Source organism: Streptomyces sp. NPDC046215 (assembly GCF_040646215.1).
Lineage (GTDB): Bacteria > Actinomycetota > Actinomycetes > Streptomycetales > Streptomycetaceae > Streptomyces > Streptomyces stramineus.
Map to the genome: position 1 here is coordinate 57177 of NZ_JBEYZW010000014.1, position 54543 is coordinate 111719.

The following is a 54543-nucleotide window of genomic DNA, read 5'->3' on the forward strand; positions in this document are numbered from 1 at the left end:
GAGAGGTCTTTTCGTTTCCCGGCACACCTCCCGGAAACGGATCGCGCGCCCTTCTCAGGGGACGGTGGAACTGGTAATTCCGGTAGACCGAGATCCCGACAGGAGTCAGAGCGGCATGACGGACGCAACCGACGGCACCGACGACAGCTTCCACGTCTTCGACACGACGCTGCGCGACGGCGCGCAGCGCGAGGGCATCAACCTCACCGTCGCGGACAAGCTGACCATCGCCCGCCACCTGGACGACTTCGGCGTCGGCTTCATCGAAGGCGGCTGGCCCGGCGCCAACCCCCGGGACACCGAGTTCTTCCAGCGGGCCCGTGAGGAGATCGACTTCCGGCACGCGCAGCTCGTCGCCTTCGGCGCCACCCGCAAGCCGGGCGTGCGGGCCGAGGACGACCCGCAGGTCGCCGCGCTGCTCGCCTCCGGCGCGCCCGTGGTGACGCTCGTCGCCAAATCGCACGACCGGCACGTCGAACTCGCCCTGCGCACCACGCTGGAGGAGAACCTGGCGATGGTCCGGGACACCGTCTCCCACCTGCGGGCGCGCGGGCGCCGGGTCTTCGTCGACTGCGAGCACTTCTTCGACGGGTACGCGGCGAATCCGGACTACGCCCTCCAGGTCGTCCGCGCCGCGCACGAGGCCGGGGCCGACGTCGTCGTCCTCTGCGACACCAACGGCGGCATGCTGCCCGGCCCGCTCGGCACCGTCGTCGCGGGCGTGCTGGCCGCGACCGGCGCGCGCCTGGGCATCCACGCCCAGGACGACACCGGCTGCGCCGTCGCCAACACCCTGGCGGCCGTGGACGCCGGCGCCACCCACGTGCAGTGCACGGCGAACGGCTACGGCGAGCGGGTCGGCAACTCCAACCTCTTCCCCGTCGTCGCCGCCCTGGAGCTCAAGTACGGCCGCAAGGTGCTGCCCGAGGGCGCCCTCGCCGAGATGACCCGGATCTCGCACGCCATCGCGGAGGTCGTCAACCTCACGCCCTCCACCCACCAGCCGTACGTCGGTGTCTCCGCCTTCGCGCACAAGGCCGGGCTGCACGCCTCCGCGATCAAGGTGGACCCGGACCTCTACCAGCACATCGACCCCGAGCGGGTCGGCAACACCATGCGGATGCTCGTCTCCGACATGGCCGGCCGGGCGTCGATCGAGCTCAAGGGCAAGGAGCTGGGCGTCGATCTCGGTGACGACCGCGAGCTGGTCGGCCGGGTCGTCGAGCGGGTCAAGGAGCGGGAGCTGGCGGGCTACACCTACGAGGCCGCCGACGCCTCCTTCGAGCTGCTGTTGCGTCAGGAGGTCGAGGGGCGGGCCCGCCGCTACTACCGCGTCGAGTCCTGGCGCGCGATCGTGGAGGACCGCCCCGACGGGACGCACGCCAACGAGGCGACCGTGAAGCTGTGGGCCAAGGGCGAGCGCATCGTCGCCACCGCGGAGGGCAACGGCCCGGTCAACGCCCTGGACCGGGCGCTGCGGACCGCGCTCGGCCGCATCTACCCCCAGCTGGCCGGGCTGGAGCTCGTCGACTACAAGGTTCGCATCCTGGAGGGCCGGCAGGGCACCGGCTCGACCACCCGGGTCCTGGTCTCGACGAGCGACGGACAGGAGGAGTGGTCCACCGTCGGGGTCGGCGAGAACGTGATCGCCGCGTCCTGGCAGGCCCTGGACGACGCCTTCGCGTACGGGCTGCGGCGCGCGGGGGTCGAGCCGCAGGAGTGAGTCAGCCGTAGGCCGCGCCCAGCCCGGCGCCCAGCAGGTCGTACGCGTGGTCGGCGGCGGCGTGCGCGCCGGGCACGGCCTGTTCGGCGGTGCGGCCGTCGGCGATCCGGCGCCAGTTGGCATGGGCGAGCCGCTGGTGGACGGTGATGATCTGGGCTGCCGCGAGCCGGGCCGTGAGCGCCTCATGCCCACCCACCTCCTGAAGGGCGCCGGCCAGCTCCTCCTCGTCCCGCCCGGTGTAGTGCACCAGGCGGGCCAGCAGGCTGGGTGTCGAATAGACCAGGTCGTGGAAGGCCAGCACCGGCGCCAGATCGCTGACGCCCGTGACGGGGTCGTGGGCGTCGATGCGCTCGTGCAGATGGGACCGCAGCGTGACCAGCGGCGGCTGCTCCCCGGCCCGGGCGCGCACCACCCGCGCGGCCTCGCCCTGGTGGTCGGCGATGCGGTGCAGCACCAGATCCTCCTTGGCGGGGAAGTAGCGGAACAGCGTCGGCTTGGACACCTCCGCGACCGCCGCCACCTCCGCGACCGGCACCTGATCGAAGCCGCGCTGGAGAAAGAGCTCGATGGCGGTGTCCGACAGCAGCTGCCGCGTGCGTTGTTTCTTGCGTTCCCGCAGTCCGGTCGTCTCTTCGTTCACGCGCCCACCCTACCAGAAAACTCGTTACTGAGAATCTTTTGTTACCTGGTTGCTTTTTCTCTCGGCTCGGTCTTTCATGGAGGTACCGAACGACGGAGGGAAACCGCATGACCGCCACCACCGTGCTGATCGCGGGCGCGGGCCCCACGGGGCTCACGCTCGGCTGCACCCTCGCCCGCGCCGGGGTGCCCGTACGGATCATCGACAAGTCGCCCGTCTTCCACCGGGCCTCGCGCGGCAAGGGCCTCAACCAGCGCAGCCGTGAGGTGCTCGCCGACCTCGGCATGGGGGAGGAGTGCACCGCTTCCGGCACCCCCCACCTGACCTTCCGTAAATACCGGGACGGCGTCCCCCTCGCCGATGACACCCCCACCGCGGGCGCGGCCCCCACCCCTGACGTGCCCTACGCCACGGGGCTGTGGATCCCGCAGTGGCGGACCGAGGAGATCCTGCGCGCGAAGCTCGCCACCTACGGCGTCGAGGTCGAGCGGGGCTGTGAGCTCACGGAATTCACCCAGGACGGCTCGGGGGTGACGGCCACGCTGGCCGACGGGCGGCGGATCCACGCCGCGTACCTGGCGGGCTGCGACGGAGCCCGGGGCATGGTCCGCAAGGCGCTGGGCGTGAGCTTCGAGGGGGAGACCGAGCCGGAGCTGGCCCTGGTCGGCGACGTCCTGGTCGAGGGCGGGCCGGACGGGGCCGGGCTGGACCGGGGCGTCTGGCACCAGTGGATCGACGAGGACGGCGCGGTCCTCCTCTGCCCGCTGCCGGGCACCTCGCACTGGCAGTTCCAGAGCTCGCCCGAGCGCGACGCCGAGGGGAATTTCCTGCCGCCCTCGCTGGAGGTGTTCCAGCGTCAGATCGACCGGCACGCCCGGATACCCGGGCTGCGGCTGGCCGACCCCGCCTGGCTCTCCACCTACCGGGTCAGCGTCCGGATGGCCGACCGCTTCCGGGTCGGCCGGGTCTTCCTCGCCGGGGACGCGGCCCACGTCCACTCCATAGCGGGCGGCCTCGGCATGAACACCGGCATCCAGGACGGCTACAACCTCGGCTGGAAGCTCGCGCTCGTCGCCCGCGGCGCGGCGGGGGCCTCGCTCCTGGACACCTACGAGGAAGAGCGGCTGCCGGTCGCCGCCTGGACGCTGAAGACGTCGAGCGAGCGGCTGCGGGCCGTGCGCGAAGGGGTGACGCGGGCCGGGGTCGGCACCGAGGCGGTCATCTCACGGGAGACCACGACGCTCGGCATCGGCTACCGGTGGAGCTCACTGGCGTGGGGCGGGCCCATGGCGGGGGACCGGGCGCCCGACGCGCCGTGCCGGGACGCCGGAAGCGGTGCGCCGGTGCGGCTCTTCGAGGTCTTCGCCGGACCGGCGTTCACCCTGCTGGGCTTCGGGCCGGGCAGCGCGGCGCCCCTCGCCCAGGTGGCGGACGCCTGCGGCGCGTGGGTGCGCACCTGCCTGATCGACGGCGGGGGAGAGCAGGGTCTGCGCGACACGGAGGGGCACGCGCGGCAGGCGTACGGGATCAAGGGTGAGGGACTGGTGCTCATACGGCCCGACAACCACGTGGTCTGGAGCGCGGCGGTGGACCGATGCGCTGACGTCGTCGACGCTCTGCGGAGCCTCGGCCGCTGAGCCCGCACGGAGTCGGACCCGGGCGGACGGGACGGCGGAGATGGCGAAGGCCGGCTGCGCCTTGGCGCCGACCATCACGCCACCGGTCTCCGGAGCGGCGTCCCGGGCCGGGCTCCGGTCGGAGCGCGGGATGTCGGGGCCGCCCTTGGAACCGATGCGCTCGTCGCCGTCGACGCCGGTGGCCGAGCCGTTGAACTCCGGATCGATGGAGAGGGCGGATGACGTCCCTGATGGTGAGGTCGCCGGTGAGGCGGTAGCGGGCGCCGCCCAGCGGCTCGGCGGCCGTCGGCCGGAAGGCCGGCAAGGGAGGTGCCGTGGTCCTTGATGCCGGTGTTGACGTGGGTGACCATGGCGTGGCGGGCGGTGAAGCCGGTGCTGCTGTGGGCCGGGGCGATGGTGTGGACGCCGCTCAGAACGGCCAGGGTGAATTTCGAGCCGTCCTCGCGCGGCGGCCATTGCGGGGCACACCGGCCCGTGCCACCGTGTGCCTCCGGTACCGCCCCGCCCCCTGTGACCCGGCAAGCTCCGGAGAGGACGCCGTGCCGCACACCCCCGCCTGGACCCGCCGCGGATTCCTCACCGCCTCCACCGCCGCCTCCACCGCGGGCGCCCTCGCCCTCGCCGGCACCCCGGCCGCGGCGGTGCCGCGCGGCGGGCCGGAGCCGGCGGACCGCTTCGGCGTGCTGCGCCGGCGCTGGCGCGACCTGATGCTCGGCACCGGCTTCGACCCCGCCGCCGACCCCTACGCCGCGGACCTCCGCCGCACCGGCGAACTCGCCCGCACCTACCGGGCGGCCATGAGACCCGGCCCCACCGCCCTGTGGCCCGACGCCCCCTTCGACCCGCCCGCCGGCATCACCCGCAGCTACGCCCGCCTGCACACCATGGCCCAGGCGTACCGCCAGCCCGGCACCGGCCTCACCGGCGACACCGGGCTCGCCACCGACACCCTCGCCGGCCTCGACCACCTCCACCAGCGGATCTACCACCCCGGCACCACCCGCTACGGCAACTGGTGGGAATGGCAGATCGGCAGCCCCCGGCTGCTCCTCGACACCCTCACCCTGCTGTACGACGAGGCCGGCCCCACCCGGCTCGGGCAGCACCTCGCCGCCGTCGATCACTTCGTCCCCGACGCCATGCTCGGCGACTACACCGGCACCAGCACCGGCGCCAACCGCGTCGACCTCTGCCGCGTCGTCGCCCTGCGCGGCGTCCTCGGCGCGTCACCCGCCAAGACCGCCCTGGCCCGTGACGCCCTCTCACCCGTCTTCCCCCACGTCACCCGGGGCGACGGACTGCACGCCGACGGCTCCTTCCTCCAGCACACCTGGGTCGCCTACTCCGGCACCTACGGCCAGGTGCTGCTGGACGGGATCGGCCGGCTCCTCACCCTGCTGCGCGGGTCGGACTGGGAGATCACCGACCCCGCCCGGCAGATCGTCTACGACAGCGTCGAGCGCGCCTACGCCCCCCTGATCCACAACGGCCTGGTGATGGACAGCGTCTCCGGCCGCGCCGTCAGCCGCGGCGCGCAGCGCGCCGACGCCCGCCGGCTGCTCCAGGGCGACCACCGGCGGGGCCACGCGCTCATCGCCGCCATCGCCCTGCTCGGCGACAGCGCGAGCGCCGCCGAGCGGGCCCGCTGGCACGGGCTCATCAAAGGGTGGATGCTCCGCGACACCACCGACTCCGTCCGCGCCGACCCCCAGTTCGGCGTCGCCGACCTCGCCCGGCTCGCCGCCGTCGCCGACGGGCCCGCCCCGCCCGCGCCCGAGCCCGTGGGCCACCGGCTGTTCGCCGCCATGGACCGGGCGGTCCACCGGCGCCCCGGCTGGACCGCCAACATCGCCATGGCCTCCGACCGCATCGCCCACTACGAGAACGGCAACGGCGAGAACCCGCGCGGCTGGCACACCGGCGCCGGAATGCTCTACTGGTGGGGCGCCCGCACCGGCGGCGATCAGTACACGGACGCCTTCTGGCCCACCGTCGACCCCTGCCGGCTGCCCGGCACCACCGTCTCCGCCAAGCGCCCCGCCGACAACGAAGGCGGCGGCTGGGGCGAGCCGAAGCCCGACGCCCGGTGGGTCGGCGGCGTCACCGACGGTGAGTTCGCCGCCGTCGGACAGCACCTCAAAGGGCTCGCCTCCACCCTGGAAGCTCGCAAGTCCTGGTTCTGCGCCGCCGATACGGTCATCTGCCTGGGCGCCGGCATCTCCGCACGCGACGGCACCCCCGTCGAAACGATCGTCGACAACCGCAACCTCGGCGAGCACGGCACCCCCCGGCTCACCGTCGACGGTGAGCCCCAGCCGGGCGGCACCGGCTGGTCGCGGTCTTTCGCCCGCGCGCACTGGGCCCACCTCGAAGGCCACGCCGGCTACGTCTTCCCGGGCGGCGCGCCCCTGCACGCCCACTGCGAGGCCCGCACCGGATCGTGGCGCGACATCAACACCGGCGGCACCCCCGACCCCGTCACCCGCCGCTACCTGACCCTCCGGCACCCCCACGGCACCGACCCCGCCGACGCCTCCTACGCCTACCTCCTGATGCCCGGCGCCACCCCCCGCACCCTCGCCGCCCGCGCCGCCGACCCGCACTGGCTGCGCGTCCTCGCCAACTCCCGCGACCGCCAAGCCGTCCGCATCCCCTCCCTGGGCCTGACCGCCGCCACCTTCTGGGCACCGGGCCGGGCGGGCCCGCTCACCGTCACGACCCCGGCCGCCGTCCTCGTCCGCGTCCACGGGCGCACCGCGACCGTGCTCCTCGCCGAGCCGCCGCGCACCGGCGTGCCCCTCGACCTCACCTGGGACCGGCCGGTCCGCCGGGTGACCGCCCACGACCCGTCGGTGCGGGTGCTGTCGGCAGGTGACAAACTGCGGCTGCGCGTCACCCCCGGAACGGTCTGCGCGCCCCACCGCTGCACGGTCACCCTCGGTGACCGAGAGTGACATGTCGCGCCCCCGGGGGCCGTCAAGTTGCCCAGCCTACGGCTGGCAGCCCACTCCTTTGTGGAGACCTGACAGCGACTACCCCCGCAAGGGGGTGAGCCGCCGCCGAGCGGCTGTGCACTTCTGTGCCGCCTGCCCACCAAAACGTGTACGACGTTGTATGGAACCGACATGATGTTCAGGCACCCTCGCCACGTACCGTCTATGCATGAGCAATCTCGAAGGTGCGCCCGTAGAGGCGAGTGACGTCCGTGGGCGCGTCGCCGAGCTGCACGCCATCCGCGAGCAGGTTCGGCGTGGTCCGAGCGAGCGGGCGACCCAGGCCCAGAAGGCCAAGGGGAAGCTGACGGCCCGGGAGCGGATCGACCTGCTCCTGGACGAGGGATCGTTCTCCGAGGTGGAGCCGCTGCGGCGCCACCGCGCCTCGGGGTTCGGACTGGAGAGCAAGAAGCCGTACACCGACGGTGTGATCACCGGCTGGGGCACCGTCCACGGCCGTACCGTCTTCGTCTACGCGCACGACTTCCGGATCTTCGGCGGCGCGCTCGGCGAGGCGCACGCCACGAAGATCCACAAGATCATGGACATGGCCATCTCGGCCGGGGCGCCCCTGGTGTCCCTCAACGACGGCGCCGGCGCCCGTATCCAGGAGGGCGTCTCCGCGCTCGCCGGCTACGGCGGCATCTTCCAGCGCAACACCAAGGCCTCGGGCGTCATCCCGCAGATCTCGGTGATGCTCGGTCCCTGTGCCGGCGGCGCTGCCTACAGCCCGGCGCTCACCGACTTCGTCTTCATGGTCCGTGAGACCTCGCAGATGTTCATCACCGGCCCCGATGTCGTCCGCGCCGTCACCGGTGAGGAGATCACCCAGAACGGCCTCGGCGGCGCGGACGTGCACGCCGAGACCTCCGGCGTCGCGCACTTCGCGTACGACGACGAGGAGACCTGCCTCGAAGAGGTCCGCTACCTCCTCTCGCTGCTGCCGCAGAACAACCGCGAGAACCCGCCCCGCGTGGCGAGCGAGGACCCGGCCGACCGCACCGGCGAGCCCCTCCTGGACCTGGTCCCGGCCGACGGCAACCGCCCGTACGACATGCGCAAGGTCATCGAGGAGCTCGTCGACGACGGCGACTACCTGGAGGTCCACGAGCGCTGGGCCACCAACATCATCTGCGCCCTGTCCCGGCTGGACGGCCAGGTCGTCGGCATCGTCGCCAACCAGCCGCAGTCCCTCGCCGGGGTGCTGGACATCGAGGCGAGTGAAAAGGCCGCCCGTTTCATCCAGATGTGCGACGCCTTCAACATCCCGATCATCACCCTTCTGGACGTACCGGGCTTCCTCCCGGGCGTCGACCAGGAGCACGGTGGGATCATCCGGCACGGTGCGAAGCTGCTGTACGCGTACTGCAACGCCACGGTGCCCCGGATCTCGGTGATCCTGCGCAAGGCCTACGGCGGCGCGTACATCGTCATGGACTCCCAGTCCATCGGCGCCGACCTCACCTACGCCTGGCCCACCAACGAGATCGCCGTCATGGGCGCCGAGGGCGCGGCCAACGTGATCTTCCGCAAGCAGATCGCCGAGGCCGACGACCCGGAGGCGATGCGGGCGCGGATGGTCAAGGAGTACAAGGCCGAGCTGATGCACCCGTACTACGCCGCCGAGCGCGGTCTGGTGGACGACGTGATCGACCCGGTCGAGACCCGGTCGGTGCTGATCAAGTCGCTGGCGATGCTCGCCACCAAGCACGCCGATCTGCCCTCCCGCAAGCACGGCAACCCGCCCCAGTAAGGGAGACACCTTTCATGGACAGCACAGCCAGCACAGCCAGCACGCTCGTACGCGTCGAGAAGGGCACGGCGGACGCCGAGGAGGTGGCCGCCGTCACCGCGGTCCTCCTCGCCCGCGCCGCGGCCGCCGGCGGCCACCCCGCGCCCTCCCGCCCCCGCCGCACCTCCGCCGGCTGGCGCCGTCTGGAGCGCACCCCGGGCTTCCGGGCGCCGCACAGCTGGCAGGGCTGAGCGCCCGCACCGCTTCGCTCCGCCGAACGGCCCGAGCTACGCGAAAGGTCCCCGCACTCCTGGTGAGTGTGGGGACCTTTTTGCGTCGGCTCGGCCGACGCCTCACCGAAGGCGCGCCATGAGGGCGTGCTCGACCAGGGTGATGAGGGCGCTCTTGGCCTCGTTGCGGTGCCGGGCGTCCGTGGTGATGATCGGCGCGTCGGGGCCGATCTGCAGCGCCTCGCGGACTTCCTCCGGGTTGTACGGCTGGTGTCCGTCGAAGCCGTTGAGGGCGATGACGAACGGCAGGCCGCTGTTCTCGAAGTAGTCGACCGCGGGGAAGCAGTCGGCGAGCCGGCGGGTGTCCACGAGCACGACGGCGCCGATCGCGCCGCGCACCAGGTCGTCCCACATGAACCAGAAACGGTCCTGCCCCGGGGTACCGAAGAGGTACAGGATCAGGTCCTGGTCCAGGGTGATACGGCCGAAGTCCATGGCCACGGTCGTCGTGGTCTTGTCCGGCGCGTGCGTGAGGTCGTCGATCCCCGCCGAAGCGGACGTCATCACGGCCTCGGTGCGCAGGGGGTTGATCTCCGATACCGCGCCGACGAACGTGGTCTTGCCCACGCCGAAACCGCCCGCCACCACGATCTTCGCGGAGGTGGTGGAGCGGGCTGCCTCGCCGCTAGAGGTTCCGAAGTCCACTGAGCACCCTTTCGAGCAGTGTCACGTCAGGCTGGCCGCCGGCGGACTCGTCGCCGCCGGGCTGATGGATGGCGACGAGCCCGGCCTCCGCCAAGTCGGCGACGAGGATTCGGGCGACGCCGAGGGGGATGGAGAGAAGTGCCGAGATCTCGGCCACGGACTTGATCTCACGGCACAGGTGGCAGATGCGCTGGTGTTCCGGCAACTGCCCTTGGAGCTGGGAAGGCTGTGCCGTGGTGTGCACCAGCGCCTCGATGGCGAGCTGGTACCGCGGCCGGGTACGGCCGCCGGTCATCGCGTACGGACGGACCAGCGGATTGTGCTTGCCCCCGGAGGAGCCCTGCGCGGCACGCCGGTGCTGCTGCTGGGGCTGCGCCGGGACCTGCGGCGGACGCGGTGGCTCCGCCGGTGACCTGTGGGATGGCGCGGAGGGGAAGTTGAAGCGGTTCAACGGGGGCTGAGCCTGCTGGTCATTTCCGTACGGGTAACCGCCTGGGGGCGTTGCCACGTCTCCTCCTCAACTTGCCTGTCTGCTGCTGGTCGCGCCACCGCACCCTATGGCGCGATGGCGCGAAACGCACTGCCTCTTTGCTAGTTGAGAAGGCTCCCCTGCAGTTCCGCGCGGAGATCGGGCGTGAGCACGCTCCCCGCACGGTCCACCAGGAGAGCCATCTCGTAGCCCACGAGGCCGATGTCGCACTCGGGGTGCGCCAGCACGGCCAGCGAGGATCCGTCCGAGACGGACATGATGAAGAGGAAACCACGCTCCATCTCCACCACGGTCTGATTGACCGCGCCGCCCTCGAAGATGCGGGACGCGCCGGCCGTCAGGGACGTCAGCCCGGAGGCCACCGCCGCCAGCTGGTCGGCACGGTCCCGCGGGAACCCTTCGGACATCGCCAGAAGGAGTCCGTCGGCGGAGACCACGACGGTGTGGGACACCCCGGGGGTGTTCTCCACGAAACTGGTGATCAACCAGTTCAGGTTCTGCGCCGCCTGGCTCATCGGGCTCACACTAACGCTCCTGATCATAGGTACCACCCGGGCCGAAGCCCTGGTCGTTCTGCTCATGCTGCTCGTGCGCGGTGCCCGTGCTGTTGTCGGTTCCCGCGCTGCGCCCCTGCTGGACACCGCGGCGCAGATTACTCAGCCTGCCGCGTACGTCCTCCGGGGCACGGGATATCTGGGGGCCGTCCTGCGGAGTCTGCGCGGCCTTGCCCTCGATCAGATTGGCCTTGGGCACCCGGCGCGGCAGACCCGAGGGGGTGATCCCGCCGGCCTTCGGCTCGCGGAGCTGCTCGGCACGGTGCCAGCGCTCGTCGTTCGCCGACTGCCAGTCGGGCTTCTCGCCCTCCTGCGGCTGCTGTGAGACGTCCTGCTGGGGCTGCTCCGGTTCGCCGGCCCCCGTGGCCTCCTCGACTGACTCGGACTCCTGCCACTGCTTCGCGCGGCGCGGCAGACCGGCCCCGGTCAGCGAGTGGGAGCCGCTCGAGGCGGGGCCCGGACGGTCGAACTCTACGCGCTCCTGCTGCGCCGTGTCAGCGGACGGCCGGGATTCCGATTCCGCTCCGTAACCCTGCTGGGTGACGTCGGGGTGCGGACCTGACTCCGTCCACCCGTGCTGCCCGTCCTGGCCACCGAAGGCGTCGTAGCCCTGCTGCTCCGCGTACGGGGCGTCCGCATAGCCCTGCTCCGGATAGCCCGCCTCCGGATAGCCGTGCTGCTGCGGCTGCTGACCGTACTGCTGCTGCCCGGCCTGCGGGGCGGCGTGCTGGCCCGTGTGCTGACCGGTGTCCTGGTCGGCGTACGGCGCGGGGTACTGCCCCGTGTGCTGACCGGCGTGCTGACCCGTGTCCTGGTCGGCGTACGGCGCCGGGTACTGGCCCGTGTGCTGACCGGTGTCCTGATCGGCGTAGGGCCCCGCGTGCTGGCCCGTGTCCTGGTCGGGACGCTGCTGCTCGTAAGCCTGCGGCTGCTCGTAGGACGGCTGCTCGCCCTGCGGGACCTGGTCCCGGAAGAGCGGGCGGTTGTCGGTGGCCTGCGCTTCCAGCGCCGCACGGCGCTCCTCGCGCAGCCGCGAACGGCCCACGGGGTCCAGCGCCGGGGCACCGGGCAGCCCCTGACCGCCGTCGTAGCGGGAGTCGTCGAAGCCCAGCTCGGCGGCCGTGCGCTGGCGGATCACGGGGGCGGCCGACTGCTCGGGCACCATCCGGGAGACGGTGAAGTCGTCCGGCGACAGCTCGTCCTCGCCACCACCACCGTGGGTGATCGCGTCGGGGAGCATCACCAGCGACGTGGTGCCGGCCTGCTCGCCCGAGGGGCGGAGCTGGACGCGGATGCCGTGGCGCAGGGCCAGGCGGCCGACCACGAACAGACCCATGCGCTGCGAGATCGACACGTCCACGGTCGGCGGGTTGGCCAGCCGGTGGTTGATGTCCGCGAAGTCCTCGGCGGTCAGGCCGATGCCCTTGTCGTGGATCTCGACCATCACCCGGCCGTCGGGCAGCCGCGTCGCGGTGACCCGGACCTTGGTGTGCGGGGAGGAGAACGTGGTGGCGTTCTCCAGCAGCTCGGCGAGGAGGTGCACGAGGTCGGTCACGGCCAGGCCGTGAATCTCGGCCTCCGGGACGCCGGACAGCTCGATGCGCTCGTACGCCTCCACCTCGGAGGAGGCGGCGCGCAGCACGTCCACCAGCGGGACCGGCTGGTCCCAGCGGCGGCCGGGCTCCTCGCCGGCGAGGACCAGGAGGTTCTCGCCGTTGCGGCGCATACGGGTGGCCAGGTGGTCCAGGCGGAAGAGGTTCTCCAGCTGGTCCGGGTCGGCCTCGTTCTCCTCCAGCTCCGTGATGAGGGTCAGCTGGCCCTCGATCAGGCTCTGGCTGCGGCGCGAGAGGTTGGTGAAGATCGCGTTGACGTTGCCCCGCAGCAGCGCCTGCTCGGCGGCGAGGCGGACCGCCTCGCGGTGCACCTGGTCGAAGGCGCGGGCGACCTCGCCGATCTCGTCCCGGGTGGTGATCGGGATGGGCTGGATCCGGGTGTCGACGCGACCGGGGTCGGTGCGCGACAGCTGGTCGACCAGCGCCGGGAGCCGCTGCTCGGCGACGTCGAAGGCCGCGCGGCGCAGGTGGCGCATGTTGCGGCTCATCGAGCGGGCCATCATGCCGGCCACGAAGAACGCGGCGAGAAGCGCCACGATCATGATGGAAGCCTGGATGATCGCCGTCTGCTGGGCGTCGGAGGAGACCGTCTCGGCCTCGTTCACGGCCTTGTCCGCGAGTTCCTTCTCGATCTCGCGGTAGGCGTCGAACTTCTTCGTGCTGACGTCGAGCCAGGCCTCCGGCGTAATGTCCGCGGCCTTGAGCTGCTCGGGCGTCTTGCCGGCGACGATCGCGTTGAAGATCTTCTCCTGGTCCGACGCCTTGGCCTTGGTGGCCATGATGTCGTTCAGGCGGCTGATGTCCTCTTCGGTGCCGGCCGCGTCGTACTCGCCCCGGGCGATGTACTCCAGGAAGCTGTACGAGGAGAACCACGTCACCATCTTCTGGTGCTCCGCGGTGCTCTTCGGCGGCTTCACCAGCAGGTGGGTACCGATGGAACGCTGCAGCGACTCGGCGGCCTTGGCCAGCTGGATCGCGTAGACCATGCGGCCGTAGGAGTTGTTGCCGGTGCCCAGGCCCAGCTCGTTGGCGAACGCCATGAGCGGGCGCTGGATGGCGCCGTACATGTCCTCGGTCTGGGTGCCGGAGAGTGTGTACGCCTCGTTGCGCAGCTTGGGGAGCGTCTGCTCCGCAGCGCGGAAGAGCTTGGTGCGGCGGCGCAGGCTCTGGGTGTCCGGGGCCTGCTTGACCGCCTTGTCGAACTCCGCGCGGGCGGCGTCCGTCTCCTGGCGGGCCTTCTTGATCACCGGGTCGTCGCGGTTGTCCTTGAGCATCGGCATGGCGCTCAGGTCACGCTCGTCGAGGACGGCGTGGGCGTAGGTGGCCGCGGCACGCACCAGACGCGCGGTGTTCGCCGCGTCCTTGGCCTCGGTCCAGGTGTCGACCGAGCTCTTGATGTGGAGGCCACCGAAGACGAGGGCCACCAGCACCGGGATCAAGAGGATCGCGTTCAGCCGGACCGGCACACGCCAGTTGCGGGGTGAGAGACGGCCGCCGCGGCCCGGGGGCGGCGGGGCGGGGGTTTCGGGCACATCGGAAGGCGGCACCGCTGTGCGCGACGGCGGGGTGAAGTTTCCCCGTTCGTCCCGCGCCTGCTGTGCGGCGCCTGTCTTTCTGCGCGTCACTCGACCAACAACCTCTCGGCGTCGTCACCTGCGTGGTGTGCCGTTTTTTCGGCTGAGCCGTTACTGCTCAGTTCATGGAATTCCAGCACGTCCGAGGTGCGCATTCCAAACAGTGGACACGGCGGCCGGGGGCAGCGATTTGCCCGACATAAAACGGGCATTAAGACCGTGCCGCGGCAAATGCCGGGCGCATCGTGCGCACAGCGAAGCCGACCGAACGCAAGGGGTGTTCGCGTCCGGTCAATTCTCTGTCGAAACGTTATGAACTCCGGGCTGTGCCGTGTCCAATGCCACAACCCGTGCGGGACGTCCGGCCGGCCGCGTAACGCTATTTGAGCCGAGCCATCAGAGCGTGCTCGACCAAGGTGATCAGAGAGCTCTTCGCCTCGTTGCGGTGCCGGGCATCGGTGACGATGATCGGCGCGTCGGGGCCGATCTGCAGCGCCTCACGGACCTCGTCGGGCGTGTACGGCTGGTGTCCGTCGAAGCCGTTGAGGGCGATGACGAACGGCAGGCCGCTGTTCTCGAAGTAGTCGACCGCGGGGAAGCAGTCGGCGAGCCGGCGGGTGTCCACGAGCACGACGGCGCCGATCGCGCCGCGCACCAGGTCGTCCCACATGAACCAGAAACGGTCCTGGCCCGGCGTGCCGAACAGGTACAGGATCAGATCGTCGTCGAGCGTGATGCGACCGAAATCCATCGCCACGGTCGTCGTGGTTTTGTCCCGCACATGGCTCAGATCGTCGATCCCCGCGGAGGCGGAGGTCATGACCGCTTCGGTGCGCAGCGGGCTGATCTCCGATACCGCGCCCACGAATGTGGTCTTGCCGACGCCGAAGCCGCCCGCCACCACGATCTTCGCGGAAGTGGTGGAACGGGCGACGCCCCCGCTAGAGCTTCCGAAGTCCACTGAGCACCCTTTCGAGCAGTGTCACATCCGGCGTCCCGCCGGACTCGCCGCTGCCGCCCGGCTGGTGGATCGCCACCATTCCGGCCTCCGCCAGATCCGCCACGAGGATGCGCGCCACGCCCAGGGGCATGTTCAGCAGCGCCGAGACCTCCGCGACCGACTTGACCTCCCGGCACAGGTGACAGATTCGCTGGTGCTCGGGGAGCAGCCCCTGCAGGTGGGCCGGGTCGGCCGTGGAGCTGACCAGCGCCTCGATGGCGAGCTGGTAGCGCGGCCGGGTGCGGCCCCCCGTCATGGCATAGGGGCGGACCAACGGCTGGTCGTTGCCTTCACTCCCGTACGGCGCGTGATGAGATGCGCCGTACGGGCCGGGCGAGGCGGGCGGGGTCATGAATCCTCCGGACGGGACAGCAGGAAGGCAATAATGCCGTCGAGCGGTGGCCGGTGGGGGGTTTTCGGCCGTACGGTCGGACGGTATTTGCGGTGTGCGTGCGGTCAGTTCAGCAGGCTGCCCTGGAGCTCGGCGCGGAGATCGGGCGTGAGCACGGTGCCCGCGCGGTCGACCAGCAGGGCCATCTCGTAGCCCACGAGGCCGATGTCGCACTCGGGGTGCGCCAGCACGGCCAGCGAGGATCCGTCCGAGACGGACATGATGAAGAGGAAGCCGCGCTCCATCTCCACCACGGTCTGGGTGACGGGACCGCCCTCGAAGATGCGGGACGCGCCGGCCGTCAGGGACGTCAGCCCGGAGGCCACCGCCGCCAGCTGGTCGGCACGGTCCCGCGGGAACCCTTCGGACATCGCCAGAAGGAGTCCGTCGGCGGAGACCACGACGGTGTGGGACACCCCGGGGGTGTTCTCCACAAAGTTGGTGATCAACCAGTTCAGGTTCTGCGCCGCCTGGCTCATCGGACTCAACTAACGCTCCTGCTGGTAGGTGGGGCCACTGTTGTGGCTACCGGTCGAGGTGTTGCCCGCCTGGCGTCCCTGCTGGATGCCGCGGCGGAGGTTGGTGAGACGACCGCGTACGTCGTCGGGCGCGCGGGAGACCTGCGGGCCGGTCGGCTGGTTCTGGGCTTGCGCTTCCGCGGCGCCCTCGACCAGGTTCGCCCGCGGCACGCGCTTGGGCAGACCCGAGGAGGTGGTGCCGCCGGCGGCGGGCTCCCGGACCTGCTCGGCCTTGCGCCAGCGCTCGTCGTTGGGGGAGTTGGCCCAGGTCTCCTGCGTGCCGCGGACGGCCTGCGGGTTCCGGGGGGTCTGCGCGCTCCGCGGGGCCTGCGGGGCCTGGCCGGCCTGCGGGTCCTGGAGCGACTGGCGCGGCTCGCGCCGCGGCAGCCGCTGCGGGCGGCCGGCCGGCTGCCGCGGCGCGGCCTGCTCCTCGCCGGCCTCACCGCGGAACCAGTTCGACTCCAGCTCCTCGAAGAGCGGCGTGCGGCCGTCGCCGGGGCCCGCGGGCGGCAGCGGGGCCGACTCCGGACGGGACTCCGGCGCCGCGGCGCTACCGAGCTGGGGGAACTGACCCGTCGAGCCGCTCGGCAGCGCGAACTGGCCAGTGCTGCCGGGGCCGGTGGCGTCGCCGGTCCGCGGGGTGGGCTGACCGCCCTGCGGGGCGCGGTCGTTCCGGTTCTGAACCGGCCAGTCGTCGGCCGGGGCCGCGGGCCGCTCGAACTGACCCGTGGAGCTGTTCTGCGGCTCGCGGGCCGCCGGGACGGCGGGGAACTGCGCGGTGTCACCGGCGCCGGCCTGCGGGGTGCGGCCCGACGGCGCGGGGAACTGCCCGGTGTTCTCGATGTCCTCGTGGCCGCGCGGGGTGTCCTGCGCGGCGCGCGAGGCGTCGTCGGAGGGCATCGGCCAGTCGTCGGCCGGGGCCGCGGGCGCCGCCGGAGGCTGCTGCCCGCCGGCGTTGCGGCCGTTGTCGCCCCAGCTCGGCGCGGGGCGGCCCGGCAGCTCGGCCGCCGGGCCGCTGCCGCGGCGCCGGGGCATCTGCGGGCGGCGCACACCCTCGGAGGGCGGCGGCACGGAGGCCGGGCCGCCGTTGCCACGGGTCGGCAGCGCGGGGCGGCCGTCGCCTGCGGCGCCCTTGCGGTCACCGCCGCCGCGCGGCGCGGCGTCGAAGAGGCTGCCGCCGGACGGCGCACCGGCACCCGGACCGGCGGGGCCGCCGGGCGCGGGCGTGGGACGCGTCGGCAGACCGCTCTCCGTCATGCCGCCGGAGCGGGCCGGCAGCGCGGGGCGCGGGCCGCTGCCCGGCACCTGGCGGCGCGGGGCGGACCCCATGGCGCCGGGGGCACCGGCGCCGCCCGCGTTCTGGGGCTTGCCGCCGAGGCCGCCGGGACCGCCGGGGCCGGCGAGACCGGCCGGCGGGGCGGAGGCGGGCATGGCACCGGCCGCGGGGCCGGGGGCACCGGGCATCGGCCGCTTGCCGCCCTGGGCGACGTCGACCGGCAGCATGACGAGCGCGGTCGTACCGCCGGAGTCGGACGGGCGGAGCTGGATGCGGATGCCGTGGCGCAGGGACAGGCGGCCGACCACGAACAGACCCATGCGGCGGGAGACCGACACGTCCACGGTGGGCGGGCTGGCGAGCCGCTCGTTGATCGCGGCCAGGTCCTCCTGGGAGAGGCCGATGCCGGTGTCGTGGATCTCGACCAGCACCCGGCCGTCGGGCAGCGCGTGACCGGTGACCTTGACCTTGGTCTGCGGCGAGGAGAACGAGGTCGCGTTCTCCAGCAGCTCGGCGAGGAGGTGCACGAGGTCGTTGACCACGCGGCCGGCGACCTCGGTCGGCGGCACACCGGACAGCTCGATGCGCTCGTACTGCTCCACCTCGGACGCGGCGGCCCGCAGCACGTCGACGAGCGGCACGGGCCGGGTCCACCGGCGGCCGGGCTCCTCACCCGCGAGGACGAGGAGGTTCTCACCGTTACGGCGCATACGGGTCGCGAGGTGGTCGAGCTTGAAGAGCGAGGACAGCTGGTCCGGGTCGGCCTCGCGGCTCTCCAGCTCGGAGATGAGCGAGAGCTGACGCTGGATGAGGCCCTGGCTGCGGCGCGAGAGGTTGGTGAACATCGCGTTGACGTTGCCTCGCAGCAACGCCTGCTCGGCGGCCAGACGGACGGCCTCGCGGTGCACGTCGTCGAAGGCCGCGGCCACCTTGCCGATCTCGTCCGTGCTGTGCACGCCGACGGACTCCACGGACGTGTCGACGTCCTGCGGGTCGGTCTCGGACAGCTGCTTGACGAGCTCGGGCAGACGCTCCTGGGCGACGCGCTGGGCGGTGTCCTGCAGGCGGCGCAGCGAGCGCACCATGGAGCGGGCCACGACGAAGGCGCCGACGAGGGAGATGCCGAGCACGAGGATGATCAGGACACCGTTGAGGATGGCTTCCTGCTGGGCCTCGTCACGCAGCTCGCGCGCCTTCTGGTCCATCTCCGTGAGCAGCGTCTGCTCGATCTTGGCCATCTCGGAGATCTTCACGGTGGACTGGTCGGACCAGTCGCGCCAGGACAGCGCGTCGCTCTCGATCGCGCCCTTGCGCTTGAGCACCCGGTCGGCGAAGGTGTCCGCCGCCTTGATGTCGTGCACGCCGCCGTTGAGCGAGAGCATGAGCTCGCGGTCGTCGGCGCGGATGGAGGTGAAGCGGCGCAGGGCTTCCTTGCCGGCTTCCTGCGCCTCCAGGCCGTACTGGCGGTCGTTCTCGGAGAGCGTGGGCTTCTTGGGCGCGGCGAGCGCGGCGGTGATCACGGCGCGCTGGATGGACGCGTACTCCTTGGCCGCGGAGAACGTGGCCAGCGCACGCGTGCTGGTGATCATGTCGCTGTTGCTGGTGGCCTGCGCCATGTCCTGCGAGAGCGTCAGCAGGGCGTTGATCAGACCGTCGTAGTTGTTGACGGTCCGCGCGATGTAGTCGTCTTCGGTGTAGGCGTCCTTGCGGACAGCGTCGATCTTGACCAGCTGCCGGGAGATGTCGACCAGCGTGGTCTTCACACCGGTCATCGTCGTGTCGGACGCCTTGACGCCCGACGTGGCCTCCTGGAAGGCCTTGATGGCGCGGTCGGAGCGCTGGCGGGTCGAGACGACGGCGTCGTCGTCCGGCTTCTTGGCGGCCAGCGGACCGGCGGACTTGTCGCGCTCCTCCTGGAGAGCGTTGGCGAGCTGCGTCGCCTTGCCCGTCATCTCCGTGAGGATCTTCATGTGGTCGAGCTGGTCGATGTTCTCGAGCGACGTCTGGATACGCAGCGCACCCAGGGACGTCGCCGCGACGACGGGCAGGGCCAGCAGGGAGACCAGTCGGGTACTGATGCGCCAGTTGCGCAGGGCTATTCGTGAGCCCGGCCCGCTGGGCCCCTTCGTCTTGTTCGCCTTGGACTTGGCCTTCGGCCCCGCGGCGGGTTCGCCGCCGGTCGGCGCGTCGGCGGACGTGCCGCGGTCGGTCGCACCGCGCGGCTCCGGCTCCGCCGCAGCGCTGCCATCCCTCTTGAAACGTCCCTGCACTAGCGTCGCAACCTCTGGACCAGGCGTCCCTCCGGTGGAGCGGAGGGACGGTGTCGAGTCGTGGGGGGACCGCGGTTGCCCCCTGGCGGTCCGTGGAATTCCAGCACAGTGCCGGATCTCCAACAAGGCCGGTGCGCCCGCCCGGGACGGGCGTGACGCTCGGTGGCGGAAGTCGTCACGGGGTGTAGAAAACGGGTGCCTTTACAAGGGGTAAATGCGGACGACTTACTACGTCGGGGCTGGTGGACCCGTGGTGTCCCAGTCGCCATGATCAGGAGCGGAACGTCAGGTTCAGCCATGCAATGTCCGTTTCGTGAGGGCGAAGTGCGCGCCCGCTTTGCGGCATATTTCGCAGTGCTCGTGAGCAAACTCACAAGCAACTCATGACTTCCGGCCAGGACGGCTGGGGATAGGCGCGCCTAGCCTGTTCCTTTACACATGCCGCGAAAACGACACCGCGCATCACCACGCATCACGACCAGGCGAGGCAGCTAGTGAAGACGACGAAGACGAAGAAGGCGACGACCTCCCGTCCGTCCCGGAAGACCGCCAACCCGCGCCGCACGACGCTCGCCCACCTCGAGGACGCCGCCGCGCTGCGGACCGTCGAGGCCCGGGAGCACGCCACCGAGCTGCCGGCCGTCACCGCCAACCCGCGCCGCACCGTCCTGATGCACGCCCCCGAGGCGCAGCCCCGGGACTGACCCCTCCCGAGTGCGCACGGGCCGCGCGCGCCCCCCGCGATAGCCTGGGGTGTCAGACTCCGGCCGGATCAGAAAAGGGGCAAAAGCTTCCCGTGCGCATCGCCAGGTTCTCCCTCGACGGCAACGTCGCCTTCGGCGTCGTGGAAGGGGACGCCGCCACTCCCGGCGGCCCCGTTCTCGACATCATCAAGGGCCACCCCTTCGCCGAATTCGAGCGCTCGGGGCAGAAGATCCCGCTGAGCAAGGTGCGGCTCCTGCCCCCCGTGCTCCCCAACAAGGTCGTCGCCATCGGCCGCAACTACGCCGAGCACGCCGCGGAGCTGGGCAACGCCATCGTTGACGATCAAGGGCGCCCCGAGGCCCCCGTCGTCTTCTTCAAGCCGTCCACCTCGGTCATCGGCCCCGGCGACCCCATCGCCTACCCCTCCTTCTCCAGCGAGGTGCACCACGAGGCCGAGCTGGCCGTGGTCATCGGCCGCATGTGCCGCGAGGTCCCCCGCGAGCGCGTCAAGGACGTCATCCTCGGCTACACCTGCGCCAACGACATCACCGCGCGTGACGTCCAGCAGCGCGAGAAGCAGTGGGGCCGCGCCAAGGGCTTCGACACCTCCTGCCCCCTGGGCCCCTGGGTGGAGACCGAGCTCGACCCGGGCGACCTCGGCATCATGTGCACGGTCAACGGCGAACAGCGCCAGCTGGGCCGCACGAGCGACATGGTCCGCACGATCGAGGACCTGATCGTCCACATCACCGAGGCGATGACGCTGCTCCCCGGCGACGTCGTCCTCACCGGCACCCCGGCCGGTGTCGGACCCCTGAACGTCGGCGACGAGGTCGCCGTCACCATCGAAGGCATCGGCACTCTCACCAACAAGGTGATCAAGCGTGGCTAACGCGAACGTCCGCGTACGTTTCTGTCCCTCGCCGACCGGCAACCCCCACGTGGGTCTGGTCCGCACCGCCCTGTTCAACTGGGCGTTCGCCCGCCACCACGGCGGCACCCTCGTCTTCCGCATCGAGGACACCGACGCGGCGCGCGACTCCGAGGAGTCCTACCAGCAGCTGCTCGACTCGATGCGCTGGCTGGGCTTCGACTGGGACGAGGGCCCCGAGGTCGGCGGCCCCCACGCGCCGTACCGCCAGTCGCAGCGCATGGACATCTACCGCGATGTCGCGCAGAAGCTGCTGGACGCCGGCCACGCCTACCGCTGCTACTGCACCACCGAGGAGCTCGACGCGCGCCGCGACGCCGCCCGCGCCGTCGGCAAGCCGTCCGGCTACGACGGCACGTGCCGGGTGGTGACCCCCGAGCAGCAGGCGGCCTACGAGGCCGAGGGCCGTGCCTCGATCGTCCGCTTCCGGATGCCCGACGCCCCGATCACCTTCACCGACCTGGTCCGCGGCGAGCTGACCTTCACCCCGGAGAACGTGCCGGACTTCGGCATCGTCCGGGCCAACGGCGCGCCGCTGTACACCCTGGTCAACCCGGTCGACGACGCCCTGATGGAGATCACCCACGTCCTGCGCGGCGAGGACCTGCTCTCCTCCACCCCGCGCCAGATCGCGCTCTACGGCGCGCTCGCCGAGATCGGCGTCGGCAACGGCACCACTCCGCAGTTCGGGCACCTGCCGTACGTCATGGGCGAGGGCAACAAGAAGCTCTCCAAGCGCGACCCGCAGGCTTCCCTCAACCTCTACCGGGAGCGCGGCTTCCTCCCCGAGGGCCTGCTCAACTACCTCTCCCTGCTCGGCTGGTCCCTCTCGGCCGACCAGGACATCTTCACGATGGACGAGATGGTCGCGGCGTTCGACATCAAGGACGTCAACGCCAACCCGGCACGCTTCGACCTCAAGAAGTGCGAGTCGATCAACGGCGACCACATGCGCCGCATGGACGTGAAGGCGTTCATCGAGGCGTGCGGCCCCTGGCTGAAGGCCCCGTTCGCCCCGTGGGCCCCCGAAGCCTTCGACCAGGCGGTCTTCGAGGCCATCGCCCCGCACGCGCAGACCCGCCTGACGGTGCTCTCCGACATCACCGCCAACGTCGACTTCCTCTTCCTCGACGAGCCGGCCCACGACGAGGCGTCCTGGGCCAAGGCGATGAAGGAGGGCTCGGACGCGCTGCTGCGCACGGCGCGCGCCAAGCTGGAGGCCGCGGAGTGGAACGCCGAGGCCCTCAAGGCGGCCGTCCTGGCCGCCGGTGAGGAGCACGGCCTGAAGCTCGGCAAGGCGCAGGCGCCGGTCCGCGTCGCGGTCACGGGCCGCACCGTCGGTCTGCCTTTGTTCGAATCGCTGGAGATCCTCGGCCGCGAGCGCACGCTGGCCCGCGTCGACGCGGCCCTGGCGCGGCTCGCGGGCTGACGCCGCAGGTCACCGGGGCAGGGGCCCGCGCGCACGGCACAGGGCCGCGCGAGCGGGCCCCTGCTCTTCGCGCGCGGTTCCCGCCATGGTCCGGTGACGGCGCCGCCCGGCGCCCCGCGAGGCCGCCGGCGGGCGCCCGAGGGCTCTCGGGCCGGGAGTGCTCCGCTGCGGCGGCTTATCGGTTTTGGAGCCCCGTCCACCTTCGGGTAATGTTCTTCCTGCGCCGCCCGAGAGGGCCGAGAGGCCGGAACGGACGGAGCAAGCCCGAGCAAGACCCCTTCAAGGGGGTCGAGTTCTGGTGGGGTATGGTGTAATTGGCAGCACGAGGGTTTCTGGTTCCCTTAGTCTAGGTTCGAGTCCTGGTACCCCAGCAAGAGAAAATCGCTTCGAATTCTCTTGATAAACTGACGAAGCAAAAAGCGCAGTGCGAGCCCCCGTTGTGTAGCGGCCTAGCACGCCGCCCTCTCAAGGCGGTAGCGCCGGTTCGAATCCGGTCGGGGGTACAGATCCGTGACTCCGTCGCCATCCAGACAATTCCTGGAGGCGACGCGAATGGATCGCTAGGGCCCCCGTTGTGTAGCGGCCTAGCACGCCGCCCTCTCAAGGCGGTAGCGCCGGTTCGAATCCGGTCGGGGGTACTTGTTTCACCATGGGATATGGTGTAATTGGCAGCACGAGGGTTTCTGGTTCCCTTAGTCTAGGTTCGAGTCCTGGTATCCCAGCGCAGAGAGCATTTTCGCTCTGCAGCAATAAAGCTAGCCCCCGTTGTGTAGCGGCCTAGCACGCCGCCCTCTCAAGGCGGTAGCGCCGGTTCGAATCCGGTCGGGGGTACAGCAGAAAGAATGCCTTCCGCATAAGCGGGGGGCATTTTTTCGTGCGGACTTCCGCCCGCCCGGGCCGGGGCCGATAATCCACGCATGGCCCTTACCGACGGCGTGCGCCCCCGGGTCCACGTCGGTGATCTCCGACCGGGTGACCACGCGTGCCTGCTGTTCGCGTCGGACGAGGAACGGGCCTCGATCCTGCGGGGCTTCGTGCTCGGCGGCCTCGGCGCGCAGCACAAGATCGTCTACCTCTCCGGCGCCGACGGCCCGCGCGGCCCCCGGGCGCTGCTGGAGCAGTGCCGGCTCACCGGGGCGCCGCCGCACCCGGACGGGCAGCTGGAGGTCCTGGGCCCGGCCGACGCCGGCTTACGGCCGGGCGAGTGGGACCCCGCCCTGTTACTGAGGCGGCTGCGAGCCGTCGCCGACCGCTCCCGCCGCGAGGGCTACCGCGCGCTGCGCGTCACGGGGGATCCGCCCGCGGTGCCCGCCGACGAGCCGGGCCTGACGCGGCTGCTGCGCTACGAGTCGCTGCTGGCCGAGGAGTTCGCCCCGGGGGAGGCCCTGGCGCTCTGCCCGTACGACGTCCGACACGGCGACCCCGCCGCGCTCGCGGCCTTCGCCTCGGCCCATCCCCGGAGCGTCGAGGCGGACCCGCTCGTCCGCACGGCCGGGCTGACCGTCGTGCGCACCTACAGCCCGCCGGGGCTGCGGATCGAGGGCGTCGTCGACGCGGGCGCCCACCGCCACCTACGGGACGCCCTCCAGTCGGTCGCCTCCGTCCGGGGCGACATCAGCCTGGAGATGTCCCGGGTGGAGTTCCTGGACCTCTCGGGGCTCCGGCTGCTGATGACCTTCGCCAGGGCCAGGGCCGCCCGGCACTGCACCGTCGAGCTGACCGCGCTGCCGCCCCACCTCCTGCACGTCATCACCCTCATCGGCTGGGACCGGACCCCCGGCCTGCGCCTGGGCGCCGCGCACGCCTGCTGAGCCCGGGAGGGCCACGAGGGCCCGGCGCGGGCGTGTGCGCCGCTCTGCGGGCCCGGGAGGAGCTGGGTGCCGCCATTGCTGCGAGCTTCTGCACGGCGGGCCGCAGGACGCCCCGCAGGGGCGCGGGGGACTGCGCGACCAGCCACGGCATACCCCGCAGACGGCGCACCCGCAGACAGCGCACCCCAAGACGACGCGCCCCGCACCCCGCGGAGCGCTCACGTGAACCTGCGCGCCGACTCCTCCGCGTGCGCCAGCCGGCGCAGGCTCAGCAGCACCGGCTCGTACAGCACCGTCAGGGCCACGGCCGCCTCGATCTGGCCCTCCGGTGTGGGCTCGCGCTCCACCAGGTCGAGGTCGGCGACGGCGAGCTGTTCGGCCAGCCGCGCGTACGGCAGCAGGTGCTCGACGCCGCAGGGGTAGCCCAGGCGCACCAGCGCGGCGACGGCGGCGATCAGGGTGCGGCGGACGGGGGCGGGCTCGTCCTCGTCGCTCTCGCGGTACCAGCCGAGCCGCTCCAGCAGCGTCTCCATGGTGCGGCGCGCGGTCTCGGTCGCGGGGTCGCCGGCGTCCGGCTCCGGGCCGGCCGGCAGGGCCTGCGTCGCCGCGCCGAGCCGCATGTGGTGATCCAGCGACTCGTCTTCGGCGGCGGCGATCACCTCCCGGGCGGTGGCGACCGGCATTCTGCCGATCTGGATCAGGGCCCGCACCAGGCGCAGCCGGCGCAAGTGGTCCTCGCCGTACTCGGCCTGGGTGGCCGAGACCCTGCGGCCGGGCTGGAGCAGTTCCTCGCGCAGGTAGTACTTGATCGTGGCGGTGGACACCCCGCTGCGCTCACTCAGTTCGGCCAGTCGCATCCTCTTGCGCCCTTCTTTGGGGAGTGGCACTATCCAAGCATGGATAGCGGGGCTATCCAATGTCGTCCGGCGAGGGAGCGGGGATTTCCATGAGCGTCACACCGATAGCCGAGCGGGTCACGGCCAAGGCCGAGGGGGACGTGGTCGTCTTCCTCATCGGGATGCGGGTCAACCGGTGGCGGTCGGTGCGCCAGTGGCTGCCCGTCCTCGCCGCGATGCCGCGCATGATGCGGGAGCTCGCCCGCGAGGAGGGGAGCGGGCTGCGGGGATACCGGCCGCTCGGCGGCGGTCCGCGGAACTTCGGCGTCGTCCAGTACTGGGACTCGCGCGAAAAGCTGCTCGCCTACGCCTCGGCCCCGGACAAGGAGCACCGCCCCGCGTGGGCGGCGTTCAACCGCCGGGCGCGGGGCGGCCGGGGAGCGGTGGGCATCTGGCACGAGACGTACGTCGTCCCGGCCGGCTCCTACGAGTCCGTTTACGTCGGCATGCCCGAGTCCGGGCTGGGCGCCGCCTACGGGGTCGAGCCCGTGGCCCGGCGGGGCGAGCGGGCGGCCGACCGGCTCGCCCGCCGCGCCGTCTGATCAGCCGGTGCGGCGCAGGGCCTCGCTGAGCCGCAGGGCGGCGTCGATGACGGCCTGGGCGTGCATCCGGCCCGGGTGCCGGGTCAGGCGCTCGATGGGGCCGGAGACCGAGACGGCGGCGACCACGCGGTTGGAGGGGCCGCGCACGGGGGCGGAGACCGAGGCGACGCCCGGCTCGCGCTCGCCGATCGACTGGGCCCAGCCCCGCCGCCGCACGCCCGAGAGCGCGGTGGCGGTGAAGCGGGCGCCCTGGAGCCCGCGGTGCAGCCGCTCGGGCTCCTCCCAGGCCATCAGCACCTGGGCGGCCGAACCGGCCTTCATCGGCAGCGTGGACCCGACCGGCACGGTGTCCCGCAGTCCGGACAGCCGCTCCGCCGCGGCCACGCAGATGCGCATGTCGCCCTGCCGGCGGTAGAGCTGGGCGCTCTCGCCCGTCACGTCCCGCAGGTGCGTGAGCACCGGCCCCGCCGTGGCCAGCAGCCGGTCCTCGCCGGCCGCCGCGGCCAGCTCGCTCAGCCGCGGGCCGAGGATGAACCGGCCCTGCATGTCCCGCGCCACCATCCGGTGGTGCTCCAGCGCCACCGCCAGCCGGTGGGCCGTCGGGCGCGCGAGACCCGTCGCCGTGACCAGTCCGGCCAGTGTCGCCGGACCGGACTCCAGAGCGCTCAGTACCAGAGCCGCCTTGTCGAGAACGCCCACACCACTAGAGGCGCCACCAGAGTTGTCCATGCAACGATACTCCCGTCTCACACTGTGAAACGCAAGTTCAATTTTCCGGGAGACGCGCCAACCTGGAGCCACAGCACCTCATTGGCACAACGACTTGGTCCGGCGACGACGCCGGCCGGAGGGACAGCGATGGGACGGACACTCGCGGAGAAGGTCTGGGACGACCACGTCGTCACGCGCGCCGAAGGTGAGCCCGACCTCCTCTTCATCGATCTGCACCTGCTCCACGAGGTCACCAGCCCGCAGGCGTTCGACGGCCTGCGCAAGGCCGGGCGCCCGGTCCGGCGCCTGGACCTGACCATCGCCACCGAGGACCACAACACCCCCACCCTCGACATCGACAAGCCGATCGCGGACCCCGTCTCCCGCACCCAGTTGGAGACGCTGCGCCGCAACTGCGCCGAATTCGGCGTGCGGCTGCACCCCCTGGGCGACGTCGAGCAGGGCGTCGTCCACGTGGTGGGACCCCAGCTGGGCCTGACCCAGCCCGGCACCACCGTCGTCTGCGGCGACAGCCACACCTCCACCCACGGCGCCTTCGGCGCGCTGGCGTTCGGCATCGGCACCAGCCAGGTCGAGCACGTGCTCGCGACGCAGACCCTGCCGCTGGCCCCGTTCAGGACCATGGCCGTCACCGTCGAGGGCGAACTGCCCGAGGGCGTCACCGCCAAGGACCTGATCCTCGCGGTCATCGCCAGGATCGGCACCGGCGGCGGCCAGGGCTACGTCATCGAGTACCGCGGCCCGGCCATCGAGAAGCTCTCGATGGAGGCGCGGATGACCGTCTGCAACATGTCCATCGAGGCGGGCGCCCGGGCCGGCATGATCGCCCCCGACGAGACCACCTTCGCCTACCTCAAGGGACGCGCCCACGCACCCGAGGGCGCGGACTGGGACGCCGCCGTCGCCTACTGGCGCACCCTGCGCACCGACGACGACGCCGTCTTCGACCACGAGGTGGTCATCGATGCCACCGAGCTCTCCCCGTTCGTCACCTGGGGCACCAATCCGGGCCAGGGCGCGCCCCTGTCGGCGACGGTTCCCGACCCCGCCTCCTACCCCGACCCCTCGGACCGCTCGGCGGCCGAACGGGCCCTGGAATACATGGGACTGACGGCAGGTCAGCAACTGCGGGACATCCGGGTCGACACCGTCTTCGTGGGCTCGTGCACCAACGGCCGGATCGAGGACCTGCGCTCGGTCGCCGCCGTCCTCAAGGGCCGCCGGATCGCCGACAACGTCCGGATGCTGGTCGTCCCCGGCTCGGTACGGGTGGGCCTCCAGGCCGTCCAGGAGGGGCTGGACAAGGTGTTCACCGAGGCCGGCGCCGAATGGCGGCACGCCGGCTGTTCGATGTGCCTGGGCATGAACCCCGACCAACTCGCGCCCGGCGAGAGGTCCGCCTCGACCTCCAACCGCAACTTCGAGGGCAGGCAGGGCAAGGGCGGCCGCACCCACCTGGTCTCCCCGCAGGTCGCCGCCGCGACCGCCGTACTGGGCCATCTGGCCTCCCCGCCGGACCTGCCCGGACCGGCCGGCGCGCCCGACGCACGCACTCCCCTGGGGGTCTGAGAACACCATGGAAGCTTTCACCACCCACACCGGCCGGGCCGTACCGCTGCGCCGCGGCAATGTCGACACCGACCAGATCATCCCCGCGCACTGGCTGAAGAAGGTCACCCGCGACGGCTTTGAGGACGGGCTCTTCGAGGCGTGGCGCAAGGACCCGGAGTTCGTGCTGAACCGCCCGGAGCGCCGCGGCGCCTCCGTCCTGGTCGCCGGACCCGACTTCGGCACGGGCTCCTCCCGGGAGCACGCCGTCTGGGCGCTGCAGAATTACGGGTTCAAAGCCGTGGTTTCCGCCCGCTTCGCCGACATCTTCCGGGGCAACTCGCTCAAGAACGGACTGCTGACGGTCGTCCTGCCGCAGTCGACCGTCGAGGCGCTCTGGGAGCTGACCGAGGCCGACCCCGCCGCCGAGGTGACCGTCGACCTCGTGGGGCGCCAGGTGCGGGCCGAGGGCATCACGGCTGATTTCGCCCTTGACGAGAACGCCCGGTGGCGGCTCCTGGAGGGGCTCGACGACATCGGTCTGACCCTGCGGAACGAGCCGGCCATCACCGCCTACGAGGCCCGAAGGCCCTCTTTCAAGCCCTCGACAGCCCGGATCTGACACGAATTTTGAGCCCGTTCAGCCCCTCCGCCGGAACCGGACGGGGACCCGGATTTTCGCTGCTCACCCGGGGTTTGACATGATGCGCCCCCTGTCTTCGGACAGGGGGCGCATCGTTCTGTTGAGGCCCTGTGAAGCGACAACTCGCCTCAGATGGCACAATCGGTGCATGGAACGCGGCAGCCAACTCGAGCTTTACCGGCTCGTCGCGGACCAGCTCAAGGAAGCGCACACAAGGGTGCGCACACTGCAAGTCCCGGAGGGCGTACGGATGGCGCTGTCCCGGAAGCTGTTGGCCATCACGGCCGCGGCGAAGCACGATCTCTCAGGCGCGGCAAGGCGTCTGGACCGGCTGATGAACGACCTCGACGAGGGCCGTTTCCCCGAAGAGCCCGACCGTGACGGAACTCCGTGATGGTCGAGTTCGTTGCGGCACAAGGGTGATTAGACCGTTTCGTGTTTGATTTGCGGTATATATCTGCCTAACGTGCGAAAAGGCTGGAACGCATTCGTTCCAGCAATGTCTCCGAAGGGGAAGACGTGAACAAGGCGCAGCTCGTTGAAGCGATTGCCGACAAGCTCGGTGGCCGTCAGCAGGCCGCGGACGCCGTCGACGCAGTGCTCGACGCGATCGTCCGTGCAGTTGTCGCAGGGGACCGGGTCTCGGTCACCGGCTTCGGCTCGTTCGAGAAGGTCGACCGCCCGGCCCGTTACGCCCGCAACCCGCAGACGGGTGAGCGCGTCCGGGTCAAGAAGACCTCCGTGCCCCGCTTCCGCGCGGGTCAGGGCTTCAAGGACCTGGTGAGCGGCTCGAAGAAGCTCCCGAAGAACGACGTCGCGGTCAAGAAGGCGCCCAAGGGCAGCCTCTCGGGCGGCACCAAGACCACCGCCAAGGCCACGACCAAGAAGGCCACCGCCAAGAAGGCGACCACGGCGAAGAAGGCCGCCCCGGCCGCCGCCGCCGCCAAGAAGGCGACCCCGGCGAAGAAGACCACCGCCAAGAAGACGACGGCCACCGCCACCAAGGCTGCCGCCGCCAAGAAGGCCACGCCGGCGAAGAAGACCACCGCCAAGAAGGCCACGGCCACCGCCACCAAGGCTGCCGCCGCCAAGAAGGCCACGCCGGCGAAGAAGACCGCCACCACCGCCACGGCGAAGAAGGCGGCCGCCAAGAAGACGGCTCCCGCCAAGAAGGCCACGGCGACCAAGGCGCCGGCGCGCAAGACCACCGCGCGCAAGACCACCGCCAAGAAGACCGCCGCCAAGAAGTAAGGCAGCGAACGGCGTCACGCGCCGGGCCGGGCTCCCCTCGGGGAGCCCGGCCCGCGGTGTGTGTACGGCGCCCGGGGGCGCTCAGAAGGTCACCAGCGTCACCAGCGTCACGCGCGGCTCACCACCGGAGCCGGCCGCGTCCGCCGCGTTCCCCGTGTCCGTCGCATTCGTCGGGCCCTCAAGGACGATCCGGACCCGCTGGCCGGGCCGCAGCAGCCGCAGGCCGCCCGCGTCGAACGCCGCGGCGTCGAACGGCACCGGGGTGCCGTCGTCCAGGAGCACGCTCCCGGAACGGGTCTGGGGGTCGTAGGTGTACGCGGTGGCCTGCATGGACAGCAGCCTAAGCGCTCCGCTGCATGCCGGGCACCTCATCTGCGGGTGCGCAGTGGCCGGCCGCGCGGCTCCCCGCGCCCTTCGGGGCGCGGCCGACCGCACCGGACGTCGCCGGGCCCGCTCAGTCGGAGCCCGGCCGACCGGGGAGCGCCGGCCTGCCGGCCACGGCCGCCGTCCGGGGTCCCACCCCCAGCGCCAGGGCCGCCAGCAGGTCCGCCGCCGTGTCCACGTCCTGCCGCACGGAATCCACTCCGGCCAGCTCGATCTCCCGGGCGCCCGACGCGCGGTGCCGGGCGCGGGAACGCCCTTCGAACGCCGGCGCCAATTCCCTTCCCGGCCCCGCCGCCAACAGGGTCGTCCCGATTCCCGCGGCGTCCGGAAGAAATGCGCGCGGGAATTCAGCGGCGGAATCGAGCACCCGCCCGAGTTCCGCCGTGCGCAGCGCCGGCAGATCCGCATTGAGCGTCGCCACCGCCGAACGCGGCGACCGCGCGCGCACAAACCGCGCGCCCCGCGCGAGCGCGGCATTCAGCCCGCCGCCCGCGGCCACGGCCCCGGGGGGCACGGGAGGCCCGGGCGTCTCCGGCAGCACCCGCGCGCCCAGCGCGCCGAGCTCCGCCCCGGCCAGCGGGTCGTCCGTGACGACCACCACATCCCGCACCACCCGGCAGGCCAGCGCCGCGGCCACCGTGTCCAGGGCGAACGCCAGCGCGAGCAGGGGCCGCGGGGCGCTCCCGGCCTCCCCCGCAAGACGGCTCTTGGCCACGGCCAGCGGCTTCAGAGGCACCACCAGGGTCCAGAGCACATCCGCCCCCTCTCTTCGCATCAGCCTCATTGTCACCTGCTGCCGCAGCTGCCCGGGGAGCGCGGGGTTACGGTGTTCTCGACAGACCGGGTACCTGGGGCGACACTTGTCCGGCCCCCGGGTTCATACAGCCCCCAGGTCCCAAGAGAAGGGTGTCCGAGTGTCCCGCCACAGAATCGGCTTCTGGTACCGCTTTGCGGCGGTGTTGGCCAAACCGCCGCTCGTGGTTCTGTTCAAGCGGGACTGGCGGGGAATGGAGCACATTCCGGCCGACGGCGGATTCCTCACCGCGGTCAACCACAACTCCTATCTCGACCCGCTGTCGTACGCCCACTTCCAGTACAACACCGGGCGGGTCCCCCGCTTCCTCGCCAAGGCCGCCCTGTTCAAGACGACCTTCGTCGGCACGATCCTGCACGGCACCGGCCAGATCCCGGTCTACCGCGAGACCACCGACGCCGCGACCGCGTTCCGGGCCGCCGTCGACGCCATCAACAGCGGCGAGTGCGTGGCCTTCTACCCCGAGGGCACCCTCACCCGCGACCCGGACATGTGGCCCATGGAGGGCAAGACCGGTGTCGCCCGCGTCGCGCTGCTCACCAAGGCCCCCGTCATCCCGGTCGCCCAGTGGGGCGCCAACGAGGCGATGCCGCCGTACGCCAGGGAGCGCAAGCTGCGGCTCTTCCCCCGCAAGACGCTCAAGGTGCTGGCCGGTCCGCCCGTGGACCTCTCGGAGTTCTACGGCAAGGAACCCACCGCCGACGTGCTGCGCGCCGCCACCGATGTGATCATGGCCGCCATCACCGAGCTCCTCGCCGAACTCCGCGGCGAACCCGCACCCCCCGAGCCGTACAACCACAAGAAGGCGCTTGCCGCCGCCCGCCGGCAGGCGCGGCAGGCCGAGGAGGACACCAAGTGACGCGCTGCGCCGTCTACGGCACCGGTTCGTGGGGCACCGCCTTCGCGATGATCCTCGCGGACGCCGGCTGCGAGGTGACCATGTGGGGCCGCCGTGCCGCCCTGGTGGACGCCGTCAACGCCACCCGCACCAACCCCGACTACCTCCCGGACACCGAGCTGCCGGCCGGCGTGCGGGCCACCACCGACGCGGCCGAGGCGGCGGACGGCGCGCAGTTCACCGTGCTGGCCGTGCCCTCCCAGACGCTGCGCGGCAACCTCACCGAGTGGGCGCCCCTGCTGCCCGCGGACACGGTCCTGGTCTCCCTGATGAAGGGCGTCGAACTGGGCACCGCCAAGCGGATGAGCGAGGTCATCGAGGAGGTCGCGAAGGTCTCCCCGGACCAGGTCGCCGTCCTCACCGGCCCCAACCTCGCCAAGGAGATCGCCGCCCGGCAGCCCGCCGCGGCCGTCGTCGCCTGCCGCGACGAGGCCGTCGCCAAGCGGCTCCAGACGGCCTGCCACACCCCGTACTTCCGCCCGTACACCAACACCGACGTGGTCGGCTGCGAGCTGGGCGGCGCCGTGAAGAACGTCATCGCGCTCGCCGTCGGCATCGCCGACGGCATGGGCCTGGGCGACAACGCCAAGGCGTCTCTGATCACCCGCGGCCTGGCCGAGACCACCCGCCTGGGCCTGGCGATGGGCGCCGACGCCCACACCTTCGCCGGGCTCGCCGGAATGGGCGACCTCGTCGCCACCTGTTCCTCGCCGCTCTCGCGCAACCACACCTTCGGCACCAACCTCGGCCGCGGCATGACCCTCACCGAGACCATCGCCGTCACCCGGCAGACCGCCGAGGGCGTCAAGTCCTGTGAGTCCGTGCTCGATCTGGCCCGCCGCCACGATGTCGACATGCCGATCACCGAGACCGTCGTGGAGATCGTGCACGAGGGCAAGCCGCCGCTGGTGGCCCTCAAGGAACTGATGTCACGCAGCGCCAAGCCCGAGCGGCACTGAGACGCGACGTTGCGTGCGGCGTACCAGGAGGTAGTCTCGTCGCGATATGAGCAGCGAGACCACCCCCCAGAGCCCTGACCGGAGCCGTAAGCCGCGCGTCGCGGTCGTGTTCGGCGGTCGCAGTTCCGAGCACGCGATCTCCGTCGTGACCGCCGGTGCCGTGCTGAACGCCATCGACCGGTCGACGTACGACGTGCTGCCGATCGGCATTACCACCGACGGCCGTTGGGCGCTCACCGCCGACGACCCCGAGCGGATGGCCATCACCGACCGCGCGCTGCCGGACGTCGGCCGGCTGGCGCTGTCGCCCGACGGCACCGTGGTGCTCCCGGTCGACCCCTCGGTGCGCGAGATCGTCTACTCCGAGCCGGGCACGGTCCCCAAGGCGCTGGGCGAGGTCGACGTCGTCTTCCCCGTGCTGCACGGCCCGTACGGCGAGGACGGCACCCTCCAGGGCATGCTGGAGCTCTCCGGCATCCCCTACGTCGGCGCCGGCGTCCTCGCCTCGGCCGTCGGCCAGGACAAGGAGTACATGAAGCGCGTCTTCGTCTCCTACGGCCTGCCGGTCGGCCCCTACGAGGTCATCCGCCCCCGCGAGTGGGCCGCCGACCCGGCCGCCGCCCGCCAGAGGATCGTGGACTTCGCCGGCGAGCACGGCTGGCCGCTCTTCGTGAAGCCCGCCCGCGGCGGCTCCTCGGTGGGCATCACCAAGGTCGACGACCCCTCGGGCCTGGACGACGCCCTGGCCGAGGCCCGCCGCCACGACCCGAAGATCCTCGTCGAGTCGCTGCTGCGCGGCCGGGAGATCGAGTGCGGCGTCCTGGAGCTGGCGGACGGGCCGCGCGCGAGCGTCCCCGCCGAGATCCCCCCGGTCACCGCCCACGACTTCTACGACTTCGAGGCGAAGTACATCGACTCCGCCGCCGGCCTCGTCCCCGCGCCGCTCACGCCCGAGGAGACCGCCCGCGTCCAGGAGCTGGCCGTCCGGGCCTTCGACGCGGTGTCCTGCGAGGGCCTGGTGCGCGCGGACTTCTTCCTCACCGAGGACGGCGAGTTCGTCATCAACGAGATCAACACCATGCCGGGCTTCACGCCCATCTCGATGTACCCGCGCATGTGGCAGGAGAGCGGGGTCAGCTACCCCGAGCTGATCGACGCGCTCATCCAGGCGGCGCTGCGCCGGCCGACGGGCCTGCGCTAGCCGATGATCCCGTAGGGGACCGTGCTGCGGACGGCGTCGGCGAGATCGGTGAGCGCACTGATGTCGCCGGCGCCGCCCACCACCCGCGCCGGCAGCGTCACCTCCACCCACGCCTCACGCTTGACCGTGGTGCACCGGACGGAGCCGTCCGGCTGCTTCTCGGGCAGCCACTCGATACCGTTGATGTCCACGGAGTCGGCCGCGGGATTGCGCTGCAGGAGTGCGGGCTTGGGCACCCCGCAGCGCAGGGCGATGGACTCACCGTCGCCCCACGCTGCGGTGAGGTCCGAATCGGGGTCGGTGCCGCGGCGCTTCCGCCCGTCCACGGTCCCGGGCAACGCCTGGTGCAGGGCCCGGCACTTCGCGGCCTGCGCGCCGGACGGTGTGGGAACCGCAGGGCCCGCCGTGTCGTCGCTCGTGGAACAGCCGACAGCGGCGAAGAACACGACGACAGCGGGCAGGCCGAGCGACCGGCGGAGCGAAGACTTCACCGGCCGAGCATACGGGGGACCTACAGATGGACGACCGGACAGGTCAGGGTGCGGGTGATGCCGTCCACCTGCTGGACCCTGGCGACCACCATGCGGCCGAGCTCGTCCACGGTGTCGGCCTGGGCACGGACGATCACGTCGTACGGACCGGTCACGTCCTCGGCCTGGATCACCCCGGGGATCTTCGAGATGACTTCGGCGACGGTCGACGCTTTGCCGACCTCGGTCTGGATCAGGATGTACGCCTGTACCACGGAACCTCCAGGGCGGCTTCGAGGATCATGTGGGGAGAAGAGACGCCACGGTACCGCGTCGCCGTACGGCGCGGGGAGACCCGCGCTGCCTGCGCGGCGCGGCGCATGTCACAACCGATACTCCTAGGAGGAGCTCAGTGAAAGGCACCGTGGGCGAGTTGGGGGAGTTCGGGCTCATCAGAGAGCTTACTTCCCGGCTCACCACCACCCCTGCGGTCCGGCTCGGGCCGGGTGACGACGCCGCGGTGGTCGCTGCGCCCGACCGGAGGGTCGTGGCCAGTACGGACGTGCTCCTGGAGGGCCGCCACTTCCGGCGCGACTGGTCGACCGCGTACGACGTCGGCCGCAAGGCCGCCGCGCAGAACCTCGCGGACATCGCCGCCATGGGCGCGGTGCCCACCGCCATCCTGCTCGGCCTCGTCGTGCCCGCCGAACTCCCCGCCACCTGGCCCACCGAGCTGATGGACGGGATCCGCGACGAGTGCCAGGTCGCCGGCGCGGCCGTGGTCGGCGGCGACGTGGTGCGCGGCGAGACCATCACCGTGGCCATCACGGCCCTGGGCGACCTGCGCAACCACGAGCCCGTCACCCGCTCCGGCGCCCAGCCGGGCGACGTGGTCGCGGTCACGGGCTGGCTGGGCTGGTCCGCGGCCGGGCACGCCGTGCTCGCCCGCGGCTTCCGCTCGCCGCGGGCCTTCGTCGAGGCCCACCGCCGCCCGGAGCCGCCCTACCACGCCGGCCCCGCGGCCGCCGGGCTCGGCGCCACCGCGATGACCGACGTCAGCGACGGCCTGATCGCCGACCTCGGGCACATCGCCGAGGCCAGCAAGGTCCGCATCGACCTGCACACGGCCGCCATCGACGTCCCCACGCAGATGTCCGACATCGGCCAGGCGGTCGGCGTCGACCCGCTGCAGTGGGTGCTCACCGGGGGAGAGGACCACGCGATCGTGGCGACCTTCCCGCCGGACGTGAAGCTGCCGGCCCGCTGGAAGGTCATCGGCGAGGTCGTCAACCCCTCCGCCCTGCCGCAGGTCACCGTCGACGGCGCCCCCTGGGACAAGGCGGGCGGCTGGGACCACTTCGGGGACGCGGAGCCCGACGAGTAGATTCGGCCCATGCCGATACCTCCACGCGTGCTGACCGTCGCCGGATCCGACTCCGGCGGCGGTGCGGGCATCCAGGCCGACCTCAAGACCATGCTCGCCCTCGGCGCGCACGGCATGAGCGTCCTCACCGCCGTCACCGCCCAGAACTCCCGCGGGGTGCAAGGGGCCTGGCCGCTGCCCGCCGAGGCGGTACGGGCCCAGTTCCGCAGCGTCGTCGACGACATCGGCGTCCAGGCCGTCAAGACCGGCATGCTCGCCTCGGCGGAGCTGGTGGAGACCGTCGCCGAACTCCTCACCGGCCCCGGCGCCCAGGGCGTTCCCGTCGTCGTCGACCCGGTCGGCATCTCCAAGCACGGCGACGCCCTGCTCGCCGCCTCCGCCCTCGACGCGGTCCGGCACAAACTGCTGCCGGCGGCCACGGTCGCCACCCCCAACCTGGACGAGGTCGCCTGGCTCACGGGCGTCCGGGTGACCGCCGAGACCGACCTGCGGCGGGCGGCGGACGCGATCCTCGCCTTCGGCCCCCGCTGGGTGATCGTCAAGGGCGGCCACCTCGACGGCGACGCCGTGGACCTCCTCAGCGACGGCACCGAGGAGCACTGGCTGCGGGCCCCCCGCCACGACAACCGCCACACCCACGGCACCGGCTGCACGCTCGCCAGCGCCGTCGCCGCGGAACTGGCCAAGGGGAGCACCGTCCCGCAGGCCGTCGCGGCGGCCAAGGACTACGTCACCGGCGCCATCGCGGCGGGCTTCCCGCTCGGCGGCGGCATCGGCCCCGTCGACCACGGCTGGCGCTTCCGGGGCTGACGCGTCCGGGCTTCGGGGCGCCCCGGCGCCCCGGGCGTCCGGGCAGACGGAAGCGGCCGGACGCAAACGGGCATGCGAAAAACCGGCCCACCCAGAGGTGGACCGGTGATTCAGGCAACCGGAGGGGGCTGCGCGACACGGCGCGGACGCCGACGCGAGACCGACTCACCCCCGCTTGCGCGGGGAGAACCACTCGCTAGCGCGAGACCTTGCCGGCCTTGATGCAAGAGGTGCAGGCGTTGATCCGCTTCGGCGTGCGCCCGATCACTGCGCGCACCCGCTGGATGTTGGGGTTCCAACGACGGGGGGTACGGCGGTGCGAGTGCGAAATAGCGTTGCCGAAGCCCGGCCCCTTGCCGCAGACGTCGCAGTTGGCAGCCACGGGTTACTCCAAAGACGGGTCACCCCCGCTTCCGCGGGGACAACAGGCACGTACGGTGAATCCCTGCGTGCCGAGATCTCCAGAGAGCGACCGGCAGTACCAGGGGGGTATGGCCCGATTTTCATCGGGCAACCGGAGCAGCATACAACGGCTGCTCCCGTACAACGAAACTACCATGGCTGCCCCACACCCGGCCCGGCCTCGTATATCGCCCTATGTCCGGCCCCCACCGGCCTTCCGGCCGCTCCCGGACTACGCTGCCGATCAGCCGCGGAACACCCGCCGCACACCCCCCAGGGATCCGAGGAGGACACCGGTGCCGCACCTGCTGGACGCCGCCGCGGTACGTACCTGGTGCGCTCTGGCCCTCGACGCGCTCGGCCGGGCCCGCGAGGAGATCGACGCGATCAACGTCTACCCCGTCGCGGACGGCGACACCGGCACCAACCTCTACCTGACCGTCGAATCCGCGGCCCGCGCCGTCGACGCGGTCTTCGACGGGCACGCCACCGGCGGCACCACCGCCGGTGCCCCCCTGGTCCCCGGCCTGCCCGACACCATCCGCGCCATGGCCCACGGCGCCCTCATAGGCGCCCGCGGCAACTCCGGCACCATCCTCGCCCAGCTCCTGCGCGGCATGGCCGAGGTCATCGCGAACCCCCCGGCCCCGGACACCCCGGACGCCTCCGCCGACGACGCCGAGCTGCTGCGGACCGCCCTGCGGCGGGCCGTCGCGTCCGCGTACGAGGGCGTCGCCCGCCCCGTCGAGGGCACCGTGCTCACCGTGGCCGCGGCCGCCGCCGAGGCCGCCGCCGGCGCCCCGGGCGACGCCGCCGCGGTCGCCCGCGCCGCCGACGAAGCGGCCCGCAGCGCCCTCGCCAGGACCCCCGGCCAGCTCGCCGTCCTCGGCAGGGCCGGGGTCGTCGACGCCGGCGGCCTGGGCCTGGTCGAAGTGCTGGGGGCACTGGCCCGGGCCCTGTCGGGGAAGAGCTCCGCAGGCCGCGCCCCGCGCCCCTGGCAGCGGCCTCCCGTCCCGGCCGCCACCGCGGCCGAGAGCTGCCCGGCGGACCCCGTCGCCGGCCCCGCCTTCGAGGTGATCTACCTCCTGGAGGCCGACGACAGCGCGGTGGCCCGGCTGCGGACCCGCCTCGACGCCCTCGGCGACTCGCTCGTCGTCGTCGGCGGCGACGGCCTGTGGAACGTCCACGTGCACGTCGACGACGCCGGGGCGGCCGTCGAGGCCGGCATCGACGCCGGCCGCCCCTACCGCGTCCGCATCACCCACTTCGGCTCCGCCGCCGGCACCGCGCCGGACACCCGCGAGCTCGTCCAGCGGGCCGTCGTCGCCCTCGTCCCCGGCGAAGGGCTCGCCGAGCTGTGCACGGAGGCCGGGGCCACCGCCGTGGCCGTCCGGCCGGGGGAGCCGCCCGCCAGCGGCGAGCTGGTCGAGGCGATCCGGCGCGCGCACGCCCGCGAGGTGGTGCTGCTGCCCAACGACCCCGAACTGCGCCACACCGCGGCCGCCGCGGCCGAGCAGGCGCGCACCGAGGGCGTCCGCGTCGCCCTCGTGCCGACCCGCTCCGCCGTCCAGGGCATCGCCGCCCTCGCCGTCCACGAGCCCGGCCGCCGCTTCGACGAGGACGTCGTCGCCATGACCGCCGCCGCCGGCGCCACCCGCTACGCGGAGCTGGCCGTCGCCGAACGGCAGTCCTGGACCATGGCCGGCATCTGCCAGGCCGGCGACACCCTCGGCCTGATCGACGGCGACGTGGCCGTCATCGGAGGCGACCTCTGCTCCACCGCCGAGACCGTCCTGGACCGGATGCTCGCCGCGGGCGGCGAGATGGTCACCCTCGTCCTCGGCGAGGACGTCCCCGACACCCTCGCCGAACGCCTGGAGCGCCACGTGCGCGGCGGCCACCTCGCCGTCGACACGGTGCTCTACCGCGGCGGCCGGCAGTCACCGCCGCTGCTCATCGGCATCGAATGACCCGGGCGCGCCCGCCCGGGCCCCGGGCGGTCGGCGCGCATTGTCAGCCCCGTGGTGTCCAATGGACCGCGTGCCCGCGCTTCAAGAACCCCTGAAGAAGATCCTCGGCGGCAACACCGCGAAGGTGATGGCCGAGCACCTCGACCTGCACACCGTCGGCGACCTCCTGCACCACTACCCGCGCCGCTACGCCGAGCGCGGCGAGCTGACCCGCCTCGCCGACCTGCCGCTGGACGAACACGCCACGGTCGTCGCGCAGGTCGCCAAGGCCGCCATGAAGACCTTCAACCACGGCAAGGGCGTCCGCCTGGAGGTCGTGGTCACCGACGGCAGCGGCTCGCTGACCCTCGTCTTCTTCGGCCGCGGCGCCTACGCCAGGGAGAAGGAGCTGCTGCCCGGCCGCCGCGGCATGTTCGCCGGCAAGGTCTCCCTCTTCAACCGCACCCGCCAGCTCCTGCACCCCGATTACGAACTGCTGGACAAGGAGAGCGGCGCCGAGGCCGCCGAGTCCTTCGCCGGCCGGCTGCTGCCGATCTACCCGGCCTGCAAGCAGTTCCAGTCCTGGAAGCTCACCAAGGCCGTCGACACCCTGCTGGACCTCTTCGAGGCCGAGCGGTGGCAGGGCATCGTCGACCCGCTGCCCCCGGCGCTGCGCGAGGGCCGGGGCCTGGCCGAGCTCGCCGACGCCTTCCGCAAGGTCCACCGCCCGCGCACCAAGGCCGACATCGAGGACGCGCGGGCCCGCCTGAAGTGGGACGAGGCGTTCGTCCTCCAGGTCGCCCTCGCCCGCAGGCGCCACGCCGACGGCCAGCTCCCCGCCGTGGCCCGCAAGCCGGTGGCCGGCGGCCTGCTCGACACCTTCGACGCGAAGCTGCCCTTCACCCTCACCGACGGCCAGCGCAAGGTCTCCGCCGAGATCTTCGACGACCTCGCCACCGAACACCCCATGCACCGCCTCCTCCAGGGAGAGGTCGGCTCGGGGAAGACGATGGTCGCCCTGCGCGCGATGCTCGGCGTCGTGGACGCCGGCGGCCAGGCGGCGATGCTCGCCCCCACCGAGGTCCTCGCCCAGCAGCACCACCGGTCGATCACCGAGATGATGGGCGAGCTGGCCGAGGGCGGCATGCTCGGCGGCGCCGAGCAGGGCACCAAGGTCGTACTGCTCACCGGCTCCATGGGCACGGCCGCGCGCCGGCAGGCGCTGCTCGACCTCGTGACCGGCGAGGCCGGGATCGTCATCGGCACCCACGCCCTGATCGAGGACAAGGTGCAGTTCCACGACCTCGGCCTGGTCGTGGTGGACGAACAGCACCGCTTCGGCGTGGAACAGCGCGACGCCCTGCGCTCCAAGGGCAAGCAACCCCCGCACCTGCTGGTGATGACCGCGACCCCCATCCCGCGCACCGTCGCCATGACCGTCTTCGGCGACCTGGAGACCTCCGTCCTCGACCAGCTCCCGGCCGGCCGCTCGCCGATCGCCACCCACGTCGTGCCCGCCAAGGACAAGCCGCACTTCCTGGCGCGCACGTGGGAGCGGGTCCGCGAGGAGACCGAGGGCGGCCATCAGGCGTACGTGGTCTGTCCCCGCATCGGTGACGAGGAGGAGACCGGCAAGCCGGGAAAGCGCGGGAAGGCCGCCGGGGAGGACGAGCCGACCGCGGAGGACCTCGCGGAGAAGCGGCCGCCGCTGGCGGTCCTCGACCTCGCCGCACAGCTGACGAAGGGCCCCCTGCGCGGCCTGCGCGTGGAGGTCCTGCACGGGCGGATGCAGCCGGACGCGAAGGACGACGTGATGCGCCGCTTCGCCGCCGGCGAGGTCGACGTGCTCGTCGCCACGACCGTCATCGAGGTCGGCGTGAACGTGCCCAACTCCACCGTCATGGTGATCATGGACGCGGACCGGTTCGGCGTCTCCCAGCTGCACCAGCTGCGCGGGCGCGTCGGCCGCGGCTCGGCGCCCGGCCTGTGCCTGCTGGTGAGCGAGATGCCGGAGGGCAGCCCCGCGCGCACCCGGCTGAACGCCGTCGCCGCCACCCTGGACGGCTTCGAGCTCTCCCGGATCGACCTGGAGCAGCGCCGTGAGGGCGACGTGCTCGGCCAGGCGCAGTCCGGCGTCCGCTCCAGCCTGCGGATGCTCACCGTCATCGACGACGAGGAGGTCATCACGGCCGCCCGGGAGGAGGCCACGGCCGTCGTCACCGCCGACCCCGAGCTCGAACGGCTGCCGGAACTGCGCACCGCGCTGGACGCCCTGCTGGACAAGGACCGGGAGCAGTACCTGGACAAGGGCTGACGGCGGGCCCGGGCCGCCCCCGGGCACCGCGCGGGGCCGACGCCCTGCCGACGGCCTAGGCTGAGGGGCGACGGCCGCCGCCGCCCGCTCACCCCACCCACGAAGGACACGAGGACCCATGACCCGCGTGATCGCCGGCACCGCCGGCGGACGCCGCCTGGCCGTGCCGCCCGGCACCGGCACCCGCCCGACCTCCGACCGGGCGCGCGAGGGCCTGTTCTCCACCTGGGAGTCGCTGTTCGGCCCCCTGACGGACGCCCGGGTCCTGGACCTGTACGCCGGCTCGGGCGCCGTCGGCCTGGAGGCCCTCTCGCGCGGCGCCGCCCACGCCCTGCTGGTGGAGGCCGACCCCGCCGCCGTGCGCGTCATCCGGGAGAACGCCGCCGCGGTCGGGCTGCCCGGCGCGGAGGTCCGGGCGGGCAAGGCCGAGCAGGTCGTCGCCGGCCCGGCGCCCACCCGCCCGTACGACGTCGTCTTCCTGGACCCGCCCTACGCCGCGGCCACCGAAGACGTGTGCGAGATTCTCCTCACACTCGTCCGCCAGGGGTGGCTGGCGGACGAGGCGCTGGTCACCGTGGAGCGCAGCACCAGAAGCGGGGAATTCCCCTGGCCGGACGGGATCGAGCCGCTGAGGGCCCGGCGTTACGGCGAGGGAACGCTTTGGTACGGTCGCGCCGCTTCGACGTGCACAGACCAGACATCTCCCTGCGCGTCATGAATGGACCGGAGAGCGAGGAACCACCGTTGCGCCGCGCCGTCTGTCCGGGGTCGTTCGACCCCGTCACCAATGGACACCTCGACATCATCGCCCGCGCTTCCCAGCTGTACGACGTCGTACACGTGGCCGTGATGATCAACAAGTCCAAGCAGGGCCTGTTCACCGTCGACGAGCGGATGGAGCTGCTCCGCCAGGTCACCGCCGAGTACGGGAACGTGCGGGTCGAGGCCTTCCACGGCCTGCTCGTCGACTTCTGCAAGCAGCGGGAGATCCCGGCCATCGTGAAGGGGCTGCGGGCGGTCAGCGACTTCGACTACGAGCTGCAGATGGCCCAGATGAACATAGGGCTCTCGGGCGTCGAGACCCTGTTCATCCCGACCAACCCCACCTACAGCTTCCTCTCCTCCAGCCTCGTCAAGGAGGTCGCGACCTGGGGCGGGGACGTCTCCCACCTCGTGCCGCCGCTGGTGCTGGAAGCGCTCACCGAGCGGCTCGCCGACGGCTGACGGACTGACGCCACGTCAGTAGCTGTCGGGCCGGGGTCGACTGGTCGTACAGTCGACCCCGTTCGTGCCCATCCGTCATAAAGGCCCATCCGTCATAAAGAGAATGGCGAGCGTCAAGGTGGACGTGCAGAAGAAGCTCGACGAGATCGTCACGACCGTCGCCGGTGCCCGGTCCCTGCCCATGTCGGCCTCCTGCGTCGTCAACCGCGCCGAGCTCCTCGCCCTGCTGGAAGAGGTCCGGGCCGCGCTGCCCGACTCCCTGGCACAGGCCAGGGAGCTGATCGGCGGGCGCGAGCAGCTGGTCGCCGAGGCCCGGGAGGAGGCCGAGCGGATCATCGAGTCCGCCCGCGCCCACCGCGGCTCGCTGATCTCCGACACCGAGGTCGCCCGGCAGTCCCAGGAGGAGGCCGACCGCATCCTCGCCGAGGCCCGCCGGGAGGCGGCGGAGATCCGCGCCGAGGCCGACGACTACGTCGACGGCAAGCTCGCCAACTTCGAGGTCGTCCTCACCAAGACCATCGGTTCCGTCGACCGCGGGCGCGAGAAGCTGCTCGGCCGGGCCGGATCCGACGGCTACGGCACGGCGGACGCGGACGGCCTGCCCGACGACGGCCCCGAGCGCAGCTCCGACCCCCACCTCCAGCGCCAGCACGCCGACGCCTACGTGGACGCCAAGCTCGGCGCGGTCGCGGCCGTCCTGGGCAAGACCCTGGAGGCCGTCGGCCGAGGCCGGCAGAAGCTGCTCGGCGCCCGCCCCTCCGACGAGCTGGGCGCGCACATGGCCGCCCAGGACGGCCTTCCCGGCACCCACCACACCAGCGACGCCGACTTCCTCGCCGGGCTCGCCGCTCCCCAGGAGCCCGCCGCCCCGCCCGCGGTGAGCGCGGTGCCCGCGGCCCCGCAGCCCGGCTACTACCCGGCCGCGGACTACCAGGCCGACCCGTACGCCTATCAGCAGTCCTACGCCCAGCAGCCGGACCCGTACGCGGCCCAGGGCGGCTACGCCCAGGCCGACCCCTACGCCTGGCCCGCCCAGGCCGCCGCGGAGGGCTACGCTCCGCAGGGCGGGTACGTCCCCGAGCCGCGGCACTCCGGCCCGCAGCAGCCGGAGCGGCAGCCCCGGCTCGACGAGGCCAGCCTGTTCGACACGAGCATGATCGACGTTGAGCAGCTCCGCCGGTACGAGGAAGGCCGCTGACCGGACCGGTCGGCCGCTTTCCGTCCGCCAGGGGGGCTGACCAGTCGCGCGCCCGCTGTCGGCCGGCTGCCGATTGGGTGTACAGCGGCCCGTCCAGTATCCTGGTCCTTCGGTCGCGTGTGCATTCGCGATCAGGGCTGCCCGCGACGCATTCAGCGCGTCGGGCGGCCGTCACCGCAGCGTAGAAAGCAGGAAGCCCTGAACGCCCACCTTGATCACCGTGCCCCTCTCGTGTTCGACACACGTGAGCTGGGTCGGCGTCCCGGTGCGCTGAAGAGGGTCTCCCGCTCGATCCCCGCCCCCGCGGATCTCGGTATCGAGGTCATCGGGGTGGCCGAGGGCGCGACGGTGGAGCTGGACCTCCGCCTGGAGTCGGTCATGGAAGGTGTGCTCGTCACAGGCACCGCCCGTGCACCGCTGACAGGGGAGTGCGTAAGGTGTCTGGAGCCGCTGGAGCGAGAGCTCGAAGCGGACTTCCAGGAACTGTTCTCCTACCCCGACGCCGACGACCGGAGCCGCCCCGCGGCGGACACCGGCGACGACGCCGAGGACAATGAGGAGGACATGTTCTTCCTCGAGGCCGACCTGTTCGACCTCGAACCCGTGCTGCGGGACGCGGTGGTGCTCACACTGCCGCTGCAGCCGGTGTGCCAGGAAGACTGCCCCGGCCTGTGCTCCGAGTGCGGAGCGCGGCTGGCGGACGACCCGGACCACCACCACGAGTCCGCCGACATCCGTTGGGCGGCACTGCAGGGCCTCGCCGGGTCCGACCAGGACGGCGAGCTGGACAACGCACCCCGCTCCGGCGGGGATGACTCACAGGAGAAGTAGCCGTGGCTGTTCCGAAGCGGAAGATGTCGCGCAGCAACACGCGCCACCGCCGGTCGCAGTGGAAGGCTGCGGTCCCCACCCTGGTGGCATGCGCTAGCTGCCACGAGCCGAAGCTGCAGCACATCGCGTGCCCCAGCTGCGGCACCTACAACAAGCGCCAGGTCCTCGAGGTCTGATCGGCGGGTGACAGGCTCAATGTCAGACGCCATTACGCCGAAGAAGGCGCCGGCGGACACGGCCTCGTCTCACACGCTTCTGGAAGGGCGGCTCGGGTACAGACTCGAGACCGCCCTTCTGGTGCGTGCGCTGACTCACCGTTCCTTCGCGTACGAGAACGGCGGGCTGCCCACCAACGAGCGGCTGGAGTTCCTCGGGGACTCCGTGCTCGGCCTGGTGGTCACCGACACCCTCTACCGCATCCACCCGGACCTGCCCGAGGGCCAGCTGGCCAAGCTGCGGGCCGCGGTGGTCAACTCCCGTGCGCTGGCGGAGGTGGGCCGCGGCCTCGACCTCGGCTCCTTCATCCGGCTCGGCCGCGGTGAGGAAGGCACGGGCGGGCGCAACAAGGCGTCCATCCTCGCGGACACCCTGGAAGCGGTCATCGGTGCCGTCTATCTCGACCAGGGTCTCGAAGCGGCCGGAGAGCTCGTACACCGGCTCTTCGACCCGCTGATCGAGAAGTCCTCGAACCTCGGTGCCGGCCTGGACTGGAAGACCAGCCTCCAGGAGCTCACCGCCACGGAGGGGCTGGGCGTCCCGGAGTACCTCGTCTCCGAGACCGGGCCCGACCACGAGAAGACCTTCACGGCTGCTGCCCGCGTCGGTGGTGTCGCGTACGGCACCGGCACCGGCCGCAGCAAGAAGGAAGCGGAGCAACAGGCGGCGGAAGCCGCCTGGCGCGCCATCCACGCAGCGGCGGAGGCCCGCGCCTCGGCCGCTGAGGCGGAGGCCCAGGCCGCCGCCGACACCGCCGCGGAAGCGGGCTCCGAGCCCGCCGAAGGCGTGCAGGGCGCGTCACAGCACTGACGCGCGTCGTCCTCGATCGCCGGACGGGCTCCCCAGCCCGTCCGGCGATGTGGTTTACCCCTCCCTTTCACTCCTTTTCACTCCCGTCCCAGGAGTAGCGCGATGCCCGAGTTGCCCGAGGTCGAGGTCGTGCGCCGCGGCCTGGAGCGGTGGATCTGCGGGCGCACGGTCGCCGGTGTCCAGGTGCTGCACCCCCGGGCCGTCCGCCGCCACCTCACCGGCCCCGACGACTTCGCCGCCCGCCTCGCCGGCCGCCGCCTCGGCCCCGCACGCCGCCGCGGCAAGTACCTCTGGCTGCCCCTTGAGACGGACACCCCCGGCGCGGGCCCCGACCAGGCCGTCCTCGCCCACCTCGGCATGAGCGGCCAGCTCCTCGTCCAGCCGCACACCGCCCCCGACGAGAAGCACCTGCGCATCCGCCTCCGCTTCGCCGACACCACCCCCACGGAGCTGCGCTTCGTGGACCAGCGGACCTTCGGCGGCCTGTCGCTCCACGACACCGTGCCCGGCGAGCCCGACGGACTCCCCGACGTCATCGCGCACATCGCCCGCGACCCCCTGGACCCCGCCTTCGACGACGCCGCCTTCCACACCGCGCTGCGCCGCCGCCGGACGACCGTCAAACGGGCCCTGCTCGACCAGTCGCTGATCAGCGGCGTCGGCAACATCTACGCCGACGAGGCGCTGTGGCGCACCCGGCTGCATTACGAACGCCCTACCGCGACCCTGACCGCCCCGCGCACCGCCGAACTGCTCACCCACATCCGCGAGGTCATGAACGAGGCCCTCGCCGTGGGCGGCACCAGCTTCGACGCCCTCTACGTCAATGTGAACGGCGAATCGGGCTACTTCGACCGGTCCCTGGACGCCTACGGGCGCGAGGACGAACCCTGCCGGCGGTGCGGCACGGCCATCCGCCGCCGGCCGTGGATGAACCGCTCCAGCTACTTCTGCCCCCGCTGCCAGAGGGCGCCGCGCGCCCTTTGAACCGGCGGGACTTCGGCTGCGGGCCGACGTTGCCGCCTGCGGCGGCGGGCGCCCTGCGGGCCCGACCGGGGGCACCGCCCAGCGGTAGCTGGCGGAGATTGAGGACACCGCCGCGCAGCGGTGGTGCACCCTCCCCTAGCCGCCTGAAGGGGCCCGCGTCACCGCCCGCCGCCCCCCCGGGATCAATAGCCGAAGTCCTGCGTCCACCACGGGCCGCCCCGGCCGGAGCTCAGCCCGAGACCGAGCGTGCGGTACTCGCGGTTGAGGATGTTCGCCCGGTGCCCGGCGCTGCGCATCCAGGCGTCCATCACGGCGCGGGCGTCCGGATGGCCGCGGGCGATGTTCTCCCCGCCGAGATTGCCGATGCCGCGTTTGGCGGCGCGGTCCCAGGGGGTCCGGCCCTCCGGGTCGGTGTGCGCGAAGAAGCCGCGCCGGGCCATGTCCTCGCTGAACCTCTGGGCCAGGGTCGACAGCCGGGTGCTGGCCTTCAGGGGGCGCAGACCGGCCTTGGCCCGCTCCTGATTGACCAGGGTGAGCACCTGACTCAGCGGCGACGCCGTGAAGTCGGCCGGCCGGGGCTGCGCCGCCCGGACGGTGTCGGTGCCGGCCGCCACGACGGAGCCGACCGGGTCGGAGGAGGGGGCCGTGACGGGCGGGGCCTCCGGCTCCGGAGCGGTGCCCGACACACCGCCGTGGTCGGAGCGCGGCTGTTCGGCGGGTGCGTCGGGCGGGGCCTGTGGGACCGGTGAGGCGGGAGCGCCTTGTGGGGCGTAGTCGTTGCCCGTGCGGCCGGCCTCGCGGCGCACCGGCGGCCGGGCCCGCTCGGGCGCCGGTGCCGCGGCGGCCGGGGAGTCGGCGGAGGGCACCTCGAAGGACGGCTCCTCGGCCCGCACCTGCCCGCCGGGGCCGCCCGGGCCGCTGCCACCGCCGAGCTGGAGGGTGTCCCCGCCGGAGAACAGCCCGGAGGCCACCGCCACCACGCCCATGGCCATCGCGGCGGACGCCCCCAGCAATCCCGTGCGCACCGGGGCCTTCGCCCTGCCGCGCCCGGCCCTGCCCGCGCCGCCGTGCCGGTCCTGCGGGTCGTCGGGCTCGTAGGGCGGGCCCGGGTCGGTGCGCTCGCGCGTCGGCGGAGCCGCGGCCGCGGGGACCGCTGGGGGGTGACCGGGGGTCTGGGGGGCAGAGCGTCGATGGCGACCCATCCGCTGCCTTCCTTACGTGCTCGGCGTCATCGTGCGTCACTCGTACGGGCTAGACCTGTTGAGCGGCGACTGTAGGGCAATAGGTGTGGGGTCGGGGTGCTCCTTGTGCAATTGCCCGGTTAGCGTGCAGACATGAACGAGAATGTCCGTCTGACGGCCTGGGTCCGTGGTCATGTGCAGGGTGTTGGCTTCCGATGGTTCACCCGGGAGAACGCGCTGGGGATCGGAGGGCTCGCCGGCTTCGCCTCGAACCTGGCCGACGGCCGTGTCCAGGTCGTCGCCGAGGGCCCGCGCGAGGGATGCGAGCACCTGCTCGCATGGCTGCGCGACGGCGACACGCCCGGGCGCGTGGACGGGGTCACCGAGATCTGGGGAGCACCGCGCGGCGGTTACGACGGCTTCGAGATCAGATGACCGGCTGCTTGCCGCGCTTCGTTCAGAAAAACGAATCCTCCGTGCTCAAAGGCGACGGCCCGGTCGCGGAAGAAGGGAGTGCGGTGCGCCGCGAGAGCCTTATTGATATGCCATTGGCATATGCGAAGGGCAGAAATTCCCTGATGGTTGCCAAGACGGCCGCATCGTGGAAGGCTGCCATTCAACGGATGATCTCCACGCCCTCCGGGCCCCGGCAGAGAGTGCGCCGCGCATAAGCCGCCGCGCACCCCTGGGACGCCTGCGGATACGGGGTGTGATCGTGTTGACCGTCAAACTTTTTGGTGAGACTCTGGAAGCCCCGCGCACCTTAGCTGTTTGGCATTGAACACGGCAGTAGTGATGGCAGACACCGCGGGTGCGAATCCCTCACGACCCACACCGCTTCGGTCGGTCACTCAGTGTGGAGGACCATCCATCATGGCAAAGGCGCTTCTCGGTTACGTCGGCGGCTCCGACCCCCGAGTTCTCTCCGAGATGCGACGGCTTCAGCAGCGTGTCCAGGATCTTGAATCCGAGCTCATTCGGATGCAGGCCGAGAACGACGCGCTGGCCGCCGCCGCTCACCACGGCGACTCGCTGCTCGACATCGACGTACCGCAGGCGGAGCCCGCGCTCGCCTGACCCTCGCCCTGCCCGGGGGTTCGGTCGGGCTGCACTGTCAGCCGCTTGAGAGTTGTGCAAGGGACGCTTCGGCGTCCCTTCGTCGCATCCGCGGCGCCTGATCCGATCTTCGTATCACCGTGCCCGTTCCGGCCGGATCGCGTCGCGCCCCCTTCACGTCTGATGTGCCCTGCCCTTTCCCTGGTGAAACCCTGGAAGGGCGGCACGCCACAGCCCCGCACCGGACACCGGCGGGGGCGGTACGGCCGGTAAAGTCCTCCCGCGTGCACCTCAAGAGCCTGACCCTGCGCGGGTTCAAATCCTTCGCTTCTGCGACGACCTTGCGCTTCGAGCCCGGCATCACCTGTGTGGTGGGCCCCAACGGCTCAGGGAAGTCCAACGTCGTCGACGCCCTGTCCTGGGTGATGGGCGAACAGGGCGCCAAGTCTTTGCGCGGCGGAAAGATGGAGGACGTCATCTTCGCCGGGACGACCGGCCGACCGCCCCTGGGCCGCGCCGAGGTCACCCTCACCATCGACAACTCCGACGGTGCCCTGCCCATCGACTACGCCGAGGTCACCATCGCGCGGACGATGTTCCGCAACGGCGGCAGCGAATACCAGCTCAACGGCGACACCTGCCGGCTCCTGGACATCCAGGAACTGCTCTCCGACTCCGGCATCGGCCGCGAAATGCACGTCATCGTCGGCCAGGGCCAGCTGGACTCCGTCCTGCACGCCGACCCGACCGGCCGCCGCGCCTTCATCGAGGAGGCGGCGGGCGTCCTCAAGCACCGCAAGCGCAAGGAGAAGGCGCTGCGGAAGCTCGACGCGATGCGGGCGAACCTCGCCCGCGTCCAGGACCTCACCGACGAACTGCGGCGTCAGCTCAAGCCGCTCGGCCGGCAGGCCGCGGCCGCCCGCCGGGCCGCGGTCATCCAGGCGGACCTGCGCGACGCCCGGCTGCGGCTGCTCGCCGACGACCTGGTGACCCTCCGGGAGGCCCTGCGCGCCGAGCTGGCGGACGAGGCCGCGCTCAAGGCCCGCCGGGAAGCCGCCGACGCCGAACTGCGGGCGGCGCTCGGCCGCGAGGCCGCCCTGGAGGAACAGGTGCGGACCCTCACCCCGCGCCTGGCCCAGGCCCAGCAGACCTGGTACGAACTGTCCCGGCTCGCCGAGCGGGTGCGCGGCACCGTCGGCCTGGCGGACGCCCGCGTCACGAGCGCCACCGCGCCCCCCGAGGACGAACGGCGCGGCCGCGACCCGGAGGACCTGGAGCGCGAGGCCGCCCGCGTCCGCGAACAGGAGGCCGAACTCACGGCCGCCCTGGAGGCGGCGAGCCGCGCCCTGGAGGACACCTCGGCGCACCGCGCCGCACTGGAGCACCGCCTGGCGGACGAGGAACGGCGGCTGCGGGACGCCGCCCGGGCCTTCGCCGACCACCGCGAGCAACTCGCCCGGCTGCACGGCCGCGCCACCGCCGCCCGCGACCGGGCGTCCTCCGCGCAGGCCGAGATCGACAGGCTGACCGCCGCCCGCGACGAGGCCCGCCGGCGGGCCGCCACCGCCCAGGAGGAGTACGCACGGCACCAGGCCGAGGTCGACGGAATCAACGCGGACGACGCGGAGCTGGTGGAACGTCACGAAGCCGCCAGACACGAGCTGGCCGCGGCGGAGACCGCCCTGACCGAGGCCCGCGAGGCCGCGACCGGCACCGAACGGCGGCGGGCCGCGACCGCCGCCCGCCGTGACGCCCTGGCACTGGGGCTGCGGCGCAAGGACGGCACGGGCGCCCTCCTCGCCGCGCAGGATCGTTTGTCCGGCCTCCTGGGCCCGGCCGCCGGACTCCTGACGGTCACCGGCGGCTACGAACTCCCCGTCGCCGCCGCCCTGGGCGCCGCGGCCGACGCCCTCGCCGTCACCGACACCGCCACCGCGGCCGACGCCCTGCGGCTGCTCCGCAAACAGGACGCGGGACGCGCGGCCCTCCTGGTCACCGGGCCGCCCGTGCCCGAAGCGCCCGAAGACGTGCAGCCCGAAGACGGCGCGCACCGGCCGGCCGCGGCTTTCGTCCACGGACCCGACGGTCCGAGGGCGGCCGTGCGCGAGCTGCTGCGCGGCGTCGTGGTCGTCGGCACGCTGGAGGACGCCGAGGAACTGGTCGCCGCCCGGCCCGAGCTCAGGGCCGTCACCATGGAGGGCGATCTGCTCGGGGCCCACTTCGCCCAGGGCGGATCGGGCGGCGCCCCGAGCCTCCTGGAGGTGCGGTCCGCCGTCGACGAGGCCACGGCCGAACTGACCGAGCTGGACGCCCGCTGCGAGGAACTCGCCACCGCGCAGCGCGCCGCCACCGCGCTGCGCGCCGCGTGCGCCGCCCGGGTCGAGGAGCTGGCCGCCCGGCGCAGCGCCGCGGACCGGGAGAAGTCCCAGGTCGCCCAGGCGCTCGGACGGCTCGCCGGGCAGGCCAGGGCGGCGGCGGACGAGGCGGGGCGCACGGCGGCCGCGGTCGCGCGGGCCGAGGAGGCGCTCGTCCGGGCCACCGAGGAGGCCGAGGAGCTGGCCGAGCGGCTGGCGGTGACCGAGGAGAGCGGCCCCGGCGAGGGCACGGACGAACCCGACACCTCCGTACGGGACCGGCTGGCGGCCGACGGGGCCAACGCCCGGCAGACCGAGATGGAGGCACGGTTGCAGGTCCGCACGCACGAGGAGCGCGTCAAGGCGCTCGCGGGCCGGGCCGACGGGCTCGACCGGGCGGCGCGCGCCGAGCGCGAGGCGCGGGCCCGCGCGGAGCGGCGCCGGGCCCGGCTGCGCCACGAGGCGAAGGTCGCCTCGGCCGTCGCCGCCGGGGCCCGGCAGCTCCTCGCGCACATCGAGGTGTCGCTCGTGCGCGCCGACGAGGAGCGGCGCGCCGCCGAGTCCGCCAAGAGCGAGCGGGAGCGGGCACTGATCGCCGAGCGGAATCGGAGCCGGGACCTCAAGGGCGAGCTGGACAAGCTCACGGACTCGGTGCACCGGGGCGAGGTGCTGGGCGCGGAGCAGCGCCTGCGCATCGAGCAGCTGGAGGCGCGGGCGCTGGAGGAGCTCGGCGTGGAGCCGGCGGCGCTGGCGGCCGAGTACGGCCCCGACCAGCTCGTTCCGGCATCGCCGCCGGAGGAGGGCGAGGAGCTTCCCGAGGACCCGGAGCACCCGAGGAACCGGCCGGTGCCGTACGTCCGGGCCGAGCAGGAGAAGCGGCTGCGGAGCGCCGAGCGGGCCTACCAGCAGCTGGGCAAGGTCAATCCGCTGGCGCTGGAGGAGTTCGCGGCGCTGGAGGAGCGGCACCAGTTCCTCTCCGAGCAGCTGGAGGACCTGAAGAAGACCCGCAGCGACCTGCTTCACGTCGTGAAGGACGTGGACAAGCGGGTCGAGGAGGTCTTCACGGAGGCGTACCACGACACGGCCCGCGAGTTCGAGGGTGTCTTCGCCCGGCTCTTCCCCGGCGGTGAGGGCCGCCTCGTCCTCACCGACCCGGACGACATGCTGGCCACCGGGGTGGACGTGGAGGCCCGACCGCCGGGGAAGAAGGTCAAGCGGCTGTCCCTGCTCTCGGGCGGCGAGCGGTCGCTGACGGCCGTCGCGCTGCTGGTGGCGATCTTCAAGGCGCGGCCGAGCCCGTTCTACGTGATGGACGAGGTCGAGGCGGCGCTGGACGACACCAACCTCCGGCGCCTGATCAAGATCATGGAGGAACTCCAGGAGAGCTCACAGCTGATCGTGATCACGCACCAGAAGCGGACGATGGAGGTGGCCGACGCGCTCTACGGGGTGTCGATGCAAGGTGACGGAGTGTCGAAGGTCATCAGCCAGCGGCTGCGTTGATCTTCTTGTTGATCTCCATTCTTCAAGTGTTGAACACAACACCCCGGAAGCCGACAGGAAACTTCTTGGTTACGACCTATTGACTTAGAAACATGAAGGCATAAGGTCTGCAACGTTGCTAATACCTTCAAGTGGTGGGCCCCAAAGACTTATGCCCCACTTGAAGGGCCAAGCCCCCCACGCCCGGCAACGCCGCCGGGCCTCAGGAGTTCACGTTGACCAGCACTGCGATGGCGCAGGGGTCCGAGGGCCGCAAGGCCGCGCCGGACCACCTCGGCCATGTCATCTTCATCACCGCGGCAGCGGCCATGGGTGGCTTCCTCTTCGGCTACGACAGCTCCGTGATCAACGGTGCTGTCGAGGGCATCCGCGGGAAGTACGACATCGGCTCGGCCGCCCTGGCCCAGGTCATCGCCATCGCCCTGATCGGCTGTGCGATCGGTGCCGCCACCGCGGGCCGCCTCGCGGACCGCATCGGCCGCATCCGCGTCATGCAGATCTCCGCGACGCTCTTCACGATCAGCGCGGTCGGCTCGGCCCTGCCGTTCGCCCTGTGGGACCTCGCCTTCTGGCGCGTCCTCGGCGGCATCGCCATCGGCATGGCCTCGGTCATCGGCCCGGCCTACATCGCCGAGGTCTCCCCGCCGGCGTACCGCGGCCGGCTCGGCGCCTTCCAGCAGGCCGCGATCGTCATCGGCATCGCCGTCTCCCAGCTCGTCAACTGGGGCATCCTCAACCTCGCCGACGGCGACCAGCGCGGCCACATCCTGGGCATCGAGGCGTGGCAGCTCATGCTCGGCGTCATGGTCGTCCCGGCCGTCCTCTACGGCCTGCTCTCCTTCGTGATCCCCGAGTCGCCGCGCTTCCTGATCTCCGTGGGCAAGGTCGACAAGGCCAAGGCCGTCCTCGCGGACGTCGAGGGCAAGGCCGTCGACCTCGACAAGCGCGTCGCCGAGATCGAGCTGGCCATGCACAGCGAGCAGAAGTCCACCTTCAAGGACCTCCTCGGCTCCAAGGCGGGCTTCCTGCCCATCGTCTGGGTCGGCATCGGCCTGTCGGTCTTCCAGCAGCTCGTCGGCATCAACGTGGCGTTCTACTACTCCGCGACGCTGTGGCAGTCCGTCGGCATCGACCCGAGCGACTCGTTCCTCTACTCCTTCACCACGTCGATCATCAACATCGTCGGCACCGTGATCGCGATGATCTTCGTCGACCGCATCGGCCGCCGGCCGCTCGCGCTCATCGGCTCGGCCGGTATGGCCATCTCCCTCGCCCTGGAGGCATGGGCCTTCTCCGCCCAGGCCGCCGACGGCTCCCTGCCGACCACCCAGGGCACGGTGGCCCTCATCGCGGCCCACGCGTTCGTGCTCTTCTTCGCCCTCTCGTGGGGTGTCGTGGTCTGGGTCTTCCTCGGCGAGATGTTCCCCAACCGCATCCGCGCCGCGGCGCTCGGCGTGGCCGCCTCCGCGCAGTGGATCGCCAACTGGGCCATCACCGCGAGCTTCCCGAGCCTGTCGGACTGGAACCTCTCGGGCACCTACGTCATCTACACGGTCTTCGCCGTGCTCTCGATCCCCTTCGTGCTGAAGTTCGTGAAGGAGACCAAGGGCAAGGCGTTGGAGGAGATGGGCTAACCCCCCCGCTGCCCTTCTCCTCGAAGGACGTCGCCCCGGCTCACTCAGGAAGCCGGGGCCGACGGGCGAGGGCCCGGCCGTGTGGTGCGACCCCGCGGAGCTGGACGAGGCCGATGAGCGGGCGTTCGCG

At 72.0% G+C, this 54543-nt stretch carries 49 protein-coding genes, 5 tRNA genes and 1 pseudogene; 37 read left to right on the forward strand and 18 right to left on the reverse strand.

Features of this window, described 5'->3' with window-relative positions; all coding sequences use genetic code 11:
- Positions 1-115 precede the first annotated feature (115 nt).
- A complete protein-coding gene (gene cimA, locus ABZ951_RS08945; protein WP_344097127.1) occupies positions 116-1723 on the forward strand; it encodes a citramalate synthase in 1608 nt (535 codons plus the stop codon).
- Between the two features lies 1 nt (position 1724).
- Here cimA and ABZ951_RS08950 read toward each other — a convergent pair whose 3' ends face one another.
- Complete coding sequence (locus tag ABZ951_RS08950) at positions 1725-2363, reverse strand: TetR family transcriptional regulator (protein ID WP_344097125.1); 639 nt, start codon at positions 2361-2363, stop codon at positions 1725-1727.
- Between the two features lie 107 nt (positions 2364-2470).
- On the opposite strand from ABZ951_RS08950, the gene ABZ951_RS08955 reads away from it, so the two are divergent.
- Positions 2471-4000: an FAD-dependent monooxygenase gene (locus ABZ951_RS08955; protein WP_344097123.1), complete on the forward strand. Its 1530-nt coding sequence runs from the start codon at positions 2471-2473 to the stop codon at positions 3998-4000.
- Positions 4001-4021: 21 nt separating this feature from the next.
- Here the strand turns inward: ABZ951_RS08955 and ABZ951_RS08960 are convergent.
- A pseudogene (locus tag ABZ951_RS08960) lies at positions 4022-4422 on the reverse strand (polyisoprenoid-binding protein); the annotation flags it as partial.
- Positions 4423-4539: 117 nt separating this feature from the next.
- On the opposite strand from ABZ951_RS08960, the gene ABZ951_RS08965 reads away from it, so the two are divergent.
- From ABZ951_RS08965 to ABZ951_RS08975, 3 genes are all read left to right on the forward strand, one after another.
- Positions 4540-6954 (forward strand): polysaccharide lyase 8 family protein, encoded by a 2415-nt coding sequence (locus tag ABZ951_RS08965; RefSeq protein WP_344097121.1) that lies wholly within the window; start codon positions 4540-4542, stop codon positions 6952-6954.
- A 208-nt stretch (positions 6955-7162) separates the two neighbouring features.
- Positions 7163-8746, forward strand: a complete 1584-nt coding sequence (locus ABZ951_RS08970) for an acyl-CoA carboxylase subunit beta (RefSeq protein WP_344097119.1) — start codon at positions 7163-7165, stop codon at positions 8744-8746.
- Positions 8747-8760: 14 nt separating this feature from the next.
- Entirely contained in the window at positions 8761-8976 is a 216-nt protein-coding gene (locus tag ABZ951_RS08975; RefSeq protein WP_344097117.1) for an acyl-CoA carboxylase subunit epsilon, read from the forward strand.
- A 102-nt stretch (positions 8977-9078) separates the two neighbouring features.
- On the opposite strand, the gene ABZ951_RS08980 is transcribed toward ABZ951_RS08975, so the two are convergent.
- From ABZ951_RS08980 to ABZ951_RS09015, 8 genes are all read right to left on the reverse strand, one after another.
- Positions 9079-9660 carry an ATP/GTP-binding protein gene (locus tag ABZ951_RS08980; protein ID WP_130880090.1) on the reverse strand — a complete coding sequence of 194 codons (582 nt, stop codon included), beginning with the start codon at positions 9658-9660 and terminating at the stop codon, positions 9079-9081.
- Entirely contained in the window at positions 9641-10168 is a 528-nt protein-coding gene (locus ABZ951_RS08985) for a DUF742 domain-containing protein (protein WP_344097111.1), read from the reverse strand. Before ABZ951_RS08985 ends, ABZ951_RS08980 begins: the two co-directional genes overlap by 20 nt.
- 83 nt (positions 10169-10251) lie before the next feature.
- Complete coding sequence (locus tag ABZ951_RS08990; RefSeq protein WP_087926101.1) at positions 10252-10674, reverse strand: roadblock/LC7 domain-containing protein; 423 nt, start codon at positions 10672-10674, stop codon at positions 10252-10254.
- Position 10675: 1 nt separating this feature from the next.
- Positions 10676-13942 (reverse strand): nitrate- and nitrite sensing domain-containing protein, encoded by a 3267-nt coding sequence (locus tag ABZ951_RS08995; RefSeq protein ID WP_344097106.1) that lies wholly within the window; start codon positions 13940-13942, stop codon positions 10676-10678.
- Positions 13943-14270: 328 nt separating this feature from the next.
- Complete coding sequence (locus tag ABZ951_RS09000) at positions 14271-14852, reverse strand: ATP/GTP-binding protein (RefSeq protein ID WP_344097103.1); 582 nt, start codon at positions 14850-14852, stop codon at positions 14271-14273.
- Positions 14833-15243, reverse strand: a complete 411-nt coding sequence (locus ABZ951_RS09005) for a DUF742 domain-containing protein (protein ID WP_344097100.1) — start codon at positions 15241-15243, stop codon at positions 14833-14835. The genes ABZ951_RS09000 and ABZ951_RS09005 overlap by 20 nt, the downstream gene beginning before the upstream one ends.
- A 104-nt stretch (positions 15244-15347) precedes the next feature.
- Positions 15348-15761 carry a roadblock/LC7 domain-containing protein gene (locus tag ABZ951_RS09010; protein ID WP_344097129.1) on the reverse strand — a complete coding sequence of 138 codons (414 nt, stop codon included), beginning with the start codon at positions 15759-15761 and terminating at the stop codon, positions 15348-15350.
- A 9-nt stretch (positions 15762-15770) separates the two neighbouring features.
- On the reverse strand, positions 15771-19346 hold the full coding sequence (locus tag ABZ951_RS09015) for a nitrate- and nitrite sensing domain-containing protein (RefSeq protein WP_361279516.1): 3576 nt from the start codon (positions 19344-19346) through the stop codon (positions 15771-15773).
- 494 nt (positions 19347-19840) lie between these two features.
- Between ABZ951_RS09015 and ABZ951_RS09020 the strand changes: the two genes are divergently transcribed.
- From ABZ951_RS09020 to ABZ951_RS09060, 9 genes are all read left to right on the forward strand, one after another.
- Complete coding sequence (locus ABZ951_RS09020; RefSeq protein WP_344097614.1) at positions 19841-20050, forward strand: hypothetical protein; 210 nt, start codon at positions 19841-19843, stop codon at positions 20048-20050.
- Positions 20051-20142: 92 nt separating this feature from the next.
- The gene (locus ABZ951_RS09025) at positions 20143-20943 is read left to right on the forward strand and encodes a fumarylacetoacetate hydrolase family protein (protein WP_344097616.1); all 801 of its coding nucleotides are present in this window, start codon (positions 20143-20145) and stop codon (positions 20941-20943) included.
- Complete coding sequence (gene gltX, locus ABZ951_RS09030; RefSeq protein WP_344097618.1) at positions 20936-22411, forward strand: glutamate--tRNA ligase; 1476 nt, start codon at positions 20936-20938, stop codon at positions 22409-22411. The genes ABZ951_RS09025 and gltX overlap by 8 nt, the downstream gene beginning before the upstream one ends.
- Before the next feature lie 299 nt (positions 22412-22710).
- Positions 22711-22782 (forward strand) — tRNA-Gln (locus ABZ951_RS09035).
- A gap of 59 nt (positions 22783-22841) precedes the next feature.
- A tRNA-Glu gene (locus ABZ951_RS09040) sits at positions 22842-22914 on the forward strand.
- Positions 22915-22976: 62 nt separating this feature from the next.
- Positions 22977-23049 (forward strand) — tRNA-Glu (locus ABZ951_RS09045).
- Between the two features lie 12 nt (positions 23050-23061).
- Positions 23062-23133: transfer RNA gene (locus ABZ951_RS09050), tRNA-Gln, on the forward strand.
- 36 nt (positions 23134-23169) lie between these two features.
- Positions 23170-23242, forward strand: a tRNA-Glu gene (locus ABZ951_RS09055).
- A gap of 86 nt (positions 23243-23328) precedes the next feature.
- Positions 23329-24222: an MEDS domain-containing protein gene (locus ABZ951_RS09060; RefSeq protein ID WP_344097620.1), complete on the forward strand. Its 894-nt coding sequence runs from the start codon at positions 23329-23331 to the stop codon at positions 24220-24222.
- Between the two features lie 218 nt (positions 24223-24440).
- Here ABZ951_RS09060 and ABZ951_RS09065 read toward each other — a convergent pair whose 3' ends face one another.
- Positions 24441-25079 carry a MerR family transcriptional regulator gene (locus tag ABZ951_RS09065; protein WP_344097622.1) on the reverse strand — a complete coding sequence of 213 codons (639 nt, stop codon included), beginning with the start codon at positions 25077-25079 and terminating at the stop codon, positions 24441-24443.
- 89 nt (positions 25080-25168) lie between these two features.
- On the opposite strand from ABZ951_RS09065, the gene ABZ951_RS09070 reads away from it, so the two are divergent.
- Positions 25169-25660 (forward strand): DUF4188 domain-containing protein, encoded by a 492-nt coding sequence (locus tag ABZ951_RS09070; protein WP_344097625.1) that lies wholly within the window; start codon positions 25169-25171, stop codon positions 25658-25660.
- Here ABZ951_RS09070 and ndgR read toward each other — a convergent pair whose 3' ends face one another.
- The gene (gene ndgR, locus ABZ951_RS09075) at positions 25661-26389 is read right to left on the reverse strand and encodes an IclR family transcriptional regulator NdgR (protein WP_344097627.1); all 729 of its coding nucleotides are present in this window, start codon (positions 26387-26389) and stop codon (positions 25661-25663) included.
- A 129-nt stretch (positions 26390-26518) separates the two neighbouring features.
- Between ndgR and leuC the strand changes: the two genes are divergently transcribed.
- The 4 genes from leuC to ABZ951_RS09095 all read left to right on the forward strand — a co-directional run bounded on the left by leuC (position 26519) and on the right by ABZ951_RS09095 (position 29834).
- Positions 26519-27961: a 3-isopropylmalate dehydratase large subunit gene (leuC, locus tag ABZ951_RS09080; protein ID WP_344097629.1), complete on the forward strand. Its 1443-nt coding sequence runs from the start codon at positions 26519-26521 to the stop codon at positions 27959-27961.
- Positions 27962-27968: 7 nt separating this feature from the next.
- Entirely contained in the window at positions 27969-28562 is a 594-nt protein-coding gene (gene leuD, locus ABZ951_RS09085; protein WP_344097631.1) for a 3-isopropylmalate dehydratase small subunit, read from the forward strand.
- 169 nt (positions 28563-28731) lie between these two features.
- Entirely contained in the window at positions 28732-28977 is a 246-nt protein-coding gene (locus tag ABZ951_RS09090) for a hypothetical protein (protein WP_344097633.1), read from the forward strand.
- 125 nt (positions 28978-29102) lie between these two features.
- The gene (locus tag ABZ951_RS09095; protein ID WP_344097635.1) at positions 29103-29834 is read left to right on the forward strand and encodes an HU family DNA-binding protein; all 732 of its coding nucleotides are present in this window, start codon (positions 29103-29105) and stop codon (positions 29832-29834) included.
- Between the two features lie 81 nt (positions 29835-29915).
- Here ABZ951_RS09095 and ABZ951_RS09100 read toward each other — a convergent pair whose 3' ends face one another.
- The gene (locus ABZ951_RS09100; protein WP_344097637.1) at positions 29916-30164 is read right to left on the reverse strand and encodes a hypothetical protein; all 249 of its coding nucleotides are present in this window, start codon (positions 30162-30164) and stop codon (positions 29916-29918) included.
- 124 nt (positions 30165-30288) lie between these two features.
- Positions 30289-30972 carry a 2-phospho-L-lactate guanylyltransferase gene (cofC, locus tag ABZ951_RS09105; RefSeq protein WP_344098010.1) on the reverse strand — a complete coding sequence of 228 codons (684 nt, stop codon included), beginning with the start codon at positions 30970-30972 and terminating at the stop codon, positions 30289-30291.
- A 160-nt stretch (positions 30973-31132) separates the two neighbouring features.
- On the opposite strand from cofC, the gene ABZ951_RS09110 reads away from it, so the two are divergent.
- Genes ABZ951_RS09110 through ABZ951_RS09120 form a run of 3 tightly spaced genes read left to right on the forward strand, consistent with a single transcriptional unit; the run spans position 31133 to position 34090 of the window.
- Positions 31133-31891, forward strand: a complete 759-nt coding sequence (locus ABZ951_RS09110; RefSeq protein WP_344098001.1) for a lysophospholipid acyltransferase family protein — start codon at positions 31133-31135, stop codon at positions 31889-31891.
- A gap of 47 nt (positions 31892-31938) precedes the next feature.
- Complete coding sequence (locus tag ABZ951_RS09115) at positions 31939-32889, forward strand: NAD(P)H-dependent glycerol-3-phosphate dehydrogenase (protein ID WP_344098011.1); 951 nt, start codon at positions 31939-31941, stop codon at positions 32887-32889.
- Positions 32890-32935: 46 nt separating this feature from the next.
- On the forward strand, positions 32936-34090 hold the full coding sequence (locus tag ABZ951_RS09120) for a D-alanine--D-alanine ligase family protein (RefSeq protein ID WP_344098002.1): 1155 nt from the start codon (positions 32936-32938) through the stop codon (positions 34088-34090).
- Here the strand turns inward: ABZ951_RS09120 and ABZ951_RS09125 are convergent.
- Positions 34087-34581 carry a DUF3515 domain-containing protein gene (locus ABZ951_RS09125; RefSeq protein ID WP_344098003.1) on the reverse strand — a complete coding sequence of 165 codons (495 nt, stop codon included), beginning with the start codon at positions 34579-34581 and terminating at the stop codon, positions 34087-34089. The two genes, ABZ951_RS09120 and ABZ951_RS09125, sit on opposite strands and share 4 nt — an antisense overlap.
- 20 nt (positions 34582-34601) lie before the next feature.
- Positions 34602-34835 (reverse strand): Lrp/AsnC ligand binding domain-containing protein, encoded by a 234-nt coding sequence (locus ABZ951_RS09130; protein ID WP_344098004.1) that lies wholly within the window; start codon positions 34833-34835, stop codon positions 34602-34604.
- 137 nt (positions 34836-34972) lie between these two features.
- Here ABZ951_RS09130 and ABZ951_RS09135 point away from each other — a divergent pair, with 137 nt between their 5' ends.
- Positions 34973-35944: a thiamine-phosphate kinase gene (locus ABZ951_RS09135; RefSeq protein WP_344098005.1), complete on the forward strand. Its 972-nt coding sequence runs from the start codon at positions 34973-34975 to the stop codon at positions 35942-35944.
- Positions 35945-35953: 9 nt separating this feature from the next.
- Positions 35954-36754 carry a bifunctional hydroxymethylpyrimidine kinase/phosphomethylpyrimidine kinase gene (gene thiD, locus ABZ951_RS09140; protein ID WP_344098006.1) on the forward strand — a complete coding sequence of 267 codons (801 nt, stop codon included), beginning with the start codon at positions 35954-35956 and terminating at the stop codon, positions 36752-36754.
- 196 nt (positions 36755-36950) lie between these two features.
- On the opposite strand, the gene rpmB is transcribed toward thiD, so the two are convergent.
- Entirely contained in the window at positions 36951-37136 is a 186-nt protein-coding gene (gene rpmB, locus ABZ951_RS09145) for a 50S ribosomal protein L28 (RefSeq protein ID WP_087926075.1), read from the reverse strand.
- A gap of 316 nt (positions 37137-37452) precedes the next feature.
- Here rpmB and ABZ951_RS09150 point away from each other — a divergent pair, with 316 nt between their 5' ends.
- The 9 genes from ABZ951_RS09150 (at position 37453) to mutM (ending at position 46685) form a co-directional block, all read left to right on the forward strand.
- Positions 37453-39126 carry a DAK2 domain-containing protein gene (locus ABZ951_RS09150; RefSeq protein ID WP_361279525.1) on the forward strand — a complete coding sequence of 558 codons (1674 nt, stop codon included), beginning with the start codon at positions 37453-37455 and terminating at the stop codon, positions 39124-39126.
- Between the two features lie 61 nt (positions 39127-39187).
- Complete coding sequence (recG, locus tag ABZ951_RS09155; protein WP_344097500.1) at positions 39188-41419, forward strand: ATP-dependent DNA helicase RecG; 2232 nt, start codon at positions 39188-39190, stop codon at positions 41417-41419.
- A gap of 118 nt (positions 41420-41537) precedes the next feature.
- Complete coding sequence (gene rsmD / locus ABZ951_RS09160; RefSeq protein ID WP_344097499.1) at positions 41538-42137, forward strand: 16S rRNA (guanine(966)-N(2))-methyltransferase RsmD; 600 nt, start codon at positions 41538-41540, stop codon at positions 42135-42137.
- Complete coding sequence (gene coaD / locus ABZ951_RS09165) at positions 42134-42643, forward strand: pantetheine-phosphate adenylyltransferase (RefSeq protein ID WP_344097497.1); 510 nt, start codon at positions 42134-42136, stop codon at positions 42641-42643. Before rsmD ends, coaD begins: the two co-directional genes overlap by 4 nt.
- Before the next feature lie 118 nt (positions 42644-42761).
- Positions 42762-43841 (forward strand): cell division initiation protein, encoded by a 1080-nt coding sequence (locus ABZ951_RS09170; protein WP_344097501.1) that lies wholly within the window; start codon positions 42762-42764, stop codon positions 43839-43841.
- A gap of 231 nt (positions 43842-44072) precedes the next feature.
- On the forward strand, positions 44073-44672 hold the full coding sequence (locus tag ABZ951_RS09175; RefSeq protein ID WP_344097494.1) for a DUF177 domain-containing protein: 600 nt from the start codon (positions 44073-44075) through the stop codon (positions 44670-44672).
- Between the two features lie 2 nt (positions 44673-44674).
- Complete coding sequence (rpmF, locus tag ABZ951_RS09180) at positions 44675-44848, forward strand: 50S ribosomal protein L32 (protein ID WP_030087884.1); 174 nt, start codon at positions 44675-44677, stop codon at positions 44846-44848.
- Between the two features lie 19 nt (positions 44849-44867).
- Complete coding sequence (gene rnc, locus ABZ951_RS09185; RefSeq protein ID WP_344097490.1) at positions 44868-45698, forward strand: ribonuclease III; 831 nt, start codon at positions 44868-44870, stop codon at positions 45696-45698.
- A gap of 102 nt (positions 45699-45800) precedes the next feature.
- The gene (mutM, locus tag ABZ951_RS09190; protein ID WP_344097487.1) at positions 45801-46685 is read left to right on the forward strand and encodes a bifunctional DNA-formamidopyrimidine glycosylase/DNA-(apurinic or apyrimidinic site) lyase; all 885 of its coding nucleotides are present in this window, start codon (positions 45801-45803) and stop codon (positions 46683-46685) included.
- A 182-nt stretch (positions 46686-46867) separates the two neighbouring features.
- On the opposite strand, the gene ABZ951_RS09195 is transcribed toward mutM, so the two are convergent.
- Positions 46868-47887, reverse strand: coding sequence for a CAP domain-containing protein (locus ABZ951_RS09195; RefSeq protein WP_344097485.1), 1020 nt, complete (start codon positions 47885-47887; stop codon positions 46868-46870).
- A 132-nt stretch (positions 47888-48019) separates the two neighbouring features.
- Here ABZ951_RS09195 and ABZ951_RS09200 point away from each other — a divergent pair, with 132 nt between their 5' ends.
- From ABZ951_RS09200 to ABZ951_RS09215, 4 genes are all read left to right on the forward strand, one after another.
- Entirely contained in the window at positions 48020-48301 is a 282-nt protein-coding gene (locus ABZ951_RS09200; protein WP_344097482.1) for an acylphosphatase, read from the forward strand.
- Positions 48302-48739: 438 nt separating this feature from the next.
- Positions 48740-48943, forward strand: coding sequence for a hypothetical protein (locus ABZ951_RS09205; protein ID WP_344097480.1), 204 nt, complete (start codon positions 48740-48742; stop codon positions 48941-48943).
- Positions 48944-49206: 263 nt separating this feature from the next.
- Positions 49207-52779 carry a chromosome segregation protein SMC gene (gene smc, locus ABZ951_RS09210; RefSeq protein ID WP_361279530.1) on the forward strand — a complete coding sequence of 1191 codons (3573 nt, stop codon included), beginning with the start codon at positions 49207-49209 and terminating at the stop codon, positions 52777-52779.
- Positions 52780-52994: 215 nt separating this feature from the next.
- Entirely contained in the window at positions 52995-54413 is a 1419-nt protein-coding gene (locus ABZ951_RS09215; RefSeq protein ID WP_344095073.1) for a sugar porter family MFS transporter, read from the forward strand.
- Positions 54414-54543 lie beyond the last annotated feature (130 nt).

Coding starts and splice junctions, on each gene's coding strand:
- cimA (WP_344097127.1), top strand. CDS start 116: ATGACGGACGCAACCGACGGCACCGACGACAGCTTCCACGTCTTCGAC.
- ABZ951_RS08955 (WP_344097123.1), top strand. CDS start 2,471: ATGACCGCCACCACCGTGCTGATCGCGGGCGCGGGCCCCACGGGGCTC.
- ABZ951_RS08970 (WP_344097119.1), top strand. CDS start 7,163: ATGAGCAATCTCGAAGGTGCGCCCGTAGAGGCGAGTGACGTCCGTGGG.
- ABZ951_RS08975 (WP_344097117.1), top strand. CDS start 8,761: ATGGACAGCACAGCCAGCACAGCCAGCACGCTCGTACGCGTCGAGAAG.
- ABZ951_RS09005 (WP_344097100.1), bottom strand. CDS start 15,243: ATGACCCCGCCCGCCTCGCCCGGCCCGTACGGCGCATCTCATCACGCG.
- ABZ951_RS09010 (WP_344097129.1), bottom strand. CDS start 15,761: ATGAGCCAGGCGGCGCAGAACCTGAACTGGTTGATCACCAACTTTGTG.
- ABZ951_RS09060 (WP_344097620.1), top strand. CDS start 23,329: ATGGCCCTTACCGACGGCGTGCGCCCCCGGGTCCACGTCGGTGATCTC.
- ABZ951_RS09065 (WP_344097622.1), bottom strand. CDS start 25,079: ATGCGACTGGCCGAACTGAGTGAGCGCAGCGGGGTGTCCACCGCCACG.
- ABZ951_RS09070 (WP_344097625.1), top strand. CDS start 25,169: ATGAGCGTCACACCGATAGCCGAGCGGGTCACGGCCAAGGCCGAGGGG.
- ndgR (WP_344097627.1), bottom strand. CDS start 26,389: ATGGACAACTCTGGTGGCGCCTCTAGTGGTGTGGGCGTTCTCGACAAG.
- leuC (WP_344097629.1), top strand. CDS start 26,519: ATGGGACGGACACTCGCGGAGAAGGTCTGGGACGACCACGTCGTCACG.
- leuD (WP_344097631.1), top strand. CDS start 27,969: ATGGAAGCTTTCACCACCCACACCGGCCGGGCCGTACCGCTGCGCCGC.
- ABZ951_RS09090 (WP_344097633.1), top strand. CDS start 28,732: ATGGAACGCGGCAGCCAACTCGAGCTTTACCGGCTCGTCGCGGACCAG.
- ABZ951_RS09100 (WP_344097637.1), bottom strand. CDS start 30,164: ATGCAGGCCACCGCGTACACCTACGACCCCCAGACCCGTTCCGGGAGC.
- ABZ951_RS09115 (WP_344098011.1), top strand. CDS start 31,939: ATGATCCTCGCGGACGCCGGCTGCGAGGTGACCATGTGGGGCCGCCGT.
- ABZ951_RS09120 (WP_344098002.1), top strand. CDS start 32,936: ATGAGCAGCGAGACCACCCCCCAGAGCCCTGACCGGAGCCGTAAGCCG.
- thiD (WP_344098006.1), top strand. CDS start 35,954: ATGCCGATACCTCCACGCGTGCTGACCGTCGCCGGATCCGACTCCGGC.
- recG (WP_344097500.1), top strand. CDS start 39,188: ATGGACCGCGTGCCCGCGCTTCAAGAACCCCTGAAGAAGATCCTCGGC.
- rsmD (WP_344097499.1), top strand. CDS start 41,538: ATGACCCGCGTGATCGCCGGCACCGCCGGCGGACGCCGCCTGGCCGTG.
- coaD (WP_344097497.1), top strand. CDS start 42,134: ATGAATGGACCGGAGAGCGAGGAACCACCGTTGCGCCGCGCCGTCTGT.
- rnc (WP_344097490.1), top strand. CDS start 44,868: ATGTCAGACGCCATTACGCCGAAGAAGGCGCCGGCGGACACGGCCTCG.
- mutM (WP_344097487.1), top strand. CDS start 45,801: ATGCCCGAGTTGCCCGAGGTCGAGGTCGTGCGCCGCGGCCTGGAGCGG.
- ABZ951_RS09195 (WP_344097485.1), bottom strand. CDS start 47,887: ATGGGTCGCCATCGACGCTCTGCCCCCCAGACCCCCGGTCACCCCCCA.
- ABZ951_RS09200 (WP_344097482.1), top strand. CDS start 48,020: ATGAACGAGAATGTCCGTCTGACGGCCTGGGTCCGTGGTCATGTGCAG.
- ABZ951_RS09205 (WP_344097480.1), top strand. CDS start 48,740: ATGGCAAAGGCGCTTCTCGGTTACGTCGGCGGCTCCGACCCCCGAGTT.